Consider the following 57,671-nt stretch of genomic DNA (forward strand, 5'->3'; position numbering starts at 1 on the left):
CCGCCACAATTACTTCAACCGGATTTTTAAAAAACAGGTCGGCATGCCGCCGGGTGTCTTCAGGCAAATGTATCAGGAAACGCCGTGAAAGGAGAGAACATGTGATGCAGAAACCGATTCAAGTATTTTTAGCGGGAGATTCCACTGTGAGTGACTGCCCGCCTCATGAAGCGCCGATGGCGGGGTGGGGGCAGGTATTCGGGCAATTGTTTTCTGAAGAGGTAGTGGTACACAATCATGCCAAAGGAGGAGCGAGCACCAATTCTTTTGTGGAGGAAGGAAGGCTTCAAGCAATTGCCGAATGCATCACACAAGGCGATTATTTGTTGATTCAATTCGGCCACAATGACCAAAAACCGCGGGGGACGAAGCCGTACTCCACATTTCAGCAGTTTCTTGCCTTGTTTGCAGATACGGCACGCGAAAAGGGCGCGCATCCTGTGTTCGTCACATCGGTGCAGCGCCGCCGCTTTGATGAAAACGGACGAATCGAGCATTCCCTCGGTGAGTATCCCGATGCGATGAAAGCACTGGCGAAGGAGCTCGATGTACCTGTGATTGATCTGCTTGCGAAAACAAAGGTGCTGTATGAAGCATACGGGCCGGAGGAGTCGAAGCGATTGTTCGTTTGGTTTCAGCCGAATGAACATCCGAATTACCCGGACGGTATTGAGGACAATACGCATTTTTCGGAAAAAGGTGCAATGGAGGTTGCGAAGCTTGTGGCAGAAGGCATTGAAGAGCTCGGACTTCCGCTTAAGGACCACCTAGTGAGCCGGGAGGGAAAAGAACATGTATAAGGAAGGCGCGTGCCTGTACCGCAATCCGCTCCGGTCTAAAAGCGATGTGAAGGACTGGCGGATGGAGGGAGGCGGACAGATCTCATTTGACGATCACAGCTTGCACCTGTCACATGTTCAGGACGAAGCGCACTTTGTCTTTTGGTGTCCGGAAACCTTTCCAGACGGCATCATTGTGACATGGGACTTCTCCCCGATCGAGCAGCCGGGATTGTGTATGCTGTTTTTTTCTGCTGCGGGAATGGGAGGCGAGGATTTGTTTGATCCAAGTCTCCAGAAAAGAACGGGAAAATACCCCGAGTATCATTCGGGGGACATCAATGCGCTCCACCTGTCGTATTTCCGCAGAAAATACGCGGAGGAAAGAGCGTTCCGCACCTGCAATTTAAGAAAAAGCCGCGGTTTCCACCTCGCCGCAATGGGGGCCGATCCGCTGCCTTCTCCAGACGACGTTGATTCTCTGTATCGTATGAAGCTGATCAAAGACAAAGGCTATGTGCACTTTTCAATCAATGGTCTGCCCATTCTTGAGTGGATGGACGACGGCAGCACATATGGGCCTGTGTTAACAAAAGGAAAAATCGGGTTCCGGCAGATGGCCCCCATGAAAGCAGCTTACAGGGATTTTGCCGTGCATCAAGCGGTGAGAAGATGAAGACGACTGTAACGGATGCGCTTTATGCAGGCTGCGAAGCGGTGGTGAAAATAGCATGGCTCAACGGGCTGTGGCTGTTGTTTACACTTTTGGGCGGCGTTCTTTTCGGATGGGCGCCGAGCACAGCCGCGATGTGTGCCGTTATAAGGAAATGGCTGATGGGGCAAAAGGATGTCCCGATATTTCTGTTATTTCTCGATACCTATAAAAAAGAGTTTCTCAAGGTTAATGCGATCGGATTGGCGTTTTCGGCTCTTTTGCTCATATTGTCTGCCAACTATCATTATTTTTCTGCCAGTACGAATTGGCTGTCCTTTGCAGTAACAAGCTGCACGCTGCTTGCAGGGCTTTTGTATATCATCGCGCTGATGTATGTGTTTCCCCTTTATGTGCATTACCAGCTCCCGCTTCGCAAATATATTCCGCAGGCACTGCTGTTTGGCGCCATGAGACCGCTGACGACCGGCTGTATGCTGATCGGGTGCGGATTTGTCCTTTATTTGCTGTATACGCTTCCTGGCCTGATCCCATTTTACGGCCCGTGTTTATTTGGGCTTGTGTTGATGTTTTTTGCTCTTAGGGGATTTCAAAAGACGGAGGCCCAGCACCATCAAGTCGGGTAACAAAAAAGTGACAAATACGCAAAAAAGTGCAGTGTCCGAAATAGGCAGATGCAAAAAAGTGAAATTGAAGACAGCTCACACAGCGCATAAAATCCAATTTAAGTAAGCGCTTACAGATGAATGAGAAGGAGCTGTCTGATGATTACACGAAGGAAACGCATGTTTACTGCTGTTACGTTGCTGGTCTTGTTGGTGATGGGAGCCTCTGTATGTCCTGTGAAAGCTGAAGGGGCAGCGCGGCAGATGGAAGCGCTGAACCGGGGGCTTGTAGCGGTCAAGACGGACGGGGGCATTATTGTCACCTGGCGGTTTCTTGGAACTGAAAACGCATCTGTTTTGTTCAATGTGTACAGAGACGGGCAAAAACTGAATGCTGCGCCTGTCAAAACCACGAACTATGTGGATAAAAACGGATCGGCGGGCTCAACGTATACGGTTCGGGCTGTTGTAAACGGTACCGAACAGCCGGCTTCTGAAAAAGCCTCCGTATGGGCGCAGCCGTATCATTCCGTCCCGCTGGATAAACCGGCTGGCGGCACGACGCCAAAGGGTGAAGCTTACACGTACAGCGCTAACGACGCAAGTGTTGGCGATGTGGATGGTGACGGGCAATACGAGCTGATCCTGAAATGGGACCCGTCTAACTCAAAAGACAATTCACAGGATGGCTATACGGGTGACGTGCTGATTGACGCGTATAAACTGGACGGCACAAAGTTATGGCGGATCAATCTCGGCAAAAACATCAGAGCGGGCGCGCACTACACCCAGTTTATGGTGTATGACCTTGATGGTGACGGAAAAGCGGAAGTGGCAATGAAAACGGCAGACGGGACAAAAGACGGCACGGGCAAAGTAATTGGAAATGCCGATGCAGATTACAGAAATGAACAGGGGCGTGTGCTTTCAGGCCCTGAATATCTCACTGTGTTTCAAGGTTCAACCGGGAAACAGCTTGTCACCGCAAATTTTGAACCGGCGCGCGGCAATGTGTCAGATTGGGGAGACAGCTACGGCAACCGTGTTGACCGTTTTCTCGCCGGCATTGCCTACCTCGACGGACAGCGGCCGAGCCTGATCATGACCAGAGGGTATTATGCCAAAACCATGCTTGTCGCCTATAACTTCAGAGACGGAAAGCTGTCAAAGCTTTGGACGCTTGATTCTTCGAAGTCGGGAAATGAAGCGTTTGCCGGACAGGGGAATCACAACCTGAGCATCGCGGATGTTGACGGAGACGGTAAAGATGAGATCATTTTTGGCTCAATGGCTGTTGATCATGATGGCAAAGGCATGTACTCGACCGGCTTAGGCCATGGAGATGCCCTCCATACAGGAGATCTTGATCCGGGCCGGCCGGGGCTTGAGGTGTTTCAAGTTCATGAGGACAAAAATGCAAAATACGGCTTATCTTTCCGGGATGCTGCAACCGGAAAAATCCTTTGGGGCGTTTATGCCGGCAAGGATGTAGGCCGGGGAATGGCTGCTGATATTGACCCGCGTTATCCGGGACAGGAGGTGTGGGCAAACGGTTCTCTTTACTCGGCGAAAGGGGTCAAAATCGGAAGCGGGGTTCCGTCCTCGACCAACTTCGGCATCTGGTGGGACGGCGATCTGCTCCGGGAGCAGCTGGACAGCAACCGAATTGATAAGTGGGATTATCAAAACGGCGTATCGAAAAATGTGCTGACTGCATCAGGCGCAGCTGCTAACAACGGCACAAAAGCAACACCGGCGCTTCAGGCTGATCTGCTCGGTGACTGGCGCGAGGAAGTCGTGTGGAGAACGGAGGACAGCAGTGCTCTGCGCATTTACACGACGACCATTCCGACTGAGCATAGGCTGTACACGCTGATGCACGATCCGGTGTACCGGCTTGGCATCGCCTGGCAAAATGTCGCCTATAACCAGCCGCCGCACACAAGCTTCTTTTTAGGAGACGGCATGGCGGAACAGCCAAAACCAAATATGTATACGCCTTAACTGAAAGGGGGAAGGAACGGGCTGCGTGCAGCCCGTTCCCATCAAATGAAACCAAAAAAGAGGCAAATGGAATACTTGACCAGAGGTTTGATTGCGGTACAGACAGAACAGGGCGTGTTTGTCAGCTGGCGTTTTCTCGGCACGGATCATGAGACGACGGCTTTTCACCTTTATCGGGATGGAAAGCGGATCACCCGCGATCCAATCGCTGAAAGCACTAATTTTCTCGATCAAAACGGAACGGCTGACTCTGTTTATCAAGTGGTGGCTGTCAATAAAGGACGGGAAGAAAAGCTTTCCAAGGAAGCTCGTGTTTGGCAGGAAAATGTTCTGGAGGTTCCGCTTGCCAGACCGGAAGGCGGTGTGACGCCGGACGGAAAGCCGTACACTTACAGCGCCAATGATGCCAGTGTCGGGGATGTAGACGGGGATGGAGAATATGAAATCATCCTGAAGTGGGACCCGTCCAATTCCAAAGACAACGCCCATGACGGATATACCGGGGAGGTTCTCATAGATGCCTATAAACTGGACGGCACCTTTTTGTGGCGCATCAACCTCGGCAGAAACATCAGAGCGGGCGCTCATTACACGCAATTTATGGTGTATGACCTGGATGGTGACGGAAAAGCAGAAATCGCCATGAAAACAGCTGACGGCACAACAGACGGGAAAGGACATATCATCGGTGATGAGCAGGCCGATTTTAGAAACGAACAGGGCAGAATTTTGTCCGGTCCGGAATATTTGACTGTGTTTAAAGGAGAAACCGGTGAGGCACTCACGACAGTGGAATATGAACCGCCCCGCGGCAAACTGGAGGATTGGGGAGACGGATATGGAAACCGGATGGACCGTTTTCTCGCTGGAATCGCTTATTTGGATGGGGAGCGGCCGAGCCTTGTAATGGCGCGCGGCTACTATACGAGAGCCGTGCTTGTGGCATACGATTTCAGAAACGGAAGGCTCAAAAAACGCTGGGTATTTGACTCCAACCACCCGGGACATGAAGCGTACGCAGGACAGGGGAACCACAGCTTGAGCGTGGCTGACGTCGACGGAGACGGAAAAGATGAAATCATATACGGCGCAATGGCGGTCGATCATGACGGAACCGGCCTGTACACAACGGGGCTCGGGCACGGAGACGCGATGCATGTAGGGGATCTGGACCCGTCACGAAAAGGGCTTGAAGTGTTCCAGGTGCATGAGGACGCTACGAAGCCGTACGGACTGTCACTGCGAGATGCCGGAAACGGTGAGATATTATGGGGCGTCCATGCTGGAACTGACGTTGGCCGGGGCATGGCGGCTCATATTGATCCAAGCTACAAAGGGGCGCTCGTCTGGGGAATTGATCCGCCGGGCAATGATGGCATGTCGTACGGGCTTTTCACGAGCAAAGGCGAAAAAATCAGCGACAAAGCGCCCCCTTCAGCCAATTTCGCCATCTGGTGGGACGGTGATTTGGTCAGAGAACTGCTTGATCATGACTGGGACGGAACGATCGGCAGGCCAAAGATTGAAAAATGGGATGCTGAAAACGGCTGTCTGAAGACGATATTTCAGCCGGCCGGCGTGCTGTCCAACAACGGCACGAAAGGAAACCCGGTTCTTCAGGCCAACCTGTTCGGAGACTGGCGGGAAGAAGTGATATGGAGAACGGAAGACAGCAGCGCGCTCCGTATCTATACAACGACACATCTCACCCGCCACCGCTTTTACACGCTGATGCATGATCCGGTTTACAGGCTCGGCATCGCCTGGCAGAATACCGCCTACAACCAGCCGCCGCACACGAGCTTTTACCTCGGAACGGGAATGAAAAAACCGCCGAAGCCCGCCCTGTACATAGCGGGAAGTAAAGCGGAGGCGCCGCTGTAGGAGGACTAAGGGATAAGACGCAAAGGCTGAACGCTACGACAAGATGATTAGAGAACGGGCAGGACGAACCAATGCACAAACGCTGTACGCACCGGTTTTTTCAAGGGAAGAGCTATCCGTGATGGAAGCTGTATAAAAAACGAGGAGGAATGAAAAATGGCAAATCATATTTATCTTGCCGGCGATTCGACTGTTCAAACGTATGGAGACAGCACAAATCAAGGGGGCTGGGGGCAGTTTCTCGGCTCGCATCTGCCGGAGCATATTCAGGTGATCAACAGAGCGATCGGGGGAAGAAGCTCGAAGACATTTGTCGAAGAGGGCAGGCTTCAGGCGATCCTTGATGTGATTGAGCCGGATGATTGGCTGTTCGTGCAGATGGGCCATAATGACGCGTCGAAAAATAAGCCGGAGCGCTACACCGAGCCCTACACGACCTATAAACAATATTTAAAGCAGTATATCGCAGGCGCGCGGGAAAAAGGCGCCCATCCGCTTCTCATTACCCCCGTAGCCCGCTTTCACTACGAAAACGGCGTGTTTTTGAACGATTTTCCTGATTACTGCATTGCCATGAAGCAGACGGCTGAAGAGGAGAATGTCCAGCTCATTGATCTGATGGAGAAAAGCCTTGCTTTCTTTACTGAGAAGGGCGAGGAAAAAGTGTACACCTATTTTATGATTTCAGAAGGGATTAACGATTACACGCATTTTACAAAAAAAGGCGCAAATGAAATGGCGAAACTTGTGGCAAAAGGCATAAAGGAGCTCGGCCAGCCATTGACAGAATCGATCATCAAAGAAAGGTGAAAATGGGATGAGAAAACTGTATCATGGTGCTTGCTATTATCCGGAATTATGGGATGAAGAGACGATTCAGCAGGACATTGACATCATGCGTGAAGTTGGCGTAAATGTTGTGCGGATCGGTGAATTTGCCTGGTCTGTCATAGAACCGGAAGAAGGAAAAATTGACGTCGGTTTTTTCAAAGAAATCATCGCCCGGCTGTATGAAAGCGGGATCGAAACGATCATGTGCACGCCGACGCCTACCCCGCCAATTTGGTTCTCACACGGCCGGCCCGAACGCATGCATGTCAATGAAAAAAGAGAGATCATGGGGCATGGCTCCCGTCAGCATGCCTGTACGAACAACCCGTATTTCCGAAAAAAAGCCGCCATCATCACCACAGCCATCGCCAAGGAGCTTGGCCGGCTCCCGGGGCTGATCGGATGGCAGCTAGACAATGAGTTTAAATGCCATGTTGCAGAATGCATGTGTGAAACATGTTTGCGCTTATGGCATGACTGGCTCAAAAATCGCTACGGGGTGATTGAGCGCTTGAATGAAGCTTGGGTAACCGATGTTTGGAGCGAAACCTATCAGACGTTTGAGCAAGTCCCGCAGCCGGGACCGGCCCCGTTTCTGCATCACGCTTCCCTAAGCACCATGTATCAGCTGTTTTCGATGGAGATGATCGCTTCGTTTGCGGATGAACAGGCCAAAATCATCCGCTGCTATTCAGATGCACCGATCACGCATAACGGATCAGTCATGTTCAGCGTGGACAATGAGCGAATGTTTCAGAATCTGGATTTTGCCTCCTATGACACGTACGCTTCGCAGGAAAACGCCTCTGCCTTTTTATTGAACTGTGATTTATGGAGAAATCTGAAACAGGGGCGCCCGTTTTGGATTTTGGAAACGAGTCCGTCGTATGCCGCCTCGCTTGAAAGCTCCGCTTACCCGCACGCAGACGGGTATTTGCAGGCCGAAGCCGTATCGTCCTACGCCTTAGGAAGCCAGGGATTTTGCTACTGGCTATGGCGACAGCAGCGTTCAGGCAGCGAGATTTCCCACGGTTCGGTTCTCAGTGCCTGGGGCGAACCCACCATTGGCTACCAAAATGTGCTGGCGGTTGAGCGGGCAAGAAAGGAAATCGAGCCTGTTATTCTATCGACTGAACCCGTTCAAGCCGAGGCGGCGATGACGTACTCTGACAGAGCAAAAGCATTTATTAAAACTGAGCCTCACCGGGGACTCCGGCATCGTTCGCTTGTGACGCATTTTTATGAACGTATTCTCAACACGGGGATTCACCGTGACCTTATTCCGGAAGGCGCTCCACTGGACGGCTATCGCTTGCTGTTTACGCCATTTGTGCCGTATTTGTCTTCTGAATTTATCAAAAAAGCTTCGGCATTCGCTGAAGCGGGCGGCATCTGGATCACCGGGCCGCTGACAGGAGGGCGCACATGCGAGCATACCATTCATACCGATTGCGGACTTGGCGAACTTGAGAAAACGTCAGGGATCAAAACACTTTTTACCTTTCCGATGAATGAGAACGTGAATACAGGAAAAGCGTTTAGCATCACGGCGCCGCTCGGACTATGGAGCGCGGTGTTTGACACAGAGAGCGGAAATACCCTTGGCACGGTTGAATCAGGACCGGGGGCGGGCCATGCTTTTCTGACGGAACGGAATTACGGCGAGGGGAAAATTGTCATGCTGGGCTCGCTTCCATCCGGGAAAGAAGGGGATGCGATGCTGGAAGCGCTCGTCAGGCATTACGCGGAGGAAGCTGTTATTTCCAGCCAGTCGGATGTGACGCCCGGCACGATCGTTGCCCCGCGCAAAGGCGATAACGGCCTTGTATGGATCATCGTGAATATGGATGGAAAAGGAGGAAGTGTGACACTGCCGGAAGCGGGAACAGATCTGTTGACGCACCGCTTGGAAAAGGCGGGGAGGCTGGCGGTCGGACCGCATGAATACCGTGTGATTCAATTTGACAATCCCAGCTGATTCTTTGCATCGAATCAGCTTTTTTCTATGGAGGGAGAGACCGATGAAAAAGATCAAATGGTTATCAGAACAGCCAAAGTTGACAAGCGGCGTGACGTGGGGCGTGCCATGGAAAAAAGGAGAATTAAAAAAGGGTGACCGACTGGCGCTTATGAATGAAAACGCGGAAACGCGATATGTGCAAAGCGAACCGTCGGCCTATTGGCCGGATGGGAGCATCAAGTGGACGAAGCACGCGGCGGTGTTTGGCGGTAAGGAAAACCAAAGCTTTATCGTGCAAAAAAGAGAAGTCTCGCAGCCAACTGAATCGCTCAGCATTCATGAGTCAGAGCATGAAATCCAAGTGAATACAGGAGCACTCGTTTGTACCATTCATAAAACAGGATCTGATTTCATTCAATCATTGCAGATCAACGGAAAGCCGATCGCCGCAGGCGGGAGGCTCGTTGCCATAAGAGAAACGAGAAACGAGTCGGCGGCGGAAACGGTTCTTTTGCATGAAAGGTCTGTCAGCTTTATCAAACGGGCGGCGATTGAGCAGAGCGGTCCTGTCAAAGCGGTGGTTAAAATCGAGGGAGTGCATGTGCTCCATAAAACGAATGAAGAATGGCTGCCGTTTGTCATCCGATTGGCGTTTTATGCCGGGCTGTCTGAGATCGGCCTTGTGCACACGCAGCTGATTGACAGGAGCGGTAAACAAGAATTCGTTAAGGGGCTCGGCATCGAATTTGACCTTTTTTTGGAGGGAGAGCCGTACAACCGCCATTTCCGGTTTGCGGGAGAGAAAGGGATGTACAAAGAACCCGCCCAGCTGTTTGGCACACGTAAATTCAATGAACGATATCCGCTTTATGAAAAACAAATCAATGGCGAAATGCTGTCTCCAGATGAAGAGCATAAGGAATGGTTTGCACATGGCACACAGAATGCGGTTTGGGACGATGTGAAGCTTGTTCAGGATTCCAGCGATCATTACAGCCTGTCAAAACGGACCGGAAAAGATTATGCGTGGGTCGGAATGCTGCATGGCAGCCGGGCGAAGGGGCTCTGCTATGCGGGCGGAGAAAATGGCGGCATGACACTCGGTCTGCGGTATTTTTTTGAGAAATACCCTTCAGCACTGGAAATCACAGGTCTTGCCGGCAGCCGCCCCAAAATGACCGTCTGGCTTTGGCCCCCGGACGGCGAAGCAATGGATTTGCGGCATTATACAGGAAACACCCACGTGGCCAGCGCGTATGAAGGCTTTGATGAAATGCGCTCTGATTCGACAGGCATCGCGAACACAAATGAAATCAGCCTGGCGTGCTTTTCGCACATGCCGTCTGACGAAGTCCTTAATGCACTCGCTGACAAATGGCAGGCGCCGCCGCTCATTGTATGCGAGCCGGACGTTTATTACGAATCAAAAGCACTCGGGGTTTGGAGCATCATTGACACATCCCATCCGCTCAAAAAAGAGCTGGAGGAACATCTCGATGCGGCCTTTCTGTTTTATAAAAAGGAAGTAGAGCAACGCAGATGGTACGGTTTTTGGCATTATGGCGATGTCATGCATACGTATGACCCGATCCGGCATATGTGGCGGTACGATCTCGGCGGATATGCATGGCAAAACAATGAGCTCGTTCCGACCTTATGGCTGTGGCAGGCGTTTTTCCGCTCAGGCAGAGAGGATATCTTCCGAATGGCAGAAGCCATGACCCGCCATACGAGTGAAACGGACAGCTTTCACCTCGGTGAATACGCCGGGCTTGGCTCACGGCATAATGTTGTGCACTGGGGATGCGGCTGCAAGGAAGCGAGAATCAGCATGGCCGGGCTTTATAAATTCTATTATTATCTGACGGGTGATGAGCGGACGGGAGATCTTTTGACAGAAGTGAAGGATGCCGATTATGCCCTCGTCAAAACCGATCCGATGCGCGCTTTTTACGAGAAAGGCAAGCACCCGACTCACGCCAGAACAGGACCGGACTGGGCGGCGTTTTGCTCGAACTGGCTGGCGGAATGGGAGCGGACCGAAAATCGGGAATATCTCAAAAAAATCGAAACGGGAATCAACTGTCTGAAGCGGCTGCCGCTCCGCTTATTATCCGGCCCGACATTTGAATATGACCCGGCGACCTCGATGCTTCATCACATGGGAGACGGCATTGCGGGCGGATATCATATGATCATTGCCTTCGGCGCGCCGCAAGTGTGGATGGAGCTGGCTGAGCTTCTTGATGACCGGGAATGGGAGGATATGCTGAGTGAATTCGGCGAATTTTACACACTCAGTGATGAGGAAAAACGGAAAAAAAGCGGAGGCGCTCTTCATGACGGGCATTTTCACTGGCCGATGTTCGCCGCCGGTATGACAGCCTACGCCGCAAGAAAAAAACAAGATCCTCATCTCGCCGCCAAAGCGTGGAATCTTTTGCTCGATGATAAGCTCAGCCATACGCCGCTTCCGATCAAACCGGAGCGCATCGAGACATGGACGCAGCTAGAGGAGCTTCCATGGGTGACAACGAACACTGTCTCTCAATGGTGTTTAAATGTCATAGCGGCACTGGAACTGATCGGAGATTCCCTTCCGGCAAAAAAAGAAACATCGGGCAAAAAAGGATAACAGCCGGAATTTCATAGGAGAAATGGTGCAAAAAATGAAGATTGCAAGAATTTATGTAAGCGCTTTATATTGAGAGGGCAAAGGGGAAATGCAAATTGAAAAAAGGGGGACTTACGCAACATGAAAATAAGAATGCGAAAAAAATGGATGGCCTTGCCGCTTGCTGCCATGATGATCGCCGGATGCAGCCATTCGGAAACATCCAATTCAGCAAGCGGTTCGAAAGATACGATCAAAATTATGGCGCCGCTCTTATCGCCGGAAAGCCCGAGTGATAAAAGCCCTTCATTAAAAGCGCTCGAAAAATACACAGGCAAAGAGATTAAGGTCACATGGGTGCCTGATTCATCCTACAACGACAAATTCAACATCGTCATGGCTTCAGGAGAGATGCCTCACGCGATTGTCATTAAAGATAAGTCAGCCGGCTTTATCAAGTCTGTCAAAGCAGGGGCGTTTTGGGAGCTGTCTCCTTATTTAAAAGACTACAAGAATTTAAGCCAGGCAGATGAAAAGATTTTGAAGAACAGCTCGGTGAACGGCGAGGTGTACGGAATCTACAGAACGAGGGATCTGATCAGGGCGTGTATGATCATCAGAACCGACTGGCTGAAAAATGTCGGTCTGGATATGCCGGAAACGCTTGATGATTTCTATGAAGTGCTGAAAGCCTTTAAGGAAAAAGATCCTGACGGAAACGGCAAGGATGATACGTACGGCATGGTCGTGCCGAAATGGATGGGACTCGGCAACGGAAGCCCATGGGATGTTTTGCAAATCTGGTTCGGAGCGCCGAACCGCTACGGTGTTGAAAACGGAAAGCTGATTCCGGATTTTACAACGAAGGAATACATGGATGCGCTCACGTTTTTTAAAAAGCTCTATGATGAGGGATTGATCAATAAGGACTTTGCTGTCATGGATTCTGCGAAGTGGAATGATCCGGTTGTAAAAGGAAAAGCGGGTGTCATCGTTGATACAGGCTCAAGAGCGTCTCAAATCCAAAGCGCGATGGAGGAGGCGGATGAGTCGAACAAGGATATCATTGATATCGTCGGCTCGCTTGAGGGACCGAATGGCAAGCGCACCTTCCCGACATCTGGTTATTCAGGCATGATCGCGATACCAAAATCAAGCGTCAAAACCGAAAAAGAGCTGAAAGAGGTGCTGTCCTTCCTCGATAAGATGAATGATAAGGAAGCGCAGATTCTCACGAACAACGGAGTGAAGGGCCGCAATTACGAGCTCAAGGACGGCGTATTCACCTCACTTGAAAAAAATAATAAATCTCTCCTGTATGAGCATGAAGGCTTGGCACAGTTCAGCATGTCGATTCCGAAAAGCGAGTATTACATCGAAGACCAGAAAACCAAGCTCTTCCAGCATCGCAAGGACATCATAACCGAAGGAGAAAAAATAGCCGTCTTTAACCCGGCTGAGTCGCTTGTATCTGATGTCTATACCCAAAAAGGAGCCCAGCTTGACAACATCATCCTCGACGCGAGAACACAATTTATCATTGGAGAAATTGATGAAAAAGGGTTCGCTGATGCAGTGGAGCTTTGGAAAAAAAGCGGCGGCAATGACCTGATGAAGGACTTGAACAAATTGTACCAATCGTCAAAATAAACCGATGCGCCTGCCGTTCGGCGGGCGCCCCGGTATCACGAAAGGAGAACAGATATGGAAACAGTGCCGAAGAAGGGAGATGCACCTGTTCTCACCGCTGGAAAAGGCATCAGCTGGATGGCTGCGCTCAAACGGGACAAATGGCTTTATCTTCTTCTTATTCCCGGTCTGCTTTATTTCTTGATTTTCAAATACTTGCCGATGTGGGGCGTGCTGATCGCTTTTAAAGACTACTCGCCATATCTCGGCTTCTGGAAAAGCGAATGGGTCGGCTTTGATTATTTCAAAGACTTTTTTATGAATCCGGATTTTTTCCGGCTGCTGCGCAACACCCTCACGCTGGCGAGCCTGGATCTTTTGTTTGCCTTTCCCGCGCCTCTCATTTTAGCCCTGCTTTTGAATGAGGTAAGAAAGGCCGTATATAAAAGATGTATCCAAACCTTTATTTACGTACCCCATTTTGTATCATGGACAATTGTGGTCAGCATCACCTTCGTTTTCTTTACTGTCGATACAGGTGTGATCAACAAAATGATCATGAGCCTGACAGGTGAGCAGATTTCTTTCTTGTCGGATGCAGACTGGTTCCGGCCGATGATTGTGATGCAAAGCATTTGGAAGGAAACAGGCTGGGGAACGATTCTATTTTTGGCAGCGCTCGCTACGGTTGATCAAGAGCAGTATGAAGCGGCCATCATGGACGGAGCGGGGCGGTTCAGGAGAATGTGGCATATTACGCTGCCGGCGATCAGAAGCACCATTATTGTTTTGTTGATTTTAAGAATCGGCAGCTTTTTGAATCTTGGCTTTGAACAGGTGTATTTGATGACGAACTCGCTCAACCGCAGTGTGGCTGACATCTTCGACACGTATGTGTATATGATGGGGATTACCCAAGGGGCGTATAGCTACAGCACGGCGGTCGGTTTGTTTAAATCAGTTGTCGGGATTATCTTGATTTTTGGCGCCAATTACATTGCGAAAAAGTTTGATCAGGAAGGATTGTTTTAGAGGAGGGAGAGGTATGGCTGAAATTCACACGATGCACAACACCAAAGCCGGACGGGTGTTTGACGTCTGCAACATTCTGTTTCTCGGCGGTGTCGGCGCGATTACCATTTTGCCGTTTTTATATATTATCGCCGGTTCCTTTGCGACAGAAGCGGAACTCGCCCAGCGGAGCTTCTTTATTTTCCCGAAAACCTTTACACTTGATGCTTACAAGTATGTGTTTTCGACACCGACGTTCCTTCGAAGCATGGGCGTGTCCATCTTCATCACGGTGGTTGGGACGGCTGTACAGCTGTTTTTCACCTTCACGATGGCATATCCGCTGGCGAAGCGGCATGTGAAGGGACGGAATCTGCTGTTGAATCTGGTGATTTTCTCCATGCTGTTTTCAGGCGGCATGATTCCGACGTACCTTGTCGTAAAATCACTTGGCCTTTTGGATACGTATTGGGCATTGATTCTGCCGATGGCGATTAATCCGTTCAACCTTATTATTATCAAAAACTTCTTTCAGCAGCTGCCGCGCGAGCTGGAGGAATCAGCAAAAATTGACGGCTGTTCCGAAATCGGCGTCTTCTGGCGGATCGCCCTGCCACTGTCAAAGCCGGTTATTGCGACCTTTGCGCTGTTTTATGCGGTCGGGATTTGGAATGATTTCTTCCACGCTCTCTTATATATCAATGACAGTGCAAAATGGCCGCTGCAAATGGTGCTTCGCCAAGTCACGATTTTATCGGATTTAACGGCGACCAATGGCGATACGATGCAAAATGCCGTTCCGCCGGAGCAGGGAATTAAACTCGCTGTCATTGTCATTGCGACGCTGCCGATTTTGGCGGTCTATCCATTTTTACAAAAACACTTTGCAAAGGGAATGCTGATCGGTTCGGTGAAAGGCTGAGAAAGGGAGTGTTTCATATCAGTACATTAGATCAGATTAAGATTGCCTATATCGGCGGGGGGTCCCAAGGCTGGGCCAGAAGCCTGATGAGTGATTTGTCGATTGATGAACGGATGTCAGGCACGGTGGCGCTCTATGATCTTGATTTTGAAGCGGCTCAGAAAAATGAAGTGATCGGCAATCACAGCGGGAACGGCAGATGGAGATATGAGGCTGTTTCTACTTTGAAAAAGGCGTTATCAGCCGCGGATATCGTCATTATTTCCATTTTGCCGGGATCACTGGATGATATGGAAGTCGATGTCCACTTGCCTGAGCGCTGCGGTATTTATCAGTCTGTAGGTGATACTGTCGGGCCTGGAGGGATCATCAGGAGCTTGCGTGCTGTGCCGATATTTGCGGAAATTGCCCGGGCAATAAGAGACTACGCACCAGAGTCCTGGGTCATTAATTATACAAACCCGATGTCTGTCTGTACAAGAGTGCTGTATAAAGTGTTTCCCGGAATCAAAGCGATTGGCTGCTGCCACGAGGTATTCGGGACGCAAAAGCTATTGGCGGAAATGGTCACGGAAAGGCTGGGGATTGAGGTGCCGCGGCGTGAGGATATCCGCGTTAATGTGCTCGGCATTAACCATTTTACATGGATCACAAAAGCCTCTTACCGCCATATTGACCTGCTGCCTATATTCCGTGAATTCAGCGCGCACTATGGGGAATCAGGATATGAGCTGGAGGGGGAAAGCTGGAGGGACAGCGTCTTTTGTTCGGCACACCGTGTTGCGTTTGATTTATTTGAAACGTATGGCGCCATCCCTGCTGCGGGAGACAGGCATCTGGCAGAGTTTCTTCCCGGCCCATACCTCAAACAGCCTGAAGTATGGAAATTTCATCTCACACCTATATCATTCAGAAAACAAGACAGAGCTGAGAAACGACAAGAAACAGAACGGTTGATCGTGCAACAACGGGGCGTTGCTGAGAAAGCTTCGGGAGAAGAAGGCGTGAACATCATAGCGGCTCTTCTCGGATTGGGTGAACTCGTCACAAATGTAAATATGCCGAATCAAGGCCAGGTCTCAAACCTTCCTATACAAGCCATTGTCGAAACAAACGCATTCATCACAAGGAACCGTGTCCAGCCGATTTTTTCCGGAGCGCTTCCGAAAGGTGTGGAAATGCTGGCGGCTAGGCATATATCCAATCAGGAGGCAGTGGCGGACGCAGGTTTAACAAAGGATACTGGCCTCGCGTTTCAAGCCTTCCTCAATGACCCGCTTGTCAAGATTGACCGCAGTGATGCAGAGCAGCTTTTCAATGACATGCTCCAATGCACCATACAACGTTGAGCGGAGCTTTTCCGGTTTAGAAAAGAAACCATTGACCATACTGATAGTATAATCAAGAAGTAGGTGCTATCAATATGGGAAATTATTTAAGTGTTGCGGTAGAATTGGTATGCGGTTTAGGCATTTTATTTATCATCTTAAAACTTCTGGGGAAAACCCAATTTTCTCAAATTACGCCGTTTGATTTTATTTCTGCATTAATTTTAGGGGAATTGGTCGGAAATGCAGTCTACGACCATGAAATCAAGATTAAAGAAATTATTTTTGCTTCGCTGCTGTGGGGTGTACTGATTTATATTATTGAATTTATCACACAAAAAATGAAATCATCGCGAAAGTTCCTCGAGGGTGAGCCGAATATCGTCATTCGCAAAGGAGAGCTTCAATATAAAGTATTGAAGAAAAATAAGATGGATATTAACCAGCTGCAAAGTCTTCTGAGGCAAGCCGGGAGCTTCTCGATCCAAGAAGTAGAATATGCGATTCTCGAAACAAACGGGATGGTCAGCGTGCTCCCAAAATCCGACTTTGACAAACCGACAAATAAGGATTTGCAGATTCCTCAGAAGTCAGTCTCTTTGCCGATCACTTTAATCATAGACGGAGAGATTGTCCGCGATAATCTGAAGGAAGCGGGTGTGGATGAGCAGTGGCTGAAGCAGGAATTGAAAAAGAAGAACATTGATAAGACGGAGGACGTGTTATTTGCGGAATGGCACAAAAATAAGCCGCTGTATACCGTAACATACGAACAAAGCAGATCAACATGACTCTTAGAAAAAAGCTTGCAGCAAGGCGCAAGCTTTTTATTGATTGTATGTCCCTTGTTTGACAGCACGTACATGGTACATGCTCACTTCAGTGCTGATCAGATAGTCAGGCTTTGGTTTGCCTTTGTTTGCTTTATGGCCGGCGATATGCGCATCGCTTTTTTCCCATTGCTTCCAGTGATCCTCTGATTCCCAGCGAATCATGACAACAACTTCTTCATCACCGCGGCGCACATTTTTCTCAAGCACTGTCACATCAATTAAACCTTCTTGTTTTTCAATGATTCCTTCAGCGCTGAAACGTTCTATGACTTTATCTGCAAAGCCTTCTTTAACCGTCATTTTTCTCAACTGTACAAACATTTGCCTCACTCCAATCATTCTCACATATGAATAATTGTAAATGAAATTCATTCTCAATGTCAAAGAAAGCGCAGGGCGGAATCGAACCGCCGTGCGCAACAGTTTATTCTTTTAATAAAAACACATTTCCGTCTTCGTCCTTAAATTGAACGAAGGTGCCCCACTCCATTTGATTGGGCTCACCGAGAAATTCTACACCGTTTGTCTTCATTTTCTCGTATGTACCAAAGATGTCTTCGCATTCAAACACAATAGAAGCCTTCATTTGCTCTGAGCCTTTCATCATGGCTTTCGGGTAAATGACTAAACGAGTCTCGGCCCCTTTTGGCGCAACCTCCAGCCAGCTTGCTTCAGGTCCCATTGGGTGGTCCGCTGCAATATCAAAGCCTGCCTTCTCTGTCCAAAATTGCTTCGCTTTCTGCTGGTCCTCGACATATACAGCAACAGTGCCAATTTGTTTGATCATAGGGAAACCTCCAAGTTGAAAAGATAATAATACTATAACCTGTTTACGGCCGAAGTAACATAAAAAAATCAGCCGGGAAACCGGCTGATTTTTAAAATGAGCAGCTTACAACATCGATGTGATTTGTGTCTAAGGCGAAATAAACCCAGCGGCGACGTGAGGAATCCCAATAAAAGCCGCCGACGGATCTTCTGCCAAGGATGATCGGGTAAAACCAAAATGAGCGGCCATTGGTTAACCAAACATAGGTAAATCGGAAAAGGCAAGGACGAATGGTGATTGGTTCAACTAACAAAACGGCTCCTTGAGAACCCTGCGGTTTTGGGGGTTTCGCTGGTATTTGGGAAGGAGGAGGTCCCTGCGGCGCACCGCCGAAGCCCGGGCTGGCACCGCTGCCAATGCCGGAGCCGCCGCCAAAGCCTGGAACAGCGCCACCGCCAATGCCAGGGCCGGAGCCGCCGCCAAAGCCTGGAACAGCACCGCCGCCAATGCCAGGGCCGGAGCCGCCGCCAGAGCCCGGAACAGCACCGCTGCCATTGCCAGGCCATGGATATCGGTATTCATATTCAAAAGCAGGCCAAGGCTCATAAAAATGCCCCGCAAACATATAAGGATCAACATAATACATGTGATAACGCCCTTTCTCATTGTAAACTGTACATTGCAGTTTATGCGGGCGGACTCTTATTGGTGCATTCGCCTAAGGATATGAAGCTGGAATGCTCTCAGAGAGCAGAATCATTTGATTTTTCCCTAGTCTTATTCACAATTCCGATTTATCATTTTATAATGAAAGTGCTTCTATTACGAAAAAGGAGACAAACCGTGAATATCGATCAATTATTATATCAATATATCATAGACAACACTGCGGATATTACTGAGAAATGGTTCAGTTTGCGTTGCCAGCTAAAAGGCGAGCTATATTCCGCCGACCATTTAAGTGAAGAAACGAAAACACTTTTAACCGAGCAGCATACATTTACCAATATAACAATCGCAAGCGCATTTCTGGAGGATCAAACCGATTTTCAAGAAAACATGGCAAAATGGGCGCAAAACGTTGCGAAAAACAGGGTAGAGCAGGATGTTCAAGTTCATGAGGTCGTAGAAGCCATATCCAATTCAAGAATCTCATTCTGGGACGCAGTCGTCACATTTATAAAAGAGAATCAGGAGATTGTGACAAATGAGGATGCAGACCGATGGAACCGCATTGTGAATCAGTCGTTCGATAAGCTGATTATTGAATTCTCCGAGCAGTACCAAAAATTCATGCTGATGAGGCTCACGTCTCAGCAGGAATTGATCTCAGAGCTTGGCTGCCCGGTCATTTCCATTGCCGATGGAATCGGGATATTGCCGCTTATCGGCTCCATTGATACAAAACGGGCACAGGTCATTTTAGAAACAGTGCCGGTCCGCTGTGTCGAGAGAAAAATCACAAGCCTCGTCGTTGATCTTTCGGGTGTTCCGATTGTGGATACCATGGTGGCTCAGCAATTGTACAACCTGTCTAAAACGCTTTTCTTATTAGGCGTCAAAGCCGTATTTTCAGGGATTCGCCCGGATGTGGCCCAAACATCGATTCAATTGGGGCTTGATTTTAGTGAATATGAAACGTACGGCACGCTGAAGCAGGCATTAGAAAATATGGGTGTCCGCTGTATTGTTGAGGAATTGGAAGAAAACAAATAGGAAGTTTCCAGGCATATGATTGTCCGTCACCGGGTGATCATATGCCTTTTTGATTTGAACAGAAATCACCATTGATTTATCGAAAAAAACATAATATTATAATTCTTATAAGAATACTGTGAATTAAAACCTATTCAACAGGGGGGGAAGGTCTTTTGGTTTCAAAATCAACGATTGATCCGGAAGTGATTGAAAAAATCATCAGCTCGCTGGAAACACTCGATTTCGGCACGGTTCAGATTACGGTTCATGATTCTCAGATTACCCAAATTGAGAAAATAGAAAAGCACCGTTTTTCGCTGAAAAGGAAAGAATCAAAATGATAATGTAAAGGGCGTTTGTTTTCATTAAATTCTCCTTAAAACATATACATATTTCATCCAATTTTTATATAATAGACCTTTAAGATCATTTTTTAGGAGGATTTTTGACATGCAAGCTACGGTTCACGAGAGTAAGCAATCGATCATGCAACGCATTTTGACAGTCTTTGTCTTCACTTTGCTGATCGCGACTGTCGGCCTTTTTATCGGCCAATTTGTTCCTGTCGCTTTGATGTTGCCGCTTTCTATTCTTGAAGTGGCGATGATTATTCTGGCCTTCTGGATGCGCAGAAGAAAAGCGGTCGGGTATGCGTTTGTATATACATTCGCGTTCGTTTCCGGCATTACCTTATTTCCGATCGTCAGCCATTACGCTTCCATCGCCGGCGCCTATGTCGTGCTCGAAGCCTTTGGCTCTACATTTGTCATTTTTGCCGTCTTGGGCACAATCGGCGCAAAAATGAAGAAGGATTTATCCTTCCTGTGGTCATTTCTGCTGGTTGCGGTGCTCGCACTCGCAGTGGTAGGGATTTTCAACATTTTCAGCCCGTTAAACTCAGCGGCGATGATGGCGTATTCCGTGATCGGAACCATCGTCTTTTCCCTTTACATTTTGTATGATTTGAACCAAATCAAACACCGCCACATTACGGAAGACTTGATTCCCGTTATGGCATTATCGCTGTACCTTGACTTTATCAACTTATTCATCAACCTGCTCCGCTTCTTCGGCATTTTGAGCAGTGATGATTAATGAAAAAGCGCCTGTCATTGGATAGGCGCTTTTTGCCATACACAAAAAGGCAGGTGGAGTCGTGCGTCTGTCATGTTGCTATTGAATGAGCCGTTTGTGCTTGTGCACATTGCATGTGTCATCAGCGGCATATTTGTTACGGCCATAAAGAAAAAACAGCCGGATGCGTATCCGGCTGCAGAAGAAAAGCGCTGTAGCCTGTCCGGATCGGACGGGTTTTTTAGTCTTTAAACACGCTCAGCCTTTCAAAAAGATCACCAAGCATCTTTACGAACATGTCTTTTTCCTCGTCGCTGTAGTTTTCCATGACCGCTGAGATTTTGCTGAAATGGCCGGGCAGAAATTCCTCAAGGCGTGCTTTGCCTTCCGTTGTCAGTTCAATGCTGATTTTTCGTTTATCCTCTGTATGATGCCTGCGGCTGACAAAACCGTCTCTCACCAGCCCGTCCAGCAGACCTGTAATCGTCGCTTTCGTGACGTTTGACTGTTTGGCAAGCTCTGTCGGACTTAACCTATGATCCTTGGCATCAAAGAGCAGCATCAGGATTTTGAATTTTCCTTCTGACAGCCCTCGGCCAGCAAAGTAATGCTCCATCACATGATTCATTTTTTTTGAAATATCAAAAAGAGATAAAAACAATTCAAGAGAGCCGGCGTCAATATTGGCATACGTTTCGGCGTGCTCTGTTATATGCTTATATTTCGGTAAATGTTTTAATTCCATCGCAAGTAGCTCCCGTACATTCGTTGTGACACGATTATAAAGGAGGGAAAACCATAACGCAACTTGGCTTGGAGATGATTGACAGATTTTCTTGGGACATAGTAAGGTAATATAGTTAGGCGCCTAACTAATACATATAGAGCTGAAAAGGTGGTTATTGATATGAAACATATGTTAATTGCAGGAGGCGGCATCGGCGGCTTGTCAGCGGCCATTTCTCTCCGTAAGGCAGGGTTTTCCGTCACCTTATGTGAAGCGGCTTCAGAAAACCGAAAAACAGGTGCGGGAATTCTTCAGCCGCAAAACGCAATGGCCGTCTTGAAAGAATTGGGCGTGTTCGAGGAGTGCTGTAAGCATGGCTTTCAAACAGAGTGGTTTAAAACGTTTGATGCACAGGGGAATCTCCTGTTTACAGTCAGCGAATCCTTTTTAGACGATACACTGCCGGGACGCAATAATATCCTGCGCAAAACGCTAAATGACATTCTCATGAAGCATGCCGAGGCGGCGGGTGTAGACATTAAGTGGGGGAAAAAGGTTGTCTCTTATGAAGAAACAGCTGAAGCGGTCACTGCCGTATGTGAAGATGGAGAAAAGCTGCAGGCTGACATTCTGGCGGGCTTTGACGGCATTCACTCCGTTGTTCGCGATAGAATGCTGCAAAAGGAAACAGAAAAAGAGTACCTCGGCATGGGGGCGTGGCGCTTTTATATCGAACTTCCTGATTTTACATTTGAGGACGCGACATTAATGTATAGAAGCGGGGATACACAAATTGGCGTCGTGCCATTGGCGGAACACGCCGGCTATGTCTTCGTCCTCCAGCCTTGCACGAGTGATTACTGGGATGAGGAAGATACCCGGTTTGATAGAGTAAAAGAGATTCTTTCTGGTTTTCGGGGGCTGGATTTTGTCACAAAGCACATGTCAAAACAGCATCCTGTCATCTTTAACAAACTGGAGCAGGTCGCCGTGCAGGAGCCATGGCATAAAGGCCGCGTTGTCATCGGAGGAGACGCTGCCCACGCCGGCGCGCCGACCCTGGCGCAAGGAGCGGCAATGGCGATCGAGGATGCCATCGTCCTCGCCGAAGAACTCCAAAACCACGCCGACCACGAAACAGCATTACAGGCGTACTACAAAAGAAGAGCCCCACGAGCGCTCAAAGTCCAGAACCTATCATCGGAAATCGTCCGCCGCGGGCTGAAAGGAGAGCCGGGAGCGGAAGAACTGATTGGGGAGTGCTATGCGGTGTTGAGGGAAGAGTATTAGAAATGTCATACGTTTGCCACTTATAGATGAACACAGTATTTTTTAAACATTTTAAGTGCTGTGAAATGAATTCTTAGGAAGGGGAAATTTGTATGCCATGTAATACTTATTATTCAGATTATGTGTTAAAAATTTGTACAGATGCTGATTCTTATTCAGAGAAGGCCACATCGATTGATTGTGTAGCAAAATATGGTGGAGGTTCTATTGCAACATTTGATTACTCAATGAGAGTAGAAGTGTGGAATGGTCATGATTGGGTTGTAAATGAAGTGAAAAAGGGTTCCTTTAGCCACTCAACGCCAGCAAAGGTGTTTAAGTTGAAAAATCAGAAGTCACTAAAAAAGGGGAAAAATAGTGCCCGAGTAAGACTTATAGCTACTAATAGAGCCTCTGGCGCAAAATTTAACATTAAAACCCCAGCTTTTATAGTCAAACGATAAATTAAAACGCTGCCTGCATTTATACTGCTGGCAGCGTTACTCTAAAATATTCAGTATTTCTAACTTTAAAAGTAATAAACAAATATTATTACCTGCCTTTTTTAAAAATACATAAATCTAATAGACTATGTTTTCTTTAAATAATTTGAAAAATTTATATCACTACTGCTCTATGTTCCTCTGGTGTATCCGCTCAATCACCTCATGCAGTCCCTCAGGCTTATAAAACTCCACCGGTGAACTGCCTTTCTCAAACGAAATGGTCTCGGCTTCAATCAGCGCGACATAGCGCCCGTTTACTTTGGCGAGATGAATAGAATCGCCAAAATCCGCTAGCAATCCCTTAATCTCTGTTTCTCCGACTTTCATTTTCAGTTGGGCCTCTGGCGTGTGCTCGATGATTTGGGCGGAGGCTTCGATGACTTGATGAGTGTCGAGGCGCTCTTGGATTTCCCGTTTTTCGCTTGCTTCCCAAATTTCAATGTCGTGCTCGAACTGCTTGAGCTCTTCGCTATTGTCTTCAAATGTCTCGTAGACGTGCTCCTGTACCATGTTCATGACCTGATTTTTCATGATTTCCGGCATCGATTCGCCGTACTCGACGAATTTCAGAAAGTCCTCAAAATAGCGGGCGTGCGAGGCCTGGTGGATTTTTAGCTCACCTTCCTCGATCATTCCTTCCTCTGGCATGTACGGGTATTGGATGCTTTTCATGTTTTTTGTCGTGATCGCCATTTCGACTTTTTTAATGAGAGAAGACGCGTCAGAGATGCGGGCGACCTTCGGCTCAAAATCACATTTCATAATGAAGACAAATGACTCGTCAAAGTATTTTCTCGGCACGGCCGAAGCGACGAGAAACACGCCGCCGCGAACCGCGCTTGTGTCAAGGTACGTGCGGACGAACTGCTCGCTCAGCTCATTGAAGTCTTCTTTTGTTTCCGCCAGACGCGCGCGGTTGAACATGTTGTAGTTTGGGTTGGAATCGAGCTCGTGGCCGGGCTCGACGATAAAATGGCCGATTTTCGTCGGCACCTGCTCGGACTGCGGATGGCGGTCAGCTTTCCGTTTAACGATTTTTTTCAGTTCCCCGTCGAGAAAGTCCTTCAGCTCGCTTTCTTCAAATTCGCCCGTATCAAGGGTCTGGAAGTGCTTGAACTGCTTGTTCGCCTGCTCATCTTTGCCTTCCACCTGTATGACATAAAAGGATAAAAACCGAATTTCAAAATCCATATATAAACTCACCTTATTCGCGTATTGTACAGCTTCTCAAGTATAGAAAAAACAGCAATCATGCGTCAATTGGGAGAATGGAATAATCATGACCATGAAAGGGAAATGTAGTCAAATAGAAGGCATCTCATACGGAAAGGAATGGTTCGATGAAGGAAACAAGCCCGATTCCTCAGCCGAAGACGTTTGGACCGCTCGGCAATTTGCCTTTAATCGATAAAGACAAGCCGACGCTTTCGCTGATCAAACTGGCGGAAGAACAGGGCCCGATTTTTCAAATCCATACACCCGCGGGCACGACCATTGTAGTGTCCGGCCACGAATTGGTGAAAGAGGTTTGTGATGAAGAACGGTTTGATAAAAGCATTGAAGGCGCCTTGGAAAAGGTTCGCGCATTTTCCGGTGACGGATTGTTTACGAGCTGGACGCATGAGCCTAACTGGAGAAAAGCGCACAACATTCTGATGCCGACGTTCAGCCAGCGGGCCATGAAGGACTATCATGAGAAAATGGTCGATATCGCTGTTCAGCTCATTCAAAAATGGGCCAGGCTCAACCCGAATGAAGCAGTCGATGTCCCGGGAGATATGACCCGGCTGACGCTCGACACCATTGGGCTATGCGGGTTTAACTACCGCTTTAACAGTTACTACAGAGAAACGCCCCACCCGTTTATCAACAGCATGGTGCGGGCGCTTGATGAAGCGATGCATCAAATGCAGCGGCTTGATGTTCAAGATAAGCTTATGGTCAGAACAAAGCGGCAATTCCACCATGATATTCAAACGATGTTTTCGTTAGTCGACAGCATTATTGCAGAGCGCAGGGCGAATGGAGACCAGGATGAAAAAGATTTGCTTGCCCGCATGCTGAATGTGGAAGATCCGGAAACGGGTGAAAAGCTCGACGACGAAAATATCCGCTTTCAAATTATTACGTTTTTGATTGCCGGCCATGAAACAACGAGCGGCCTGCTTTCCTTTGCGACTTACTTTTTATTGAAGCATCCTGACAAACTGAAAAAGGCGTATGAAGAGGTCGATCGGGTGCTGACGGATGCAGCGCCGACCTATAAACAAGTGCTGGAGCTTAAATACATACGGATGATTTTAAATGAATCACTGCGCTTATGGCCGACAGCTCCGGCTTTCAGCCTTTATCCAAAAGAAGACACAGTCATTGGCGGAAAATTCCCGATCACGACGAAAGACAGAATTTCTGTGCTGATTCCGCAGCTTCATCGTGATCGAGACGCTTGGGGAAAGGACGCCGAGGAATTCCGGCCGGAACGGTTCGAGCATCAGGACCAAGTGCCTCATCATGCGTACAAACCATTCGGAAATGGACAACGGGCCTGTATCGGCATGCAGTTTGCCCTTCATGAAGCCACACTTGTGTTAGGCATGATTCTAAAATATTTCACGCTGATTGATCATGAGAATTATGAGCTTGATATCAAACAAACCTTAACACTTAAGCCGGGCGATTTTCACATCAGGGTTCAAAGCCGTCATCAGGAAGCCATTCGTGCAGACGTCCAGGCAGCCGAAAAAGCCGCGCCTGATGAGCAAAAGGAGAAAACGGAAGGAAAGGGCGCATCGGTCATCGGTCTTAACAACCGCCCGCTTCTCGTGCTGTACGGCTCAGATACCGGCACCGCAGAAGGCGTCGCCCGGGAGCTTGCTGATACTGCCAGTCTTCACGGCGTAAGGACAGAGACGGCACCTCTGAACGACCGGATTGGAAAGCTGCCGAAAGAGGGAGCGGTTGTCATTGTGACCTCGTCTTATAATGGAAAACCGCCAAGCAATGCCGGACAGTTCGTGCAGTGGCTTCAAGAAATCAAACCGGGTGAGCTTGATGGCGTTCATTACGCGGTATTTGGCTGCGGCGACCACAACTGGGCGAGCACGTATCAATACGTGCCGAGATTCATTGATGAGCAGCTTGCGGAGAAAGGTGCGACTCGGTTTTCTGCGCGCGGGGAAGGTGATGTCAGCGGTGATTTTGAAGGGCAGCTTGACGAATGGAAAAAAAGTATGTGGGCGGACGCCATCAAAGCATTCGGACTTGAGCTTAATGAAAACGCTGATAAGGAACGAAGCACGCTGAGCCTTCAGTTTGTCAGAGGGCTGGGCGAGTCTCCGCTCGCTAGATCGTACGAAGCCTCTCACGCATCCATTGCCGAAAATCGTGAACTCCAGTCCGCAGACAGCGATCGAAGCACTCGCCATATCGAAATTGCATTGCCGCCGGATGTTGAATATCAAGAGGGCGACCATCTTGGCGTATTGCCAAAAAACAGCCAAACCAATGTCAACCGGATTCTCCACAGATTCGGTCTGAAGGGAACCGATCAAGTGACATTGTCTGCAAGCGGCCGCAGTGCGGGGCATCTGCCATTGGGCCGCCCTGTCAGCCTGCATGATCTTCTCAGCTACAGCGTCGAGGTGCAGGAAGCAGCCACAAGAGCGCAAATACGTGAACTGGCAGCATTTACAGTGTGTCCGCCGCATAGGCGCGAATTAGAAGAACTGTCAGCAGAGGGTGTTTATCAGGAGCAAATATTGAAAAAACGAATTTCCATGCTGGATCTGCTTGAAAAGTATGAAGCGTGCGACATGCCGTTTGAACGATTTTTAGAGCTTTTACGGCCGTTAAAACCGAGATACTATTCGATTTCAAGCTCTCCAAGAGTGAATCCGCGGCAAGCATCAATCACAGTCGGTGTCGTGCGCGGCCCTGCGTGGAGCGGCCGTGGCGAATACAGGGGCGTGGCTTCAAATGATTTAGCTGAGCGCCAAGCCGGTGATGATCTCGTGATGTTTGTCCGCACACCGGAATCCCGGTTTCAGCTTCCAGAAGACCCTGAAACGCCAATCATTATGGTCGGACCAGGCACAGGAGTCGCGCCATTCCGCGGTTTCCTTCAAGCCCGCGAAGTTTTAAAACGGGAGGGGAAAACGCTCGGTGAAGCTCATCTCTATTTTGGATGCAGGAACGATCGTGATTTTATATACCGCGATGAGCTTGAGCAGTTTGAAAAAGACGGAATCGTCACTGTCCACACAGCCTTTTCCCGTAAAGAAGGCATGCCGAAAACGTATGTCCAGCATGTCATGGCTGACCATGCAGAAACGTTAATATCGATCCTTGACCGCGGAGGCAGGCTTTATGTATGCGGTGACGGCAGCAAAATGGCCCCGGATGTGGAGGCGGCACTGCAAAAGGCGTATCAGTCTGTCCATGGCACCGGGGAGCAAGAAGCGCAAAACTGGCTGAGACATCTGCAGGATACCGGTATGTACGCTAAGGATGTCTGGGCAGGGATATAGATAAAGAAGACTGGAGACATCCGGTCTTTCAGCGTGTCGGCAAACCCTCGCATTCGTTGTCAGGACTGCGCTTCGGTGCTCAATGCGAAGTGGATCAACGGCTAAATTCTCAGGCGTCCTGCCTAAACGCCGTCGTCATCACATCCTGTGAATGCCCGCTCCTATGCTCGTCCTTCCTAGACTTCAAGGGTTTTCAATCACGCTGAAAAGATGACAAAATCCTAAAATGAAAACCATTTTAGGATTTTGTCAACAATCTGGAAGACTGGAGACATCCAGTCTTTTTTGTCCTTTCGAAAAAATGGTGATCGCGCTAAACATTGATGCATACAATAACTTCAGTCCGCCGGAAGGGCGGGCTGTCTGCAAAACCTATTTTTCGTTTTTGCTAGTTTATGTTATTCTTATACTCGGTATCTATTTCTTTTTTCAAAGGCACACATGACAAAAGAAATCCTTTTTTTATTTCCGAGAAAAAAATGTGAAACGAAATGAAGGTTTCTTTCGTCCAGTGATTGGTTTCCAAATGGTTGTAATAAAAATGATATGGTGCGAAACATAAATATTCCGGCTTGCCGCGGTGTATTTATTGTTGTGTGATGCCTTGATTTTGTTTGGAAAGAAGGAATTGGAAGGCAGGATATAAAGAGCAGGTAAATATGAATGAAGAACTTAAAGTGTTTAAGAAAGTAGAGGTTGCCATGAAGAAACTTTTTTCTTACAAACTTAGCTTTTTTGTGCTGGCTGTTATACTGTTTTGGGCAAAAACGTATTTATCCTACAAGACTGAGTTTAATCTTGGGGTAAAAGGCACAACTCAGGAGATCCTCCTGATATTTAACCCATTCTCAAGCGCCGTCTTCTTTTTAGGACTGGCTTTGCTGGCGAAAGGGCGTAAATCAGCCATTATTATGCTGATTATCGATTTCTTGATGACATTTGTGTTATATGCAAATATTTTATTCTATCGTTTCTTTGACGATTTCTTGACGTTCCCGAACATTAAACAGTCCGGAAACGTTGGAAACATGGGAGACGGGATTTTCAGTATCATGGCCGGTCATGATATTTTCTATTTCTTAGATATTATCATTTTGATTGCGGTATTGATCTGGAGACCTGAATTAAAAGAATACAAAATGAAAAAACGCTTTGCGTCTTTAGTGATCCTTTCTGGGATCGCACTGTTTTTCATCAACCTGCACTATGCGGAAAAAGACCGTCCGCAGCTGCTGACAAGAACGTTTGACCGCAATTATATCGTGAAGTATTTAGGTCTTTACAACTACACCATTTATGACGGTGTTCAGACGGCTCAAACAGAAACGCAACGGGCCTATGCAAGCAGCGATGATTTAACAAGCGTCGAGAATTACACGACGTCTCATTATGCGAAACCGAACGCCGAGTACTTCGGCTCTGCCAAAGGCAAAAATATCATTAAAATTCACCTCGAAAGCTTCCAGTCATTCCTGATTGACTACAAGCTAAACGGTGAAGAGGTGACGCCTTTCTTAAATAAACTTGCGCACGGAGGGGAAGATGTGACGTATTTTGATAACTTCTTCCATCAGACAGGCCAGGGAAAAACATCTGATGCCGAGCTGACAATGGATAACTCGATCTTCGGTCTTCCTGAAGGCTCCGCGTTTGTGACGAAAGGCGAAAACACCTACCAGTCGCTTCCTGCGATTTTAGACCAGAAGGAAGGCTATACAAGCGCCGTCCTGCATGGTGATTACAAATCGTTCTGGAACCGTGACCAGATTTACAAACATATCGGATATGACAAGTTCTTCGACGCAAGCACGTATGATATGTCAGATGAAAATGTGATTAATATGGGGCTTAAGGATAAGCCGTTCTTTACAGAATCGATTCCAAAGCTTGAGTCTCTTAAACAGCCGTTTTATGCGCATTTGATTACATTGACAAACCATTATCCGTTTAACCTTGATGAAAAAGACGCGTCTCTTAAAAAAGCGACAACAGGCGATAACACAGTTGACAGCTACTTCCAGACAGCGCGTTACCTTGACGAAGCGCTTGAGCAATTCTTCAAGGAGCTGAAGGAAGCCGGCCTGTATGACAACTCAGTCATCATGATTTACGGTGACCATAACGGTATTTCTGAAAACCATAACCGAGCGATGAAAGAGATTCTTGGAAAAGAGATCACAGATTATCAAAACGCACAGAACCAGCGTGTGCCGCTGATGATCCGCGTTCCTGGCAAAAAAGGCGGAGTGAACCATACGTATGGCGGCGAAATTGACGTCATGCCGACAATTCTGCACTTAGAAGGAATTGATTCTCAGAAATATATCAACTTTGGTACTGACTTATTCTCTAAAGACCACGACGATACAGTGGCATTCAGAAACGGAGACTTCGTAACGCCGAAGTACACATCAGTCGACAATGTCATTTATGATACGAAGACTGGTGAAAAACTGAAAGCGAATGAAGAAACGAAGAATCTGAAAACAAGAGTGAACCAGCAGCTGAGCCTTTCAGACAGTGTCCTGTACAAAGACTTGCTGAGGTTCCATAAACTAAATGATTTCAAAGCCGTTGATCCGTCAGACTATCATTACGGCAAGGAAAAAGAAATCAAATAAGATGAAAAAGAGCCTTGAGCGGGCGCATTGCCTTCGCTCAAGGCTCTTTTTTTGGTTATACAACCAACTTGAAAAAATAGATTCCATTTGGTCACCAAGGCTGGCTTTCTCTCATATCATTACAGTAGATTTTGAAACCGGTATTGAAATCGGACAAATTATCGGGGAAATGCCTTGATAGATTGTGAAGATGTACCAGGTTTCGAACTCAATATTCATAGAGATGAGGGGTAGAGATGAAAGCGGTCATTCTCTGCGGCGGAAAAGGAACGAGAATGAGTGAAGTCACGAATGACATTCCTAAACCGCTCGCCATGATAGGCGGCAAACCGATTCTATGGCATATTATGAAAATTTATCAGTACTACGGAGTAAACGAGTTTATTCTGCTGTTGGGCTATAAAGGAGAAAAAATCAAGGAATACTTTCTTGACTATGAATGGAAGCACAACAGCCTGACACTCGACAGCTCTACGGGAGAGGTACAGATCCTAGGGCAGCCTGAAACGTGGAAAATTACGTTTTTGGAGACTGGGGAAGATACGCTGACAGCCGGAAGAATCTTGCAGGCGAAAGACTATATCGGTGATGAAACATTTCTGCTCACCTATGGGGACGGGCTGGCCAATATCAATCTTTTCCATCTCATCAGCTATCATCAGACAAAAGGTGCTGCCGCGACTGTCACCGGGATTGACAAAGTCTCGCAGTTTGGCACCCTGACGGTTGAGGACGGCATGGCGAAAACATTTTCTGAGAAGACATCAAGTGACGGAATCATCAATGGCGGATTCTTCGTTCTCAGTCCAAAGGTTTTCGATTATTTGCCGAAGGACGGAAACACGATGTTCGAAGATGAACCGCTGAAGAACCTTGCCAAAGACGGGGAGCTTGCTGTGTACCGCCATTACGGATTTTGGACGGCCATCGATACGTATAAAAATCTCTTAGAAGTCAACAAAATGTGGAATCAAGGACAACAAGTATGGAAGGTATGGTGAATCGATTTGAGTTTCTGGAAAAATAAAAACGTATTTGTCACGGGATGCACAGGTCTTTTAGGAAGCTATTTGGTGAAAGAGCTGATCGATCAGGGCGCAAACGTTACGGGGCTTGTCAGGGATCATGTGCCTCAATCCAATCTTTATCAGGGAGAACATATCAAGAAAATGAACATCGTGCGGGGCTCTCTTGAGGACTTGGCTGTGATTGAACGCGCGCTTGGCGAGTATGAGATCGACACTGTCTTTCATCTCGCTGCACAAGCGATTGTCGGCGTGGCAAACCGCAACCCGATTTCTACCTTTGAAGCGAATATCCTCGGCACATGGAATATTCTCGAAGCCTGCCGCAAGCATCCGTTAATTAAGCGGGTCATTGTCGCTTCAAGTGATAAAGCTTACGGCGATCAAGAAAACCTTCCATACGATGAAAACATGCCGCTGCAAGGCAAGCACCCGTACGACGTCTCAAAAAGCTGCGCAGATCTGATCAGCCACACCTATTTTCACACGTACGGGCTTCCGGTCTGCATTACGCGCTGCGGAAACTTATACGGCGGCGGAGATTTGAACTTCAACCGCATCATTCCTCAGACGATTCAGCTTGTGCTGAACGGGGAAGCGCCGGAAATCCGAAGCGACGGCACATTTGTACGGGACTATTTCTATATTGAAGACGCCGTTCAGGCTTATCTGCTTCTTGCAGAAAAAATGGAAGAAAACAATCTTGCCGGAGAGGCCTTTAACTTCAGCAATGAGATCCAGCTGACCGTACTTGAACTGGTAGAGAAAATATTGAAGAAAATGAACAGTAATCTGAAACCTAAGGTGCTGAATCAGGGAAGCAATGAAATCAAACATCAATATTTATCCGCGGAAAAAGCAAGAAAGCTGCTGAATTGGACACCGGCCTACACTATTGATGAGGGACTTGAAAAAACGATTGAGTGGTATACGGAATTCTTCAAAAAGTAATGTGAAACGAGGTGAACAAGACTGTGACCAGCGCGTATTGCACCGTTTTATCAAAAGGAAGATTATATCAGGCAGTCGCTTTGTTTAAGTCGTTAGAGCAAGTTGATCAAGACAGTCCCATTTTTATACTTTGCATGGATGAAGATACGCACCGCGTGTTACAGAAGCTGAAGATGAAGCAGCTGAACCTTGTGCCGGTGGCCGCTCTTGAAAATGAATTGCTATTGAAGCTGAAGGAAACTAGAGATCAAAGTGAGTATTGCTGGACGATGAAGCCGATCTTTCTGCAAGCTGTGCTGAACAGCAATCCTGAGCTGGAGCGCGTGACGTATATTGACGGGGACCTCTTTTTCTATGCAGATCCATCGCCGATTTTTGAAAACCAGCCGGACTGCTCGGTGCTGCTTTCACGGGGGGATATTGTAATCCCTTCTTTTGAGAAAGAGCAGATTGACATGCTGCAGCGTCTTTTAGGCAGATATAATTCCGGGTTTATCAGCTTCAAGCATGATGATGCAGGCACGGATTGCTTGGAGTGGTGGAAGGAACACTGTCTTGAGGAATGCAAAAATGCACCGGGTGAAGGGAAATTCGGTGATCAGGGCTATTTGGATTATATGTCTGAGCTGTTTCCGAATGTGTGTGACATTACAACACCCGGCGTGAACATCGGGCATTGGAATTATGGGCAGCATACGTTTTCCTGGAAAGATGGCCGGATCGTGCTGGAGGATGGCAGTCCGCTGATCTTTTATCATTTCAGCGGATACCGAATCGTCAGCATCAATGAAATCAAACAGGTTCATGAAACAACCCGCACAGATCTGCCGTTTGTGCATGAACTGTATCAAGAGACACTGCCGCATATCATTCAGCACATCAAAACGTTAGACCCTGAATTTAACGGTTTTGCTTCAAAAGATGACAACAAATAAATGAGTAAATACAGGAAGTGAAATGAAGTGAAAGCAAGCGTTATTATTCCTGCATATAATTCAAAGGAGCGTCTTTACAACAGCCTTCTGTCATTAAACCAGCAGGAGTGTGATGAAGAATTCGAAGTCATTGTAGCGGACAATGGCTCTGAGGACGGGACGCTCTCGATGCTTGAGTCATTTCAAGCTGATTTTCCGCTGATCTTTACACGGATTAAAGAAAACAGGGGCATTGCGTACGGACGAAATCAGGCGCTTCGCAATGCCAGAGGAGACATCCTGATTTTCCATGACAGTGATATGCTTGCGGCAAAGGACCTTGTGGCAAAACATATTAAAGCCCATGAGAACGAAGAGAATCTCGTCGTGTGCGGGTTGTTTTGGAAACGGATCTACAGTTTTTATTATGAACGGTTTGAAGAAGAACATAAGGAACAGCTCGCAAAGCTCACAGATGAAATGCCGAAGAAAGACAAACAAAAGCTGCTGGAGGAAGCGGACATCAAAAACGGAAGCTTTCTTGATAAAAGCTTTGACCTCGATACCGACTTTATTGACGTGCTGAAGAAGATTTTAGAGGAGTACGGCGATGACTTGAAAGGCTATCATATGCCATGGCGCTTTTTTATCACGAATAATTCCTCTGTGAAACGCAAGCATGTGGTTGATCTCGGTTTATTTGACGAAGGCATTGTGCGGTACGGGTTTGAGGATTATGACCTCGGTATCAGGCTTCATCAGGCCGGATTGACCTTCAGGCTTCGCCGCGATATTGTCAGTGTTCATCAGGAGCATCCAAGCAATTGTAAATCTGTAGACGATATTCGGGCAAACATTGCCTATATGTGCGATAAATACAACAATATCCGCTCTTTAGACGTCCATCTCGCTTTTAACGGGCCGTTCCCGCCTGACATGACGAACAGAATCATGACTGATATTCAAAAGCTGCTGGAGTCTCAGAAATATGATATGCTGCTGAATCTGTTTCTTGAGCTTCTGCATGTTGTTAAAGAGCGCAACATTGATCCAGATTGGCGAAAGAAAGCCCCAAGGGTGACGGCAAAAAGCTTTGATTTACAAACTGTCCGCAAGCTTCTGCCAAAAGCGAAGAAAAAGCTAGGCGTGAACGATTTTGCCAACGCACTGTATGCGCTTGTCAACGATTTGCTGCACGTGGATCTTAGATCATTGGATGTGGTATAAGTGAGTACATTTCATTTTTCAACGATAGTGTCAAGGACACATATCTTTAAGCTCATGCCTATGATTCATTCTCTCCATGAGCATTGCGGTGATTTTCATTTATATGTGCTGTGTGTCGACCAGAAAGCGTATGAATTGCTTCAGCACGTGCCATGGGAGCATGTAACCTTTGTGCAGCTGCATGAAATGGAAGACCCGGAGCTGCTGAAAGCGAAAAGCAACAGAACGTTTCATGAATATTGCTGGACGTTAAAGCCCGCCTTTTTGTTTCATGTGATGAGCAAGTGGGATGACGCTGAATACTTTGCCCATATGGATACGGATCTATTTTTCTTTTCTGATCCGGCGCGTATTTTTGCAGAAAACCCAACGGCGTCTCTGTATTTGACTGATCATCGTAATTCGCCGCGCTTCATGTCCTACTACGACCGAACCGGACGCTTTAATACAGGCTTTGTCGGTGCCGGTCATACAAAGGAAGCATATGAAGCGGTGTGGCAGTGGAGACAGGACTGTATTGAATTTTGCACGGTCGAAATGGATACGGAACGAAAGACATATGGTGATCAAAGATATGTGGAGAAATGGCCGGCGCAGTTTAAAGGTGTTCATGTTGTCAAATCAATAGGAGCCAATACAGCGCTTTGGAATATCGAAAACTATAAGGTCGGGCAAAAGGACGGCCGCGTGTATATAGATGAAACGCCGCTGATTTTCTATCATTTCTCTGGGTTTACACTGGTGACAGAAAAAGAGTTTAATCTTTGCTGGTACTATCGGATTGAAGACGAAGCGACAATTGAGATGATTTATATGCCCTATATATTAAATCTGAAAAGATGGATTGATGAAATACAGTCGGCGTTTCCGGACTTTGCGGATGGCTTTATCCCGAAGCACGCAGTGCCTGACACTCATTTTATCCAGCTGGATTAAAAAACCCCTGCCGCCTGGCAGGGGTTTTTTCAGCTATGCCATTCTCTCAGCTTCTGGTCACTTGGCAATAGGAAGGCAAGGATGCCGAGAACAGGGAGAAAGGCAATGGCGATCATCGTCGGGGTCAGTCCCGCGGCGTCAATCAGAGCGCCCAGCGCCACAGCGCCGATCGCGCCCATCCCGAAGGCAAGCCCGACGGTTAAACCGGACATTGTGCCGATTTTTCCAGGAACTAGCTCCTGTGCGTAGACGACCGTTACAGAAAAGCTCGACATCAGAACCAAGCCAATCAATGCGAGCACGCCATAGGCGAGAACCGGTCCGGCAAATGGCAGCAAGATCGCCAGCGGCGCCGAGCATAACAGCGAACCGAGGATAACGAAGCGTTTTCCAAAACGGTCTGCAAGCGGGCCGCCGAGAAACGTGCCGATTGCGCCGAACAGCAAGAAGACAAAAATATAGCTTTGTGCCTGCTGAATGCTTACGTGATAGGTATCCATCGCGTAAAACGTGTAAAAGTTACCGATCGCACTTGTATACCAAGAACGAGCAAAAATGAGAAATATAATAATAATAAGAGCAGATACAACAGATTTGGTGATGGCCGTGTTTTCAGCCGTTTTCTTTTGTTTGCCTGATTTCTGGGCAAGGCTGCCGAGACGTGAGGCGTACCATTTCGCGATATACATGAGAAACATAACAGCAAGCGCGGCGACAAGCGTGAACCAAACAGCGCCGAATTGCCCGAGCGGCACAAGGATCAGCGCGGTGATCAGCGGCGCCATCGCCTGGCCTGAGTTTCCGCCCACCTGATAAATCGACTGGGCGAGCCCGCGTTTTGTGCCGGCGGCCATATACGCCACACGGGAGCCCTCCGGATGGAAAATGGCCGAGCCTAATCCAATGAAAAACACACAACATAAGATCGTTATGAATGACGGGGCAAATGCAAGGCCCAAAATGCCAAGCATGCTGGCGGTCAAACCGACTGGCAGCGCATACGGCCGCGGCCGTTTATCGGTATACCAGCCGACGACAGGCTGCATGACGGATGACACCATGTTTAATGTGAAAGCGATGATGCCGAGCTGTGTAAACGTCAGGCTCATGGAGCGTTCCAAAATAGGGAACATGGCCGGAATCACAGCTTGAAGCGAATCGTTGAGCATATGGCAAATTCCGATAATAATCAAAATCGGATACACCGTGGTGCCTGGTTTTTGAACTGTTTTTTCTTTTAACGGGGCGGCGATAGCCAATTGAGTCTCCTCCTTACATATATAACCAAAGCATACCACCATATTATTCATAAGGTGAAGAATTTATCAAGAGGAAAAAAGATTCTTATGAAAGAAATACCGTCAGCCTGATTAGGAGCTGACGGTATTTTCGATATTCAAAATGTGATATAGCTCTTCAAGCTTACGAATCTCATAGGTTGGTATGATCTCTGGCACATTCGGCTTCATGTCAGGGTTCATCCAGCAAGTATCCAGCCCGGCGAGCTGTCCGCCTTTGATATCAGCAGTTAGTGAATCCCCGATGATTAATGTGTGCTCTGCTGAAAATTGAGGAATCCGTTCAAACACGTAATCGAAATATTCCTTCATCGGCTTTTGGAAGCCTGTGTCTTCAGAAACGAAAATGTCCTTGAAGAATGGAAATAATCCTGAATCACGGAGACGCTTATATTGTGTGTTAGACACGCCGTTTGTCACGATGTACAAATCAAACTGTTGCTGCAGATTTGAGATGAGATCAAATGCACCGTCAATAAGCTGATGTCCTTCTTCAAGAAAGCGGCGGTATTTTTGCTCAAGCAAAGCGCCGTCCGCTTCGTAACCGTACTCCTTGAGCAAAGCGGAAAAACGCGTGTTTACGACTTCCTCCCGTGTCACCTTACCTTCTTCAAAGGCTCTCCAGAGACCTTGATTGATGGTTTTATACTGCGCCTTCATGTCATTTGTTAAAGGAATGTTCTGATCTTCAAACAGCAAACGCAGGGCTAAAGCTTCTGCCGCTTGAAAATCAAGGATGGTATCATCTACATCAAATAATAAAGTGCGGTATTGTTTCATCTGTGTGTCTCCCTTTCCTCATATGTATTCAAAGTATAGCACATAAAAAAAGGAAAAAGCCGGCGGGTGAGGCACCGCCGGCTGAAAAGAGATTATTTGTTTAATAAGCTGTGTTTTCTCGAATATAGGAAATAAACCAGCGTTCCGACAGCGATCCAGATGACAAATGAAAGCCATGTGACGCCGGGAAGGCTGTACATGAACCAAAGGCAGATGCCTGCGCTGATAATCGGCACAACCGGGACGAACGGCACTCTGAAGGACGCCTTGATTTCAGGATGTTTCTTTCTGAGCACAATGACAGCAATAGATATGACCGTAAACGCGGCAAGTGTTCCCATGTTCACCAGATGGGCCAGCGTTCCGAGGTTAATAAAGCCGGCGATTCCCGCTGCAACGATCCCTGTCAGCCATGTGTTGCGGAACGGGGTTTTAAATGACGGATGAACCTTTGCGAACAATCCAGGCAGAAGGCCGTCTCTGCTCATGGCAAATGTCAAACGAACCTGAGCGTACAGCAAAGCGAGCATCACCGTCGTAATCCCGATAATCGCACCGACAGAAATAATTCCGGCAACAGCGTCCTGTCCGACGAATTTCAGCGCAAAGGATACAGGATCTCCGACATTCAATTTGGCATAAGGCATCATGCCTGTCAGCACAAGCGATACCGCGATGTACAGCACCGTGCAGACGGCTAGAGCTGAAATAATGCCGACGGGCATGTTTTTTTGCGGATTTTTCACTTCCTCTGATGCGTTAGAAACCGCGTCAAACCCAAGGTACGCGAAGAATACAGTGGCAGCGCTAAGTATGACGCCTTTCATCCCGAATGGCATAAAAGGAGACCAGTTATCCGGTTTCACATAGCCGATGCCGACAATAATGAACAATAATATGATCGCGATTTTCATCAGTACGATGACGTTGTTAAAGCGTGTGCTTTCCTTGACGCCTCTGCTGACAATCGCAGTGATGAGGAGAATGATCACCGCAGCCGGAAGGTTAAATACGGCGCCCGCCGTGCTTCCCGGCGCTCCTGTCAGTGCAGCCGGAATATGAAGATTGAAGCCGGCAAGCAGTGATTGAAAGTATGAAGACCAGCCGGTGGCAACCGCCGACAGTGCAATGACATATTCAAGCATGAGATCCCATCCGATCAAAAAGGCGAGCAGCTCTCCAAGTGTCACGTATGAGTATGAGTACACGCTTCCCGAAATCGGAATGGAAGACGAAAACTCAGCATAACAGAAAGCAGCCAGCGCACAGGCGAGCCCCGCTAAAATAAACGATATGATGAGGGCGGGACCTGCACCGGTCGCTGCCACTGTTCCTGTAATGACAAAAATCCCTGTACCGATGACACAACCGATACCGAGCAAGGTTAAATCAAATGCGCTTAACGTACGGGCAAGGCTTTTTGACTTGCTCTGCGCACTCAATGTTTCAAGCGGTTTTTTTCTAAATAATGAACTCATCAAAAGTTCCTCCTGTAAATATTCAAAATATTCTAATCATTATATACAGTTCTTGTTGTATTATATTGTCGAAATTTGACGCAGTCAATAAAATATTTTTCTGCTTTAAATGATAGAAGCGAAACAGCGTTGTCGTATCATAGGATAGTAATTTTTACTAATCGTATATTCAATTTTATGCAAGATGAACCGATAGAAAAAATAGATTCGCCCATATTTTGATTTGCGGTTATAAAGGAGATGCTGACCATGTTTCAATATGAAGAGTTGAATAAACAGTTTATCGGCGGGAAATGGCAGGAGGGCAGCAGCCCAAATGTATTGGAAAACAAAAATCCTTATACTCAAAAAACATTCACAACATTCCGTAAAGCGACTGCTAACGATGTAGATGAAGCGTACAGGGCAGCGGCGCTGGCGAAGAAAAAATGGGATGCGGTCAATCCGTTCGAGAAAAGGACCATTTTAGAAAAAGCCGTCACGTATATCGAAGAGAACGAAGAAGCCATCATTTATTTGATTATGGAAGAGCTTGGCGGAACAAGGCTCAAAGCAGCTTTTGAAATCGGTCTTGTCAAAAACATCATAAAAGAAGCGGCAACGTTCCCAATCCGCATGGAAGGCAAAATTCTTCCGTCAACAATAGACGGAAAGGAAAACAGATTATATCGCGTGCCTGCAGGTGTTGTCGGTGTCATCAGTCCATTTAACTTCCCATTCTTTTTATCTATGAAATCAGTGGCGCCTGCACTCGGAGCCGGCAATGGCGTTGTGCTAAAGCCGCATGAGGAAACGCCGATTTGCGGCGGAACGCTGATTGCGAAAATTTTTGAGAACGCGGGAATTCCAGCGGGGCTGCTGAATGTTGTTGTCACAGACATTGCTGAAATCGGCGACAGCTTCGTTGAGCATCCAGTGCCGCGGATCATCTCATTTACCGGTTCTACGAAAGTCGGCAGCTACATCGGACAGCTTGCGATGAAGCATTTTAAAAAGCCGCTTCTTGAGCTTGGCGGGAACAGCGCCTTCATCGTACTTGAGGATGCAGATATAGAATATGCGGTCAATGCGGCGGTGTTCAGCCGATTTACACATCAAGGACAGATTTGCATGTCAGCCAACCGCGTGCTTGTTCATTCTTCTATTTATGACAAGTTCCTTGAGCTGTACCAGGCAAAAGTGGAATCGCTGAAAGTCGGCGACCCAATGGATCCTGATACGATTATCGGGCCATTAATCAACAGCAGACAGACGGACGGGCTGATGAAGACTGTTGAGCAAGCAATTGAAGAAGGCGCTGTACCAGTGAAGCTTGGCGGATTTAACGGGACGATCGTGGAACCGACGATCTTAAAAGACGTCAAACCGTTCATGAGCATTGCCAAGGAAGAGCTGTTCGGACCAGTCGTCTCCTTTATGAAGTTTGATTCAGAAGACGAAGCGGTGGATATCGCAAACGAAACCCCGTTTGGCTTGAGCGGTGCCGTACATACGTCAAATCTTGAGCGCGGCGTGGCTTTTGCGAAACGCATTGAAACAGGCATGATTCACGTCAATGACACGACCATCAATGATGAACCGAATGTAGCCTTCGGCGGTGAAAAGCAATCAGGCCTCGGCCGTTTAAACGGTGAGTGGAGCCTCGAAGAATTTACAACGCTGAAATGGATCTCGGTCCAGCACGAAAAACGCAGCTTCCCTTATTAATGAAAAGGAGTGAATGGAATTGACCATAAATACGGAAAAAGAAACCGCAGATATTCTGGACGCATTTATCAAAGTAGCCCCTTATTTAAACAGCCTGGTTCAGGATGATATTACAATCGGCATTTATGATACGGAAAAACTGCTCATGAATATACCGGCCAAAACCTTTTCGCTGAACGTAAAAGCCGGCGATCCGCTGCAGGAAGGGGATATCATCACAGATGCCATCCGAAGCAATCAGAAGAAGACGAGCATGGTTCCGAAAGAATTGTTCGGCTTCCCATTGATCGCGCGTGCCATCCCGCTGCACGACGAGAATGGAAGAGTCATTGGAGGCGTCGGCCTCGGAACGAGCCTTGAGGAGTCGTCAAAGCTGCATGATGTCGCGGAAAGCTTATCAGCTGTCGTTGAACAAACAGCCGCGGCTATTTCCGACATTTCTGAATCAATTAACGGGTTTTCAACTCAAATGTCGGGCATTTCCTCTCAGGCGAAAAAAGTAAGCGAAAGCGCCGGTGAAATCGCCGATATTTCAGTAACTGTTAAAGGCATCTCTGACCAAAGCAATCTGCTCGGCTTGAACGCCGCGATCGAAGCGGCAAGAGCAGGGGAGTCCGGAAAAGGCTTCTCTGTCGTCGCAGATGAGATCAGAAAGCTAGCAACGCATTCAAAAGAAAATGTCGGCCAAATTGACCAGATTACGAAAAAAATCCACAGCCTGCTGAAAGGGCTGGAGGAATCCATTGAGTCGATTAACCAGCATACAGACGGACAAGCCGCTGCTGTTGAACAAATTTCCGCCACAATGCAGGAGATTTCAGGAAGCGCACAGCATCTTGCAAAAATGGCCGAAAAAGCGCTTGAGGAAGAGTAAGAGACCGGGGACACATGTCCCCGGTCTTTTTCTATCCTGCATTTCCGTGAAATTTGTCTGACGTTTTACTAGTTTTATTCCAGCGGCTGATTTAAAATGTACACATGAACTTACGTGAGGATTGATAGGAACCATGAGCATATTAAAAGCGGAAAATCTTTATAAAACATACGGAGATAAAACATTATTTGACCATATCTCCTTTCATATTGAAGAGAATGAGAGAATCGGATTAATCGGGCCAAACGGAACAGGAAAATCAACGCTGCTGAAAGTGATTGCCGGCTTGGAATCTATCGAAGAAGGAGAAATCACGAAATCCGGAAGCGTGCATGTCGAATTTCTTCATCAAGACCCGGAGCTGCCTGCGGGGCAAACAGTGCTGGAGCATATCTATTCCGGTGAATCGGCTGTGATGAAAACCTTGCGTGAATATGAAAAAGCGCTGTATGAACTGGGGAAAGATCCCGAAAATGAACAGCGCCAGAAACACCTGCTGGCAGCACAAGCGAAAATGGACGCGAACAATGCATGGGATGCAAACACCCTGGCAAAAACCGTATTGTCTAAGCTTGGCGTCAACGACGTAACAAAACCGGTCAATGAGCTCTCAGGCGGCCAGAAAAAACGGGTGGCCATTGCCAAAAACTTAATTCAGCCCGCTGATTTGCTCATTTTGGACGAGCCGACAAACCATTTGGATAATGAAACGATTGAGTGGCTTGAAGGGTATTTAAGCCAATATCCCGGCGCCGTCATGCTGGTGACGCACGATAGATATTTCTTAAACCGTGTCACAAACCGCATTTATGAGCTTGAAAGAGGCAGTCTCTACACGTACAAAGGCAACTATGAAGTGTTTTTAGAAAAACGCGCGGAACGGGAAGCGCAGGCTGAGCAAAAGGAAACGAAGCGGCAAAACCTGCTGCGCCGCGAGCTGGCTTGGCTCAGACGAGGAGCGAAAGCCCGCTCCACAAAACAAAAGGCGAGAATTGACCGGGTAGAGTCGCTTAAAGAGCAGAAAGGGCCTCAGTCATCAGGTTCACTCGATTTTGCCATTGGCTCGTACCGTCTCGGAAAACAGGTTATTGAAGCGGAGAACGTCATGATCGCTTATGACGGCCGCATGCTCGTCGACCGTTTTAATGAACTTGTCATACCAGGTGAACGGATCGGGATCATCGGGCCAAACGGCATCGGGAAAACAACGCTGTTAAATGCCCTTGCCGGCCGTCATACGCCGGACGGAGGCAATATTACGATCGGACAGACGGTCAGAATCGGCTACTATACTCAGGATCATAGTGAAATGAACGGTGAGTTAAAGGTCATTGACTATATAAAAGAAACGGCGGAGGTCGTAAAAACGGCAGATGGCGATATGATTACAGCTGAACAAATGCTCGAGCGTTTCCTCTTCCCGCGTTCGATGCAGCAGACGTATATCCGCAAGCTGTCCGGCGGGGAAAAACGCCGTTTATACTTGCTTCAGGTTCTCATGCAGGAGCCGAATGTCCTGTTTCTCGATGAGCCGACGAACGATTTGGATACTGAAACATTAAGCGTTCTTGAGGATTATATTGACCAGTTCCCTGGCGTCGTCATCACCGTATCCCATGACCGCTATTTCCTTGACCGCGTCGTCGACCGTTTGATTGTATTTGAAGGAAATGGCGTCATTTCCCGCTTTCAAGGCTCCTATAGCGACTATATGGAGGAGTCAAAAGCGAAAAAAGCGGCCCCAAAACCGACAGCTGAGGAAAAAACGGCTGAAGCCGAGCCGAAGAAAAAACGGAAAAAGCTTTCTTACAAAGACCAGCTGGAATGGGATGGCATCGAAGATAAAATTGCCCAGCTGGAAGAAAAGCATGAGCAGCTCGAAGCTGACATCGCCGCAGCAGGCAGTGATTTTGGCAAAATCCAAGAGCTGATGGCCGAGCAGGCGAAAACTGCGGAAGAGCTTGAGGCTGCGATGGACCGCTGGACAGAATTGTCCCTCATGATCGAAGAACTGGAAAGCTAAAAAGCGTGGCCGCAGCAGGCCGCGCTTTTTTTCACATAATGGACAAAAACGAACCGGCCTGCTTATGTTAGGATAAAATTATGTGTCAGCGGCACATGGAAAACTAACGGAGATGATGAAGTATGACATGGGCGATCGTGATGTTAATTCTCATGAGTCTGGTGAAAATCGTATTAACCTGTCTTCCTACAGGCGTCATAGAATGGCTGCTCGGCAAATTTGAAGTGCACGCCAAGCTGAGTGACGAAAATGCGAGTCTCTCTCTAGATGGAAAACGTCTCGAGGGTGCAGAGAAGCAGAAAGTGATTGATCAATTTAACGAAGCTGTCTTCCTGGAAAAATATTATATTTATCCAGGTGATGAAGAGCGTTATTTACATCCGGAAAACGGCGGCACGCCGCTGGTGATAGATACAAAAAAAGGAAAAAAAGACGTGAAGCTGTTCGTGTACCGCTACGACGACCATATCGACGTCGTGAAACAGTACAAGAAGAAAGTGATCGCGTATCGAGTGCTTTCTGAAAGCCTTCAAAAAGAGTCTCTGTCAGTGGCGGGAAGTTTAGCTTAAACAGGAAAGTGAAAGACGGGTGCTTTATGCTACTCGTCTTTTTTATTGTTTTTTAAAACTTAACGTTTACGTTAAGGTTCAAAAGGTGTATAATGGTAACAGAAACGGCGAAGGGGGATTTACCTTGGAATGGATGAAGATTGATCAAGTGGCCAAAAGAAGCGGACTGACAAAGCGGACCATCCGGTTTTATGAAGAAATCGGCTTGATTCCGGCGCCGAAACGGACAGACGGCGGCGTAAGGCTTTATTCAGAGGATGATATGGAGGAGCTTGAGAAAGTCATCAGCACAAAAGAGGTGCTCGGTTTTTCCCTTCAGGAGCTTCAGCATTTCATGGAAACCAGCCGCCAGCTAGAGTTAAACAAAGAGGGGTATTTGTTGTCACTGGATCCTAAGGAACGGAAAGAAAAACTGGAGGAAATTCAGGAAACCCTGAATCACCAGCTGAGTTTGATTGATGAGAAAATCCGCACATTCCAAAGCTTTAAAGAACGCCTGCAAGGCATGAAAGGCAAAGCGGAACGCGCCATTCAATCAATCGAATGAAAAGTTTGTTAAACGCTATTTTTGTAGCGTTTCTTTTAATGGAATAAAGATGGAGGTTAGGTCAAATGGATAAGACAACACAAGTGAATCAGAAAACGGGTTTGCTCAGCCAGCCAAAAGCGGTATGGGCTGTCGCATTTGCCTGTGTGATTTCCTTTATGGGAATCGGGCTGGTCGATCCAATTCTTCCGGCCATTGCCGCACAACTACATGCTTCACCTAGTGAAGTATCACTCTTGTTTACAAGTTATTTGCTTGTAACCGGATTTATGATGTTTTTCTCAGGAGCCATTTCCAGCCGCATCGGCGCGAAATGGACATTAATTCTCGGACTTATTTTTATTATTGTGTTTGCGGGGCTTGGCGGAAGCTCAAGCTCAATCGCTCAGTTAGTCGGCTATCGCGGCGGCTGGGGATTAGGGAATGCTTTGTTTATTTCAACAGCGCTTGCGGTCATCGTTGGTGTATCAGTCGGAGGAAGCGCCCAAGCGATTATTTTGTATGAGGCTGCGCTCGGTCTCGGGATTTCCGTCGGGCCGCTTGCAGGCGGAGAGCTTGGAAGCATTTCATGGCGCGCACCGTTTTTCGGAGTATCTGTCCTGATGTTTATTGCGTTAATCGCGATTTCTTTCATGCTTCCGAAATTGCCGAAACCGGCGAAACGCGTCGGTGTGTTTGATGCGATGAAGGCACTCAAATATAAAGGCCTTTTAACAATGGCGGTATCGGCATTCTTATACAACTTTGGATTTTTTATTTTGCTTGCTTATTCTCCGTTCGTTCTGGATTTAGATGAACACGGTCTTGGATATGTCTTCTTCGGCTGGGGCCTTCTGCTGGCGATTACGTCAGTCTTTACGGCGCCGCTCGTACACAAAGCGCTGGGCACAGTGCGTTCGCTCGTCGTTCTCTTTATCGCCTTTGCGGCTATTCTCGTTATTATGGGGATCTGGACAGACCATCAGACTTTGATTATTACATGTATCGTTGTCGCTGGTGCTGTTCTCGGTATGGTGAATACGATCATGACAACCGCTGTGATGGGTTCTGCGCCGGTTGAACGTTCAATCGCGTCTTCAGCCTACAGCTCAGTCCGCTTCATCGGCGGCGCGCTCGCTCCGTGGATTGCAGGAATGCTGTCAGAACACTTCACCGCAAGCACACCGTATACAGTCGGAGGGATCGTCGTTTTTGTCGGCATGCTTGTCCTTCTCATGGGACGTAAACATCTTGCTGGAATTAAGGCGGGGCATTAATAACGAAAGACACTGCGAAGATGCAGTGTCTTTTTATTCGTTATAATGCATCATAATCGAATTGGTGAAGGAAAGGACAACCTTTATGACACAATTTTACTATTTTTCGGCTGAAAACTCCCTTTAGAAACCGGTTTTTTCGGTCAGCAAGAACGGCGTTCGCGGAAAGGGCATCCGCTTCGGTCAGACATTGATGCGGCTGGGATTTATCTTGCAGAAGCTGAGAATGTGTCCGTTCATTTACGATTGCCATTTCAAGTGATGGTTCATACTGTAGAGGGGACGTTTGCCATGGATAAGGCAAAGCCAGACGAATATGATCAGAAATGTTTAGAAACGCTCTATCAATACATACACAGCGTCATGAAAAACAGCTTTTCGCCCGAGTGGTTTACCGCTTGGACAGATGAGGAGGATTTTGAGCTGTCTGCCAAAAGAGAGCTGACACTTGGTGAATTCACATCTCCATTTTAAAAGACAGAGAGCTTTTGAGAATCGTTCAGAATAAATGGCAGTAAAAAACCCGCCCTTTAGCAGGCGGGGTTTTTTTTATAAATTAAAGCACTTTCGTCGTCCAAGACTCGCAGTTCCACGTTTCTGTCGCAATATCCATATAAAAGTCTGGCTCGTGGGAAATGAGCAGAATGGAGCCTTTATATTCTTTCAGGGCGCGCTTGAGCTCTTCCTTGGCATCGACATCCAAGTGGTTTGTCGGCTCATCGAGCACCAGCAGGTTTGTTTCTGAGTTGATTAGCTTGCACAATCTGACTTTCGCTTTTTCGCCTCCACTTAATACGGAGACGCGGCTTTCGATATGCTTTGTCGTCAGTCCGCATTTTGCCAAAGCGGCACGGATTTCATACTGCGTATAAGAAGGGAATTCGCTCCATACTTCTTCGATGCACGTATTGTTGTTTGTTTCCTTGACCTCTTGCTCGAAATAGCCGGTATAGATGTGCTCACCGCGTTCAACAGAGCCTTCGAGCGGCTGGATTTCACCAAGCAAACTTTTCAGCAATGTCGTTTTTCCGATCCCATTCGCGCCGTAAAGGGCAATTTTTTGGCCGCGCTCCATGCGGAGGTTGAGCGGACGGGACAGCGGGGAATCGTAACCGATCACGAGATCCTTCGTTTCAAAAATCAGCTTGCCTGACGTTCTCGCCGGCTTGAAGTGGAATTCCGGCTTTGGCTTTTCTGCCGCAAGCTCGATCATATCCATCTTATCGAGTTTCTTTTGGCGGGACATCGCCATGTTTCTCGTGCTGACGCGCGCTTTGTTGCGGGCGACGAAATCTTTCAGCTCTGCGACTTCCTGCTGCTGCTTTTTATAGGCCGCTTCAAGCTGCTGTTTCTTCACCTCGTAGACTTCCATAAACTGATGGTAGTCGCCGACATAGCGTGTCAGCTCTTGATTTTCAACGTGATAAATCAGGTTGATGACACTATTCAAGAACGGAATATCGTGGGAAATCAGGATGAACGCGTTCTCGTATTCCTGCAGGTAGCGTTTCAGCCATTCAATATGCTGTTCATCAAGATAGTTGGTCGGCTCATCGAGAAGCAGAATTTCCGGCTTTTCAAGGAGCAGCTTAGCGAGAAGGACCTTTGTGCGCTGTCCGCCGCTCAAATCGGTGACATCTCGCTCTAAACCGATATCGCTCAAACCGAGACCGCGGGCAATTTCCTCCACCTTGGAATCAATGACATAAAAATCATTGTTTGTCAGCGCGTCTTGAATGACGCCGACTTCTTCAAGCAGCTTCTCGAGCTCGTCGGGATCAGCCTCGCCCATTTTGTTGTAAATCTCGTTCATTTCCTCTTCCATCGCAAATAGATAATGGAACGCGTCTTTCAGGACGTCGCGAATGGATTTTCCTTTTTCCAGCACGGTATGCTGATCCAGATAGCCGACACGGACGTTTTTTGACCACTCGACTTTTCCCTCATCAGGTTCAAGCTTTCCGGTAATAATATTCATGAAGGTTGATTTTCCTTCACCGTTTGCGCCGATCAAGCCGACGTGCTCGCCTTTTAACAGGCGGAAGGAAACGTTATTAAAAATGGCCCGGTCCCCGAAGCCGTGGCTTAAATCCTTTACAGATAAAATACTCATGTTTACACCTCTATCGTTATCAAACACGCACAATCGGCGTGTAATATTCACCCTTTTGATTATAAAGGAGGATTCGGAATGTTGAAAGGTATAGGAAAGAAAAAGAAAAATTGCGTTCCGGGCGAGGTTTTGAGATACTATGGAATAGATTTCAGGAATTGAGGAGAACAAAATGACGCAAACTTGGCCATTTTTACATAATGCACAATCATTTATACAAGAGAATTGGAATGCTTCCGGCTTTCAAACGCCAACCCCTGTTCAAGAGCAGGCAGCCCAGCTGATCATGGATGGAAAGGATGTCATTGCAGAATCGCCGACAGGCACAGGGAAGACGCTGGCGTATGCGCTGCCGGTCTTGGAGCGGATCAAACCAGAGCAAAAGCATCCGCAGGCGGTGATTTTAGCGCCTTCCCGTGAGCTGGTGATGCAGATTTTTCAGGTGATTCAGGATTGGAAAGCGGGCTCAGAGCTGCGCGCGGCTTCCTTAATCGGCGGGGCGAATGTGAAGAAGCAGGTCGAAAAGCTGAAGAAACATCCGCATATCATCGTCGGCACACCGGGCAGGGTATTTGAACTGATTAAAGCAAAGAAACTCAAAATGCATGAAGTGAAAACGATTGTACTTGATGAAGCGGATCAGCTTGTCCTGCCGGAGCATCGCGAGACGATCAAACAAATTATTAAAACGACATTAAGAGACCGCCAGCTTCTATGTTTTTCCGCGACACTCAAAAAGGAAACAGAGGATGTGCTCCGCGAATTGGCGCAAGAGCCTGAGGTGTTGAAGGTACAGCGAAGCAAGGCGGAGGCAGGGAAAGTGAAACATCAATACCTGATTTGCGACCAGCGCGACAAAGTGAAGCTGCTGCAAAAGCTGTCAAGGCTTGAAGGCATGCAGGCACTCGTATTTGTGAGAGACATTGGCAACCTGAGTGTATATGCGGAAAAACTGGCATATCACCACGTTGAACTCGGCGTTTTGCACAGTGAAGCGAAAAAAATGGAGCGGGCAAAAATCATTGCCGCATTCGAAGACGGAGAGTTTCCTCTTTTATTGGCGACTGACATTGCCGCACGCGGTTTAGACATTGAAAACCTGCCATACGTGATTCATGCTGATATTCCAGATGAAGATGGCTATGTCCACAGATCAGGACGAACAGGCCGGGCCGGAAAAGAAGGCAACGTGCTGAGCCTTGTGACAAAATTGGAGGAATCTAAGCTGAAAAAAATGGCGAAGAAGCTTGGTGTTGAACTGAGTGAAGCTGTGTATGCAGGCGGAAAACTGAAGACGAAATAAAAAGAAGGGCGAAAAGCCCTTTTTTGTTGTAAAATAATAGAAAAAGTTTCGCGCAGGGGGTGGGAAGGTGGTTTCAATAGACAGGTTTCAAGCAGTGAAGGAGTCAGAGCTGAAAATTCTTGAACGCTGGTTTGAGAATGAGGATACCAGACGGAGAATGGATGGGATGCTGCCATTAGATGAGTGGTATGCACGAGTAAATAAAGATAAACACGATACTGTCATCATGGCGTATGATGGACAGCTGCCGGCAGGGATGGCCGTTATTGAGTTCGGGGAGAAGCGGACATATATTGGATTGATCGTCAATCCTTTGTACCGGCTTCAAGGGTACGGAAAACGGATATTGCAAAAGCTGATGACCGAACCTGATTTTACTAGCGTGCGGGAATGGGTGGCATGCATTGAAGAAGACAATCGAATCAGTTTAGCTTGCTTTCAAGCAGCAGGATTCACTTTGGAAGATACAGAACCTGATGAAGATGGTTTTCTTACGCTGATTCTTCGCAGCTGATCTCATCGAAACATAAAAGGAGGGCAAAAAGCCCTCCCGTTTTCATCTTCATTCAGCTCGGATCACTGACCTTGATCAGCTGTTTCCCTTTATTTTCTCCCTTAAATAAACCGAGAAACGCGTCAGGAATGTTTTCGAAGCCTTCTGTGATGGTTTCCTCGTAATGGAGTTTACCAGCCTTCAGCCATTCGGCCAGCTGTTTTGCTCCCTCAGAAAAACGATCGGAGTAGTCGCTTACGATAAAGCCTTGCATCAGCGACTTCGTTTTAATGAGTTTTGATTGGACACGAGGGCCCATGTCATCTGCTTCGCTTTCTGCGTTATAGGAAGAAATGGCGCCGCACACCGGAATGCGGGCAAATTCATTGAGCAGATTCATCACCGCGTCTGAAATCGGTCCGCCGACATTGTCAAAATACACATCGACACCGTCAGGACAAGCGTTTTGAAGCGCTTTTTGGATATCATCCGCTGTTTTGTAATTGATGGCTTCGTCAAACTGAAGCTCCTGTTTTAAATAGTCGATTTTTTCATCAGAACCCGCGATACCGACAACTCGCGCGCCTTTGATTTTGGCAATTTGCCCGACTGTTGAACCGACGGCTCCCGCAGCTCCGGAGACAACCACGGTTTCGCCTTCCTTCGGGCGTCCGATGTCCAGCAATCCGAAGTATGCTGTTAAGCCGGTCATTCCCAAAATGCCGAGATAGGCCGAAGCGGGAGCAAGGCTTGTATCAATTTTTCGCAAGGCAGACTCGCTCACAGCGGAAAATTCCTGCCAGCTGAGATTTCCGATGACGATATCGCCTTTTTTCAATTGGTCGCCGTCTGACACGACTTCAGCGATAACCCCGCCAGAAAGCGCTTCATCCAAGGCGAACGGCTCAACATATGACTTCGTATCCTGCATACGGCCGCGCATATAAGGGTCAACCGAAACATAAAGCGTTTTGACAAGCACTTCCCCTTGCTGGGGTTCAGGAACCGGAATGGTTTCAAAGCGAAAGTCTTCATGAACAGGAATACCTTGTGGACGTCTTGCTAATTGAATTTGCTGCTGAGATGCTGTCATTTTCATCCTCCTATCACTTGGTTGACACCACTGTAACATGGACAGGAGAGGAAATACAAAAGGTAAGCTGGCATACAAAAAAGGAGAGGGGGCTCCTCTCCTTTTCATTTCGCCCGTAATTTCGGGCACAGTCCCGTCGGCAGGCACATTGGCTTCTGGTCGATCGGGCTTCTCATGATGCAGCATTCCAAGCCGAAGACTTCACGGAAAAATGGCTGGGTGAACACATCTTCCGGTGTTCCGGCGTTGTATATTTTTCCGTCCAGCACACTGATCAGATAGTCAGCGTATTGAGCGGCTTGGTTTAAATCATGGAGCACCATGACAACGGTGCGGCCATGGTCGCGGTTCAGCTTTTTCAGCAGTTCAAGCACTTCAATCTGGTGTGAGATGTCTAAATACGTGGTCGGCTCATCAAGCAAAAGCAAATCAGTGCCTTGCGCAAGTGCCATTGAAATCCAGGCTCTTTGTCTTTGGCCGCCTGAAAGGGCATCAAGTGTCCGATCCTTCAGTTCAATCATGCCCGTTGCATCCAGCGCCCACTCTACCATGTCATGATCCTCTTGGGTATGCTTGGATAACAGCTTTTTGTGAGGATGTCTGCCAAAATAGCATAATTCCTCTACCGTCAATCCTTCAGGAGCCTGAGGAGATTGTGGAAGAATGGCCAGTTTTTTTGCGACTTCTTTTGATGGCTGGCGGTGGATGTCTTTTCCTTCTAGTAGCACTGTACCGCTTTTCGGGGCCATCAGCCTGGCGAGCGATTTGAGGATTGTTGATTTACCGCAGCCATTAGCGCCGATGAGCGCAGTGATTTTTCCTTCTTCTATCTTTAAGTCGACTCCGTCAATAATCACTGTACTGTCATATGAAAGAGTGAGCTGGTCTGCAGCCAGTTTTCCCATGGTATCCTCTCCCTACTGTTTCCTCGCTTCGAATTTCAATAAATATAAGAAATAAGGCGCGCCGATCACGGCTGTCAGTATTCCGGCAGGTATTTCAACCGGAGGCATGATGCCGCGCCCTAACGTATCTGCAATTAATAATATAATAGCACCAATCAATGCCGATGCAGGCAGTAAATATTTAGCTTTTTCTCCGGTAAGCCGTCTGGCGATATGCGGAGCAAGCAAGCCGATAAAACCGATTGAGCCGACGACGGCTACACAGCTTCCCGCCAGCGCCACCGCGGTGAAAATCAGGATGAATCTCAGCCGGTTTGCGTTTTCTCCGAGACCCTGTGCAAGCTCATCCCCGAGTGACATAAGATCCAGCTTCGGTATGAGTATGCAGACGATCGGAAAAAGAATCAAAAGCCATGGCGCAAGCAGCTTGACTTCTTCCCAGTTTCTTCCCCAGAGGCTTCCTGTCAGCCAAATGAGTGCAGCATTCACGTCGCCCGGAAACTTGACCATCATATATTGCATTCCGGCGTGGCAGACCGCGCCTAAAGCAATGCCTGATAAAGCCAGTGAAGAGGGCTGAATGCTCTTTTTTCGGGCTATCATTAATAATAGTACAGCAATAATGGCGGCTCCGGCAAATGCGGAGAACGGAAGCACGTATACCGGCGACTCAGGAAAGATGAGAATCACAGCCATCGCCGCAAGTCCTGACCCTTTTGAAATGCCGACAACGTCCGGGGAAGCGAGCGGATTTCGGATCACACCCTGTAAAATCGCTCCGGCAGCGGCAAGCCCTGCACCGGCCAAAATCGCTAATATGATGCGGGGCAGACGATATTGCTGGATGATAAATTCAAAGGAATGATCCAGTCCCAGCAGATTCGTCACTACCGCATCAGGTGAAATGTATAATGCACCGATTCCAATGCTGATGACGGACAGAACGATTAAAATCACGGCCAATATGAGTATCGCCAGCAAGGGGCGTTTTTGTTTTCTGGTTGTTTTCTTCATTTCAGATGTCGCCCTTTCCTTGCCAAATATAAGAAAAACGGCGTTCCGATAATCGCGGTGACAATGCCGACCGGTGATTCATAAGGAAATGCAATCCATCTGGCCAGAACATCTGCGTACACCAGCAAAATGGCACCGAACAGTGCCGAAAACGGAAGCACGTATTGATAATGTTCTCCGATCAGCTTGCGGACAATATGCGGGACGAGCAGCCCGACAAAGCCAATCGGCCCGGCGACGGCTACGGAAGCGCCGGAAAGGATTAAAATAATCAAACTGATCAGAATCCGGATGCCGTTCATATTTTGTCCAAGCCCTTTTGCTGTTTCGTCTCCGAGACCGAGAACAGAAACAGAACCGGAAAATACGAGGGCAAGCCCGATGCCAATGACAGAAAACGGAGCGATGGTTATGACGTCCTGCCAGTTGCTGCCGTCGATTGCGCCTGTCATCCAGTACAGAACATCCTCACCTGACTCATTTAAAATAATGATGGCCTGTGTCATAGAGGAGAGGAACAAATGCACGGCCATTCCTGACAGCGCCAGCTTAACAGGTGTCATTCCGCCGGATGAGGCAATCATATACACAATCGCGCCGCCTGCTGCCGCACCCGCAAAAGCGAATATAACAGATGAATAGGGCGATGCCGGCAGAATGACGAGAGAAGCAACGACAAAAAGCGATGCACCCGCATTCACACCGAAAATTTGGGGTGAAGCCAGAGGATTTCTGGTCATAGCCTGCATCAGCGCCCCTGCTACAGCTAGGCTGGCGCCGACAAAAACGCCGATTAAAGTGCGGGGAAGGCGAAGAGTAGAGATGATGAGCTGTTCCTTTGAACCGTCCCATACAAAAAGATATTTCAATGAATCTATGATGCCGATGTCTGAGGCTCCTACTGAAAGATTCAGCCCAAGCCCAAATATAAAAATAATCAGTGCAATGATGAACATCACCAGTCTTGATGATGAGCGCCGTTTGGCTGAATGATACAACAGTCTCACTTCCTTACTGCGTCTGGTTGCAAAAACGAAGAAGCAAGGATTTCCCCTCGCTTCTCATTTGTCCTATTTATTATACACTTTTTTAAGCACATCTTTGGCGCTTGTTTCACTAGACTTGATGCCTCTGAATCTTGTCCAAGTGTCACGGTCCGCATCATAGACTTGTCCATTTTTCACCGCTTTGAGATTTTTCCAGAGCGGGTTCGTTTTCCACTCGTCTACAATGGTTTTGCCTTCGTTGGCTGAGATGAACAAAATATCAGGATCGATTTTGCTCAATTGCTCGAGGCTGACCTCTTGATAGGCGTTATCTGACTTCACAGCATGTGTAAAGCCTAGCATTTTAAAGATTTCTCCGTCATAGGATGATGATGTATGAAGCTGGAAGGAATCCGCTCTTGCAACGCCGAGAACGATGCTGCGGTTTTCATCTTTCGGAAGTTCGGCTTTTAGATCGTTGATGACTTTTTTGTGCTCGGCAAGCTTTTCTTTTCCTTCATCTTCTTTATTTAATGCTTTAGCAATGGTCGTAAAGCTGTCGATCGTTTCGTCATATGTCGCTTCACGGCTTTTTAATTCAATCGTCGGAGCGATTTGTTTCAGCTGTTTATAAATGTTTTTATGGCGCTCAGCGTCAGCGATGATTAAATCAGGCTTCAAGGAACTAATGACCTCAAGATTGGGTTCGCTGCGTGTGCCTACAGATGTGTAATCAATGGAGCTGCCGACAAGCTTTTTAATCATATCTTTTTTGTTGTCATCGGCGATGCCCACCGGCGTAATGCCGAGATTGTGAACGGCATCCAAGAATGAAAGCTCAAGCACAACCACCCGCTTAGGTGTGCCGCTTACTGTCGTTTTTCCTTCTTCGTCATGGATCACTCTGGAATCCTTAGACTTGCTTTCGCCGCTTCCGTTGTTATTCTGGCTTGATGAACAGCCGGATACAATGAGGCAGGCGAGCAATAAAACACTCATGATGGCAATCAACTTGTTAGAATAGGTGCGCATGTCATTCTTCCTTTTTTCAGATTTAGTAATGAGAATCATTATCACATGTAACACTATAATAGCATGGCTTATCATGTCAATATTTTTTTAGTAAAGAAAGCTGCGTTTTTTACTGCTTTCTCATGAAAGCATCATCAGACACAAATAAGTGGTATGCAGCGTTACCGTGTCTTCGAGACAAAAACGCATGGGCGTTGGCTTTAGAGGTTTCGAACATATCAGCAGTGACATAAGGAAGGAGAGTGCTGAGATAACCGGATAATTTCTTTTCTATTTCATCTGTTAGTGCAAATTCAATGTCGCCGATATTCATGATAATCGAGAAAACAAAGTCGATATCGATATGAAAATGTTCCTCGGCAAAAACCGCAAGCTCATGAATTCCTGGTGAACATCCGGCACGCTTATGGAAAATCTGTTTGACTAAATCACTCACAATCCAAGCATTGTATTGCTGTTCTGGTGAAAAGTATTGCATTAGACATACCTCCTGCTCGTACGGATAAAGGCAGCGTTTCATGGTCGTGTGCTCCGTGCAGCGGCTTCTCTTTAATTTTGATTTTTCTGAAAATAGGTCCCGTTCCTATCACTTTACCATGGACGGAAAACAAATAGCTACTACCATTCCTCCTGTTTTTCTCTTTAATGTTCTGGAATCTGTTTCAGGTACAGACGATCGGGTATGAAAGAAATATAGAAAACATGAAGGAGGAATATCGACATGAAACCAGTTGTAAAAGAGTATACAAATGACGAACAGCTCATGAAGGATGTAGAGGAATTACAGAAAATGGGTGTAGCGAAAGAGGATGTATACGTCTTAGCTCACGACGATGACAGAACGGAACGCCTGGCAGACAACACGAATGCCAATACGATCGGAGCCAAAGAAACAGGTTTCAAGCACGCGGTGGGAAATATCTTCAATAAAAAAGGAGACGAGCTCCGCAATAAAATTCACGAAATCGGTTTTTCTGAAGATGAAGCCGCTCAATTTGAAAAACGCTTAGATGAAGGAAAAGTGCTTCTCTTTGTGACAGATAACGAAAAAGTGAAAGCTTGGGCATAAAGCAAAGAAAAAACCAAAAGGCCAATGACGGCCTTTTGGTTTTTTTGCGGTCTTTGCGGTGGTATTTTGCAGAATGCCGCAATAGGATAGCGGAACATTTTCGGTTCTGAATGTCCCTCAATTTGCTATTATATTTTTGTGATAAATTGGAATAAAATCTCACAAAATAGAAAATGGGGGTACATAGTAGATGAAAAAAGTGATGTTAGCTACGGCTTTGTTTTTAGGATTGACTCCAGCTGGCGCGAACGCAGCTGATTTAGGCCACCAGACGTTGGGATCCAATGATGGATGGGGCGCGTACTCGACCGGCACGACAGGCGGATCAAAAGCATCGTCCTCAAATGTGTATACCGTCAGCAACAGAAACCAGCTTGTCTCGGCATTAGGGAAGGAAACGAATACAACGCCAAAAATCATTTATATCAAGGGAACGATTGATATGAACGTGGATGACAATCTGAAGCCGCTTGGTCTAAATGACTATAAAGATCCGGAGTATGATTTGGACAAATATTTGAAAGCCTATGATCCTAGCACATGGGGCAAAAAAGAGCCGTCGGGAACACAAGAAGAAGCGAGAGCACGCTCTCAGAAAAACCAAAAAGCACGGGTCATGGTGGATATCCCTGCAAACACGACGATCGTCGGTTCAGGGACTAACGCTAAAGTCGTGGGCGGAAACTTCCAAATCAAGAGTGATAACGTCATTATACGCAACATTGAATTCCAGGATGCCTATGATTATTTTCCGCAATGGGATCCGACTGACGGAAGCTCAGGAAACTGGAACTCACAATACGACAACATCACGATAAACGGCGGCACACACATCTGGATTGATCACTGTACATTTAATGACGGTTCGCGTCCGGACAGCACATCACCGAAATATTATGGAAGAAAATATCAGCACCATGACGGCCAAACGGATGCTTCCAACGGCGCTAACTATATCACGATGTCTTACAACTATTATCACGATCATGATAAAAGCTCCATTTTCGGATCAAGTGACAGCAAAACCTCCGATGACGGCAAATTAAAAATTACGCTGCATCATAACCGCTACAAAAATATTGTCCAGCGCGCGCCGAGAGTCCGCTTCGGGCAAGTGCACGTATACAACAACTATTATGAAGGAAGCACAAGCTCTTCAAGTTATCCTTTCAGCTATGCATGGGGAATCGGAAAGTCATCTAAAATCTATGCCCAAAACAATGTCATTGACGTACCGGGACTGTCAGCTGCTAAAACGATCAGCGTATTCAGCGGGGGAACGGCTTTATATGACTCCGGCACGTTGCTGAACGGCACACAGATCAACGCATCGGCTGCAAACGGGCTGAGCTCTTCTGTCGGCTGGACGCCGTCTCTGCATGGATCGATTGATGCTTCTGCTAATGTGAAATCAAATGTCATAAATCAAGCGGGTGCGGGTAAATTAAATTAAGAAAGTGAAAAACACAAAGGGTGCTAACCTTTGTGTTTTTTAATTAATTAAAATGTTTATTAACTTAGTTAAGGAGTAGAATGAAAAAGGGGATCGGAAAACAAGTATATAGGAGGAGACCTATTTATGGCTTCAGAAAAAGACGCAGGAAAACAGTCAGCAGTAAAGCTTGTTCCATTGCTTATTACTGTCGCTGTGGGACTAATCATCTGGTTTATTCCCGCTCCGTCCGGACTTGAACCTAAAGCTTGGCATTTGTTTGCGATTTTTGTCGCAACAATTATCGGCTTTATCTCCAAGCCCTTGCCAATGGGTGCAATTGCAATTTTTGCATTGGCGGTTACTGCACTAACTGGAACACT

52 protein-coding genes and 2 pseudogenes (2 of these 54 only partly in view) are annotated in these 57,671 nt (G+C 47.3%); 39 read left to right on the plus strand and 15 right to left on the minus strand.

Going from position 1 to position 57,671, the window contains the following annotated elements; genetic code table 11:
- From yesS to NYE56_RS03520, 14 genes are all read left to right on the plus strand, one after another.
- A protein-coding gene (gene yesS, locus NYE56_RS03455) for a transcriptional regulator YesS (protein WP_341283465.1) crosses the window boundary here: on the plus strand, positions 1-88 show its final stretch. Its footprint begins 2,198 nt before the window's first position; only the last 88 of its 2,286 coding nucleotides appear in the window; its start codon lies off the left edge, out of view; it ends in the stop codon at positions 86-88.
- A gap of 13 nt (positions 89-101) precedes the next feature.
- Positions 102-800, plus strand: coding sequence for a rhamnogalacturonan acetylesterase (gene rhgT / locus NYE56_RS03460; RefSeq protein ID WP_341283466.1), 699 nt, complete (start codon positions 102-104; stop codon positions 798-800).
- Complete coding sequence (locus NYE56_RS03465; protein ID WP_341283467.1) at positions 793-1,455, plus strand: YesU family protein; 663 nt, start codon at positions 793-795, stop codon at positions 1,453-1,455. Before rhgT ends, NYE56_RS03465 begins: the two co-directional genes overlap by 8 nt.
- Complete coding sequence (locus NYE56_RS03470; RefSeq protein WP_341283468.1) at positions 1,452-2,078, plus strand: YesL family protein; 627 nt, start codon at positions 1,452-1,454, stop codon at positions 2,076-2,078. The genes NYE56_RS03465 and NYE56_RS03470 overlap by 4 nt, the downstream gene beginning before the upstream one ends.
- Before the next feature lie 138 nt (positions 2,079-2,216).
- A complete protein-coding gene (rhgW, locus tag NYE56_RS03475; protein WP_445684721.1) occupies positions 2,217-4,061 on the plus strand; it encodes a rhamnogalacturonan lyase in 1,845 nt (614 codons plus the stop codon).
- 45 nt (positions 4,062-4,106) lie between these two features.
- Entirely contained in the window at positions 4,107-5,945 is a 1,839-nt protein-coding gene (gene rhgX, locus NYE56_RS03480) for a rhamnogalacturonan exolyase (protein ID WP_341283470.1), read from the plus strand.
- A gap of 156 nt (positions 5,946-6,101) precedes the next feature.
- A complete protein-coding gene (locus NYE56_RS03485; protein WP_341283471.1) occupies positions 6,102-6,755 on the plus strand; it encodes a rhamnogalacturonan acetylesterase in 654 nt (217 codons plus the stop codon).
- Positions 6,756-6,762: 7 nt separating this feature from the next.
- A complete protein-coding gene (yesZ, locus tag NYE56_RS03490) occupies positions 6,763-8,754 on the plus strand; it encodes a beta-galactosidase YesZ (protein WP_341283472.1) in 1,992 nt (663 codons plus the stop codon).
- Positions 8,755-8,797: 43 nt separating this feature from the next.
- The gene (locus NYE56_RS03495) at positions 8,798-11,371 is read left to right on the plus strand and encodes an exo-rhamnogalacturonan lyase family protein (protein ID WP_341283473.1); all 2,574 of its coding nucleotides are present in this window, start codon (positions 8,798-8,800) and stop codon (positions 11,369-11,371) included.
- 120 nt (positions 11,372-11,491) lie between these two features.
- Positions 11,492-13,000, plus strand: coding sequence for an extracellular solute-binding protein (locus NYE56_RS03500; protein ID WP_080529044.1), 1,509 nt, complete (start codon positions 11,492-11,494; stop codon positions 12,998-13,000).
- A gap of 54 nt (positions 13,001-13,054) precedes the next feature.
- A complete protein-coding gene (locus tag NYE56_RS03505; RefSeq protein ID WP_268315220.1) occupies positions 13,055-14,011 on the plus strand; it encodes an ABC transporter permease in 957 nt (318 codons plus the stop codon).
- Between the two features lie 13 nt (positions 14,012-14,024).
- Complete coding sequence (locus tag NYE56_RS03510) at positions 14,025-14,912, plus strand: carbohydrate ABC transporter permease (protein WP_003242715.1); 888 nt, start codon at positions 14,025-14,027, stop codon at positions 14,910-14,912.
- An 8-nt stretch (positions 14,913-14,920) separates the two neighbouring features.
- Entirely contained in the window at positions 14,921-16,261 is a 1,341-nt protein-coding gene (gene lplD / locus NYE56_RS03515) for an alpha-galacturonidase LplD (RefSeq protein ID WP_341283474.1), read from the plus strand.
- 74 nt (positions 16,262-16,335) lie between these two features.
- Entirely contained in the window at positions 16,336-17,031 is a 696-nt protein-coding gene (locus NYE56_RS03520; RefSeq protein ID WP_268556174.1) for a DUF421 domain-containing protein, read from the plus strand.
- Positions 17,032-17,067: 36 nt separating this feature from the next.
- Here NYE56_RS03520 and hmoA read toward each other — a convergent pair whose 3' ends face one another.
- From hmoA to NYE56_RS03535, 3 genes are all read right to left on the minus strand, one after another.
- A complete protein-coding gene (hmoA, locus tag NYE56_RS03525) occupies positions 17,068-17,394 on the minus strand; it encodes a heme-degrading oxygenase HmoA (RefSeq protein ID WP_003243958.1) in 327 nt (108 codons plus the stop codon).
- Positions 17,395-17,497: 103 nt separating this feature from the next.
- Entirely contained in the window at positions 17,498-17,860 is a 363-nt protein-coding gene (locus NYE56_RS03530) for a VOC family protein (RefSeq protein WP_335450454.1), read from the minus strand.
- A gap of 91 nt (positions 17,861-17,951) precedes the next feature.
- On the minus strand, positions 17,952-18,488 hold the full coding sequence (locus NYE56_RS03535; RefSeq protein WP_341283475.1) for a hypothetical protein: 537 nt from the start codon (positions 18,486-18,488) through the stop codon (positions 17,952-17,954).
- Positions 18,489-18,685: 197 nt separating this feature from the next.
- Between NYE56_RS03535 and NYE56_RS03540 the strand changes: the two genes are divergently transcribed.
- The 4 genes and pseudogenes from NYE56_RS03540 to NYE56_RS03555 all read left to right on the plus strand — a co-directional run.
- Entirely contained in the window at positions 18,686-19,558 is an 873-nt protein-coding gene (locus NYE56_RS03540) for an STAS domain-containing protein (protein WP_341283476.1), read from the plus strand.
- A 155-nt stretch (positions 19,559-19,713) separates the two neighbouring features.
- Entirely contained in the window at positions 19,714-19,881 is a 168-nt protein-coding gene (locus tag NYE56_RS03545; RefSeq protein ID WP_003244522.1) for a YezD family protein, read from the plus strand.
- A gap of 109 nt (positions 19,882-19,990) precedes the next feature.
- Positions 19,991-20,635, plus strand: coding sequence for a Bax inhibitor-1/YccA family protein (locus NYE56_RS03550; RefSeq protein WP_003244397.1), 645 nt, complete (start codon positions 19,991-19,993; stop codon positions 20,633-20,635).
- Between the two features lie 75 nt (positions 20,636-20,710).
- Positions 20,711-20,866 (plus strand): annotated as a pseudogene (locus NYE56_RS03555) (hypothetical protein); the annotation flags it as partial.
- Here NYE56_RS03555 and yetL read toward each other — a convergent pair.
- Positions 20,856-21,359: a transcriptional regulator YetL gene (gene yetL / locus NYE56_RS03560; RefSeq protein WP_124044098.1), complete on the minus strand. Its 504-nt coding sequence runs from the start codon at positions 21,357-21,359 to the stop codon at positions 20,856-20,858. The pseudogene NYE56_RS03555 and the gene yetL sit on opposite strands and share 11 nt — an antisense overlap.
- A gap of 162 nt (positions 21,360-21,521) precedes the next feature.
- Between yetL and NYE56_RS03565 the strand changes: the two genes are divergently transcribed.
- Together NYE56_RS03565 and NYE56_RS03570 are read left to right on the plus strand one after the other, a co-directional pair.
- On the plus strand, positions 21,522-22,631 hold the full coding sequence (locus NYE56_RS03565; RefSeq protein WP_341283477.1) for an FAD-dependent oxidoreductase: 1,110 nt from the start codon (positions 21,522-21,524) through the stop codon (positions 22,629-22,631).
- A gap of 92 nt (positions 22,632-22,723) precedes the next feature.
- Positions 22,724-23,074, plus strand: coding sequence for a hypothetical protein (locus tag NYE56_RS03570; protein WP_038829579.1), 351 nt, complete (start codon positions 22,724-22,726; stop codon positions 23,072-23,074).
- A 162-nt stretch (positions 23,075-23,236) separates the two neighbouring features.
- On the opposite strand, the gene NYE56_RS03575 is transcribed toward NYE56_RS03570, so the two are convergent.
- Complete coding sequence (locus NYE56_RS03575) at positions 23,237-24,307, minus strand: DUF3900 domain-containing protein (protein WP_341283478.1); 1,071 nt, start codon at positions 24,305-24,307, stop codon at positions 23,237-23,239.
- A 149-nt stretch (positions 24,308-24,456) separates the two neighbouring features.
- On the opposite strand from NYE56_RS03575, the gene cypD reads away from it, so the two are divergent.
- The 7 genes from cypD (at position 24,457) to NYE56_RS03610 (ending at position 35,316) form a co-directional block, all read left to right on the plus strand.
- Entirely contained in the window at positions 24,457-27,642 is a 3,186-nt protein-coding gene (gene cypD, locus NYE56_RS03580; RefSeq protein WP_335450446.1) for a bifunctional P-450/NADPH--P450 reductase, read from the plus strand.
- A gap of 701 nt (positions 27,643-28,343) precedes the next feature.
- Positions 28,344-30,263: a lipoteichoic acid synthase LtaS1 gene (gene ltaS1, locus NYE56_RS03585; protein ID WP_015252593.1), complete on the plus strand. Its 1,920-nt coding sequence runs from the start codon at positions 28,344-28,346 to the stop codon at positions 30,261-30,263.
- A gap of 236 nt (positions 30,264-30,499) precedes the next feature.
- Entirely contained in the window at positions 30,500-31,264 is a 765-nt protein-coding gene (locus NYE56_RS03590) for a glucose-1-phosphate cytidylyltransferase (RefSeq protein ID WP_129092948.1), read from the plus strand.
- A gap of 6 nt (positions 31,265-31,270) precedes the next feature.
- A complete protein-coding gene (locus NYE56_RS03595) occupies positions 31,271-32,239 on the plus strand; it encodes a GDP-mannose 4,6-dehydratase (protein ID WP_003233783.1) in 969 nt (322 codons plus the stop codon).
- A 23-nt stretch (positions 32,240-32,262) separates the two neighbouring features.
- The gene (locus tag NYE56_RS03600; RefSeq protein ID WP_341283479.1) at positions 32,263-33,174 is read left to right on the plus strand and encodes a putative nucleotide-diphospho-sugar transferase; all 912 of its coding nucleotides are present in this window, start codon (positions 32,263-32,265) and stop codon (positions 33,172-33,174) included.
- 27 nt (positions 33,175-33,201) lie between these two features.
- Entirely contained in the window at positions 33,202-34,380 is a 1,179-nt protein-coding gene (locus tag NYE56_RS03605) for a glycosyltransferase family 2 protein (protein WP_213415004.1), read from the plus strand.
- Positions 34,381-35,316 carry a hypothetical protein gene (locus NYE56_RS03610; protein WP_335450440.1) on the plus strand — a complete coding sequence of 312 codons (936 nt, stop codon included), beginning with the start codon at positions 34,381-34,383 and terminating at the stop codon, positions 35,314-35,316.
- 29 nt (positions 35,317-35,345) lie between these two features.
- Here the strand turns inward: NYE56_RS03610 and NYE56_RS03615 are convergent, their stop codons facing one another.
- The 3 genes from NYE56_RS03615 to NYE56_RS03625 form a co-directional block, all read right to left on the minus strand.
- Entirely contained in the window at positions 35,346-36,575 is a 1,230-nt protein-coding gene (locus tag NYE56_RS03615; protein ID WP_213419643.1) for an MFS transporter, read from the minus strand.
- A 111-nt stretch (positions 36,576-36,686) separates the two neighbouring features.
- On the minus strand, positions 36,687-37,394 hold the full coding sequence (locus NYE56_RS03620; protein WP_341283480.1) for a YjjG family noncanonical pyrimidine nucleotidase: 708 nt from the start codon (positions 37,392-37,394) through the stop codon (positions 36,687-36,689).
- A 92-nt stretch (positions 37,395-37,486) separates the two neighbouring features.
- The gene (locus NYE56_RS03625) at positions 37,487-38,872 is read right to left on the minus strand and encodes an amino acid permease (RefSeq protein WP_003233771.1); all 1,386 of its coding nucleotides are present in this window, start codon (positions 38,870-38,872) and stop codon (positions 37,487-37,489) included.
- Positions 38,873-39,121: 249 nt separating this feature from the next.
- Here NYE56_RS03625 and yfmT point away from each other — a divergent pair, with 249 nt between their 5' ends.
- From yfmT to NYE56_RS03660, 7 genes and pseudogenes are all read left to right on the plus strand, one after another.
- Complete coding sequence (gene yfmT, locus NYE56_RS03630; RefSeq protein ID WP_268556162.1) at positions 39,122-40,579, plus strand: benzaldehyde dehydrogenase; 1,458 nt, start codon at positions 39,122-39,124, stop codon at positions 40,577-40,579.
- Between the two features lie 469 nt (positions 40,580-41,048).
- On the plus strand, positions 41,049-41,453 hold the full coding sequence (locus NYE56_RS21295; RefSeq protein ID WP_369888597.1) for a methyl-accepting chemotaxis protein: 405 nt from the start codon (positions 41,049-41,051) through the stop codon (positions 41,451-41,453).
- Between the two features lie 133 nt (positions 41,454-41,586).
- Positions 41,587-43,476, plus strand: coding sequence for an ABC-F family ATP-binding cassette domain-containing protein (locus NYE56_RS03640; protein ID WP_341283482.1), 1,890 nt, complete (start codon positions 41,587-41,589; stop codon positions 43,474-43,476).
- Between the two features lie 122 nt (positions 43,477-43,598).
- Positions 43,599-44,045 carry a YfmQ family protein gene (locus tag NYE56_RS03645; RefSeq protein ID WP_015482940.1) on the plus strand — a complete coding sequence of 149 codons (447 nt, stop codon included), beginning with the start codon at positions 43,599-43,601 and terminating at the stop codon, positions 44,043-44,045.
- A 124-nt stretch (positions 44,046-44,169) separates the two neighbouring features.
- Positions 44,170-44,592 carry a MerR family transcriptional regulator gene (locus tag NYE56_RS03650; protein ID WP_014479143.1) on the plus strand — a complete coding sequence of 141 codons (423 nt, stop codon included), beginning with the start codon at positions 44,170-44,172 and terminating at the stop codon, positions 44,590-44,592.
- A 65-nt stretch (positions 44,593-44,657) separates the two neighbouring features.
- Positions 44,658-45,848 (plus strand): MFS transporter, encoded by a 1,191-nt coding sequence (locus NYE56_RS03655; protein WP_003233759.1) that lies wholly within the window; start codon positions 44,658-44,660, stop codon positions 45,846-45,848.
- 291 nt (positions 45,849-46,139) lie between these two features.
- Positions 46,140-46,293: pseudogene (locus tag NYE56_RS03660) on the plus strand (hypothetical protein).
- Between the two features lie 111 nt (positions 46,294-46,404).
- Here NYE56_RS03660 and NYE56_RS03665 read toward each other — a convergent pair.
- Complete coding sequence (locus tag NYE56_RS03665; RefSeq protein ID WP_014476110.1) at positions 46,405-47,961, minus strand: ABC-F family ATP-binding cassette domain-containing protein; 1,557 nt, start codon at positions 47,959-47,961, stop codon at positions 46,405-46,407.
- Between the two features lie 172 nt (positions 47,962-48,133).
- On the opposite strand from NYE56_RS03665, the gene NYE56_RS03670 reads away from it, so the two are divergent.
- Positions 48,134-49,264 carry a DEAD/DEAH box helicase gene (locus NYE56_RS03670; RefSeq protein ID WP_341283483.1) on the plus strand — a complete coding sequence of 377 codons (1,131 nt, stop codon included), beginning with the start codon at positions 48,134-48,136 and terminating at the stop codon, positions 49,262-49,264.
- A 67-nt stretch (positions 49,265-49,331) separates the two neighbouring features.
- Positions 49,332-49,778 carry a GNAT family N-acetyltransferase gene (locus NYE56_RS03675; protein ID WP_129137512.1) on the plus strand — a complete coding sequence of 149 codons (447 nt, stop codon included), beginning with the start codon at positions 49,332-49,334 and terminating at the stop codon, positions 49,776-49,778.
- A 52-nt stretch (positions 49,779-49,830) separates the two neighbouring features.
- Here NYE56_RS03675 and NYE56_RS03680 read toward each other — a convergent pair whose 3' ends face one another.
- From NYE56_RS03680 to NYE56_RS03705, 6 genes are all read right to left on the minus strand, one after another.
- Positions 49,831-50,850, minus strand: coding sequence for an NADP-dependent oxidoreductase (locus NYE56_RS03680; protein ID WP_038829549.1), 1,020 nt, complete (start codon positions 50,848-50,850; stop codon positions 49,831-49,833).
- Between the two features lie 104 nt (positions 50,851-50,954).
- Positions 50,955-51,755 (minus strand): Fe(3+)-citrate ABC transporter ATP-binding protein YfmF, encoded by an 801-nt coding sequence (gene yfmF / locus NYE56_RS03685; protein ID WP_326211408.1) that lies wholly within the window; start codon positions 51,753-51,755, stop codon positions 50,955-50,957.
- Positions 51,756-51,767: 12 nt separating this feature from the next.
- A complete protein-coding gene (gene yfmE, locus NYE56_RS03690) occupies positions 51,768-52,769 on the minus strand; it encodes a Fe(3+)-citrate ABC transporter permease YfmE (protein WP_003243506.1) in 1,002 nt (333 codons plus the stop codon).
- Positions 52,766-53,767 (minus strand): Fe(3+) dicitrate ABC transporter permease FecD, encoded by a 1,002-nt coding sequence (gene fecD / locus NYE56_RS03695; RefSeq protein WP_133953929.1) that lies wholly within the window; start codon positions 53,765-53,767, stop codon positions 52,766-52,768. The genes yfmE and fecD overlap by 4 nt, the downstream gene beginning before the upstream one ends.
- 72 nt (positions 53,768-53,839) lie before the next feature.
- Positions 53,840-54,787, minus strand: coding sequence for a Fe(3+)-citrate ABC transporter substrate-binding protein YfmC (yfmC, locus tag NYE56_RS03700; protein WP_341283484.1), 948 nt, complete (start codon positions 54,785-54,787; stop codon positions 53,840-53,842).
- Between the two features lie 109 nt (positions 54,788-54,896).
- The gene (locus tag NYE56_RS03705; RefSeq protein ID WP_003233730.1) at positions 54,897-55,265 is read right to left on the minus strand and encodes a YfmB family protein; all 369 of its coding nucleotides are present in this window, start codon (positions 55,263-55,265) and stop codon (positions 54,897-54,899) included.
- Positions 55,266-55,508: 243 nt separating this feature from the next.
- Between NYE56_RS03705 and NYE56_RS03710 the strand changes: the two genes are divergently transcribed.
- The 3 genes from NYE56_RS03710 to NYE56_RS03720 form a co-directional block, all read left to right on the plus strand.
- Entirely contained in the window at positions 55,509-55,856 is a 348-nt protein-coding gene (locus tag NYE56_RS03710) for a general stress protein (protein ID WP_003233729.1), read from the plus strand.
- A 190-nt stretch (positions 55,857-56,046) separates the two neighbouring features.
- Entirely contained in the window at positions 56,047-57,309 is a 1,263-nt protein-coding gene (locus NYE56_RS03715) for a pectate lyase (protein ID WP_003244025.1), read from the plus strand.
- A gap of 126 nt (positions 57,310-57,435) precedes the next feature.
- On the plus strand, positions 57,436-57,671 hold the 5' end (the start) of the coding sequence (locus tag NYE56_RS03720) for an anion permease (RefSeq protein WP_015383080.1). Its footprint extends 1,201 nt past the window's final position; the window shows 236 of its 1,437 coding nt (coding positions 1-236); its start codon is at positions 57,436-57,438; the stop codon falls past the right edge of the window.

It is taken from the genome of Bacillus sp. FSL R5-0603, from assembly GCF_038050295.1.
GTDB lineage: Bacteria > Bacillota > Bacilli > Bacillales > Bacillaceae > Bacillus > Bacillus subtilis.

What these genes read in the sequence shown, in the direction of transcription:
- NYE56_RS03505 (WP_268315220.1), top strand. Translation starts at nt 13,055, where the DNA reads ATGGAAACAGTGCCGAAGAAGGGAGATGCACCTGTTCTCACCGCTGGA.
- hmoA (WP_003243958.1), bottom strand. Translation starts at nt 17,394, where the DNA reads ATGTTTGTACAGTTGAGAAAAATGACGGTTAAAGAAGGCTTTGCAGAT.
- yetL (WP_124044098.1), bottom strand. Translation starts at nt 21,359, where the DNA reads ATGGAATTAAAACATTTACCGAAATATAAGCATATAACAGAGCACGCC.
- NYE56_RS03535 (WP_341283475.1), bottom strand. Translation starts at nt 18,488, where the DNA reads ATGTATTATGTTGATCCTTATATGTTTGCGGGGCATTTTTATGAGCCT.
- NYE56_RS03510 (WP_003242715.1), top strand. Translation starts at nt 14,025, where the DNA reads ATGGCTGAAATTCACACGATGCACAACACCAAAGCCGGACGGGTGTTT.
- NYE56_RS03495 (WP_341283473.1), top strand. Translation starts at nt 8,798, where the DNA reads ATGAAAAAGATCAAATGGTTATCAGAACAGCCAAAGTTGACAAGCGGC.
- NYE56_RS03620 (WP_341283480.1), bottom strand. Translation starts at nt 37,394, where the DNA reads ATGAAACAATACCGCACTTTATTATTTGATGTAGATGATACCATCCTT.
- rhgX (WP_341283470.1), top strand. Translation starts at nt 4,107, where the DNA reads ATGAAACCAAAAAAGAGGCAAATGGAATACTTGACCAGAGGTTTGATT.
- NYE56_RS21295 (WP_369888597.1), top strand. Translation starts at nt 41,049, where the DNA reads ATGTCGGGCATTTCCTCTCAGGCGAAAAAAGTAAGCGAAAGCGCCGGT.
- NYE56_RS03470 (WP_341283468.1), top strand. Translation starts at nt 1,452, where the DNA reads ATGAAGACGACTGTAACGGATGCGCTTTATGCAGGCTGCGAAGCGGTG.
- NYE56_RS03570 (WP_038829579.1), top strand. Translation starts at nt 22,724, where the DNA reads ATGCCATGTAATACTTATTATTCAGATTATGTGTTAAAAATTTGTACA.
- NYE56_RS03550 (WP_003244397.1), top strand. Translation starts at nt 19,991, where the DNA reads ATGCAAGCTACGGTTCACGAGAGTAAGCAATCGATCATGCAACGCATT.
- NYE56_RS03590 (WP_129092948.1), top strand. Translation starts at nt 30,500, where the DNA reads ATGAAAGCGGTCATTCTCTGCGGCGGAAAAGGAACGAGAATGAGTGAA.
- NYE56_RS03625 (WP_003233771.1), bottom strand. Translation starts at nt 38,872, where the DNA reads ATGAGTTCATTATTTAGAAAAAAACCGCTTGAAACATTGAGTGCGCAG.
- NYE56_RS03655 (WP_003233759.1), top strand. Translation starts at nt 44,658, where the DNA reads ATGGATAAGACAACACAAGTGAATCAGAAAACGGGTTTGCTCAGCCAG.
- NYE56_RS03530 (WP_335450454.1), bottom strand. Translation starts at nt 17,860, where the DNA reads ATGATCAAACAAATTGGCACTGTTGCTGTATATGTCGAGGACCAGCAG.
- NYE56_RS03715 (WP_003244025.1), top strand. Translation starts at nt 56,047, where the DNA reads ATGAAAAAAGTGATGTTAGCTACGGCTTTGTTTTTAGGATTGACTCCA.
- NYE56_RS03520 (WP_268556174.1), top strand. Translation starts at nt 16,336, where the DNA reads ATGGGAAATTATTTAAGTGTTGCGGTAGAATTGGTATGCGGTTTAGGC.
- cypD (WP_335450446.1), top strand. Translation starts at nt 24,457, where the DNA reads ATGAAGGAAACAAGCCCGATTCCTCAGCCGAAGACGTTTGGACCGCTC.
- NYE56_RS03485 (WP_341283471.1), top strand. Translation starts at nt 6,102, where the DNA reads ATGGCAAATCATATTTATCTTGCCGGCGATTCGACTGTTCAAACGTAT.
- yfmC (WP_341283484.1), bottom strand. Translation starts at nt 54,787, where the DNA reads ATGCGCACCTATTCTAACAAGTTGATTGCCATCATGAGTGTTTTATTG.
- ltaS1 (WP_015252593.1), top strand. Translation starts at nt 28,344, where the DNA reads ATGAAGAAACTTTTTTCTTACAAACTTAGCTTTTTTGTGCTGGCTGTT.
- yfmF (WP_326211408.1), bottom strand. Translation starts at nt 51,755, where the DNA reads ATGGGAAAACTGGCTGCAGACCAGCTCACTCTTTCATATGACAGTACA.
- NYE56_RS03575 (WP_341283478.1), bottom strand. Translation starts at nt 24,307, where the DNA reads ATGGATTTTGAAATTCGGTTTTTATCCTTTTATGTCATACAGGTGGAA.
- NYE56_RS03465 (WP_341283467.1), top strand. Translation starts at nt 793, where the DNA reads ATGTATAAGGAAGGCGCGTGCCTGTACCGCAATCCGCTCCGGTCTAAA.
- NYE56_RS03500 (WP_080529044.1), top strand. Translation starts at nt 11,492, where the DNA reads ATGAAAATAAGAATGCGAAAAAAATGGATGGCCTTGCCGCTTGCTGCC.
- NYE56_RS03565 (WP_341283477.1), top strand. Translation starts at nt 21,522, where the DNA reads ATGAAACATATGTTAATTGCAGGAGGCGGCATCGGCGGCTTGTCAGCG.
- NYE56_RS03640 (WP_341283482.1), top strand. Translation starts at nt 41,587, where the DNA reads ATGAGCATATTAAAAGCGGAAAATCTTTATAAAACATACGGAGATAAA.
- NYE56_RS03680 (WP_038829549.1), bottom strand. Translation starts at nt 50,850, where the DNA reads ATGACAGCATCTCAGCAGCAAATTCAATTAGCAAGACGTCCACAAGGT.
- yfmE (WP_003243506.1), bottom strand. Translation starts at nt 52,769, where the DNA reads ATGAAGAAAACAACCAGAAAACAAAAACGCCCCTTGCTGGCGATACTC.
- NYE56_RS03705 (WP_003233730.1), bottom strand. Translation starts at nt 55,265, where the DNA reads ATGCAATACTTTTCACCAGAACAGCAATACAATGCTTGGATTGTGAGT.
- NYE56_RS03670 (WP_341283483.1), top strand. Translation starts at nt 48,134, where the DNA reads ATGACGCAAACTTGGCCATTTTTACATAATGCACAATCATTTATACAA.
- NYE56_RS03645 (WP_015482940.1), top strand. Translation starts at nt 43,599, where the DNA reads ATGACATGGGCGATCGTGATGTTAATTCTCATGAGTCTGGTGAAAATC.
- NYE56_RS03710 (WP_003233729.1), top strand. Translation starts at nt 55,509, where the DNA reads ATGAAACCAGTTGTAAAAGAGTATACAAATGACGAACAGCTCATGAAG.
- yesZ (WP_341283472.1), top strand. Translation starts at nt 6,763, where the DNA reads ATGAGAAAACTGTATCATGGTGCTTGCTATTATCCGGAATTATGGGAT.
- NYE56_RS03665 (WP_014476110.1), bottom strand. Translation starts at nt 47,961, where the DNA reads ATGAGTATTTTATCTGTAAAGGATTTAAGCCACGGCTTCGGGGACCGG.
- yfmT (WP_268556162.1), top strand. Translation starts at nt 39,122, where the DNA reads ATGTTTCAATATGAAGAGTTGAATAAACAGTTTATCGGCGGGAAATGG.
- rhgW (WP_445684721.1), top strand. Translation starts at nt 2,217, where the DNA reads ATGATTACACGAAGGAAACGCATGTTTACTGCTGTTACGTTGCTGGTC.